This window comes from Actinoplanes sp. CA-015351 (assembly GCF_050955685.1).
Classification (GTDB): domain Bacteria; phylum Actinomycetota; class Actinomycetes; order Mycobacteriales; family Micromonosporaceae; genus Actinoplanes.
On record NZ_CP192102.1, the window covers coordinates 7,065,327 to 7,119,312 of the forward strand.

Genomic DNA, 53,986 nt, shown 5'->3' on the forward strand with positions numbered 1-53,986 from the left:
ACGGCCAGGAGTCCGGCCTGCTGGCGTTCGCCCAGCAGAAACGGCTCGCGTTCAAGGAGCAGGTGACCCTCTACACCGACGACACCAAACAGCAGCCGCTGCTCGGCTTCAAGGCGCGGCAGCGGATCGACCTGGGCGCGACCTACGACGTGACGGACGCGGCCGGGCAGCCGATCGGCCTGTTCAAGAAGAGCTTCGGCGCGTCGCTGCTGCGGTCCACCTGGGTGCTGGAGCAGCCCGGGTACGGCGAGATGACCGGCCAGGAACGCAGCATGTTCGTGGCGATCCTGCGCCGTTTCGTGGACTCGCTCTCCTGGCTGCCGTACCACTTCGACTTCACCATCGGCGGACGCCCGGCGTTCTCGGTGGTGCGCAAGTGGGGCCTGCGCGACCGCTTCCACGTGACGATCGCCGACCCGAACCTGGACCGTCGCCTGATCGCGGCGATGGCCGTCGCACTGGACGCTCTGCAGTCCCGGTAACCTGCACCGGATGGACGATCCCCGTGCTCACCGCCTCTTCGGCGACAGCCTCGTCGCCCCCGGCGACCTCGCGTCGAACCCCTTCCGGGTGGACCGGGACCGGATCGTCAGCTCGCCGTTCCTAGCCCGCCTCGCCGGCGTCACCCAGGTGATCAGTCCGGGCGGGGCGGGCCTGCTGGTGCACAACCGGCTCACCCACAGCCTCAAGGTGGCACAGGTGGGCCGGGCCATCGCCGAGCGGGTTCAGGCCGCACACCCGGACCTGACCGACAAGCTCGGCGGCTGCGACCCGGACGTGGTCGAGGCCGCCGCCCTGGCGCACGATCTCGGGCACCCGCCGTTCGGGCACCTCGGTGAGCGCGTGCTCGATCGGCTCGCCCGGCAGCGGCTGCGGCTTCAGGACGGCTTCGAGGGCAACGCTCAGTCGTACCGGATAGTGACGAGCACCGAGGTCCGGGGGCAGGCGACGATCGGGCTGAACCTGACGAACGCCGTCCGGGCCGCGATCCTGAAATATCCGTGGACCCGGCGCGAGCACCCCGATCCGCACCCGCGTTTCATGGATCCGGCGCCGCGTGGAGCCGCCGTGGTTCCGGACGATCCGGAGGGTGGGTCGCTGAAGTTCGGAGCGTATTCCACGGAAATTTCCGATATGAGGGCCGCGCGGGCGCCCTTCACCGGGCGGGTCGCCGACTGGCAGCAGACCGTCGAGGCGTCGGTGATGGACACGGCGGACGACATCGCGTACGCCATCCACGATCTTGAGGACGTGCATCGGGTCGGCGTACTCCAGCAGGGTGCCGTGGCCACCGAACTGATGGCCTGGCAGCGCTGGGGCGCCGAGACCGATCTGAACCGGGCCGGCGGCGCCATCGAGTCGCTGCGCCGCCAGCTGCACCGCAAGGACAGCTGGATCGCCGACGACGACGCCTTCGCCGGAGCCGTCGAGCTGGTCCGCGCCGAGCTGGTCGACGGGCTGCTGGCCCGCCCGTTCGACGGATCGATCGAGGCCGAGTCCCGGGTCGCCGCCTTCTCCGCGAACTGGACCCGCCGCCTCGTCGACTCCATCGAGCTGATCGGCCAGCCCGCGATCAGAAGCGGTCACGTGCAGCTGTCCCGCGCCCAGTGGCACGAGGTGCAGGTCCTCAAGTTCGTGCAGAACCGCTTCGTCCTGGAACGCCCCGACCTGGCCCTGCACCAGCGCGGCCAGGCCCGCCTGCTGGCATCGCTGGTCGAGGCGCTGCTGGCCTGGCTCACCGACCCCGAGGAGGAGCAGCGCCTCCCCCGCCGGCTCCGCGACCTCGTCGAGCTGGCCGAGGCCGAGCTACCGATCGGCACACCGGAACGCCTCAGCCGCGCCCGGGGCCGAGCCGTCATCGACTTCGTGGCCGGCCTCACCGACAGCCAGGCGGTGGGCCTCATGGAGGCGTTGTCGGGCCGCTCCCGCCAGTTGTGGACGGACGCGTTCGTGCTCTGATCTTCGTGAGCCGAGTGACCGAAAAGCGGATGGCCCGGCTTGGGTGGCGTGCGATCTCCTGAGCGCTTGATCGCGATTCTGGAGGCCGGATGGCGGGGCGGCACGTCATGACGGCCGTGCAGGTGACAGATCTGCTCGAAGCGCTCGACGCCCACCAGGTCGACGTCTGCCTCAGCGGCGGCTGGAGTGTGGACGCTCTCCTGGAGGAGCAGACCCGCGAGCACTCGAATCTCGACCTCTGGCTGCCGGCGGCGCATCTGGAGTGGGCGTTCCGGGCGTTCGCCGGGCGCGGCCTAGACCGGGTTTATCCCAGGCCCGGCGACCGGCCGTGGAACTTCGTACTCCACGACGGCGGCTCGACCCGCGTCGATCTGCATCTCTACGAGCATCTCGCCGATGGTCAGCTGCACTTCGGCTCGGCCGTGGACGGCCTGACGTTCCCGGCATCGGCGCTGGCCGGGCGTGGTGTGATCGCGGATCGGCCGGTGCGATGTGAGGATCCGGAGTGGGCGGTCCGCCGGCATACCGGTTACCCGGTGCGCGCCGCCGATCGCCATGACGTGCCGCTGCTCTGCGCGCGATTCGGAATCCCGCTCCCGGAGTCCTTCACCTGAGAGCCGCGAGCTGGAAGCCCGCGACCAGCAGACCCATCAGCGTCACGGCTATGCCGGCGGCTAATCGAACGGTGTGCGCCCACGCCTCCCGGCGATTCTGGCGAACACCGTGTTTGGCGGCGTGCACCTCGTGCCAGGCCGCGTGCACACGACCCATCCGGTACGCGACGACCAGCAACCCGCCGGCGGTCAGCGCCACGCTCACGTACGACATCAGAAACCCCCTGGATTGTGCGGTGACAGCCAGTTTGGGCTTCGCCACCGGAACAATCCAGGGGATATACCGACATGAAGGAAACGCCGGAGTACAGAAGGATACGAACCTATCTGTCGCCTATCGGTCACTTTCCGCGGCCGGAACGCAGATGGTGACCGCACCAGGCACCACCGACGCGGTGAATTTGCGGGTCTTGGCCCGGGCGCCGCCGTCGAGCTCGTATTCGAGCGGCGACTTCAGCTTCACGTCGATCCGGCGCGCCCGGGTGGTCCGCACGAACGGCGAGTTGTCCGAGCGGCCGACCGCCATCGTGCCGAGTGCCCGCGCCCACTGCAGCGCGCCCTGAGCCGTCGCGACACCGACGTCGAGCCAGCCGTCCTCCGGGGAGGCGCCGTCGAAGGCCTCGATGCCGCCGGTGATCGTGCCGACGTTGCCGATCAGCACGCAGCTGGCCTCGTCGTCGAACCAGTCGACACCGTCCACCTTGATCTTCGCCCGGGGCGCTTCGCCGTTGACGTGACGGATGCCGGTCCAGACGTACGCGAGCTTGCCGAACCGGTCCTTCAAAGCCCCGTCGGCGTCCTTGATCATCGCGCCGTCGAAGCCGACGCCGGCCATCACGGCGAAGTGTTCGCCCTCCAGCAGCCCCAGATCAAAGCGGCGCCGCTCACCGGTGAAGGCGATGTCGACAGCTTTGGAGAGGTCCGTGGGAATGCCAACATTTCCGGCGAAGAGATTTCCGGTTCCGGCCGGCATGATCGCTACCGGGATCTTGCTGCCACCCTTGGTGGCCGCAAGGGTGTCGAGCGCGCGCTGGACCATACCGTCACCGCCCCAGACGACAAGCAGGTCCACATCGGCCTTGATCGCCTTGCGAACCTGCTTGGGCGCCTTGCGGCTTTTCGGCACTTCGAACCAGAGCAGCTCGTCGACGCCCTTGCCGGTGATGCATCGGCGGAGTTCGTCGAGCCCTCCTCCGAGGGTCTTCCGCTGGTGAGCAACGACGGCGATTCTGCGGGGGGTACGCATATCGCCGCCGTTACCCAGAATCAGCGGAATCCGAAACGGCTGCGCTTCTTACGGCCGAACGTGTTCTGCAACGTGTCCGCGCCCTGGCGCAGGAGACGGGTGCCCCGGCTGGCACCACGACGCCGCTCGATGGTGTCACTGAGCTTGCGGGCGCCGGCCGCGCCGAGGGGGACGAGAATGGCGGTCAGGATAATTTTGCGGGCAAAGTTCCAGATCATGCCCACCTAGTACCCACATTTGAAGATCAGTTCACGGTGTCGCGCATCCGCTGTTCAGCGGCCGCGCTGCGGATCACCATGAGCCGCAGCTCAAGCTCGTCGGCGACGATCGAGGCCAGGTGTTCCAGAGCCTTGAGCTGACGCGTGTTGGCGTCCCGTGGCCGGCTGTCGATCACGTTGACCGTGCCGAGCCGGTAACCGTCGTGGGTGCGGATCGGCGCGGCGGCGTAGAAGCGCAGGCCCAGCTCGCCCCGGACCAGCGGGTGATCCAGCGTGCGTGGATCGACGGCCGCGTTGTTGATCACGTAGACGTCGTCCTGGGCGATCACCGAGGCGCACAGCCCGGGTTCCTTGCCGACCTCACGGACACCGGCCAGGCCCTGGCACGCGGCCAGCCAGACCCGGTCCTGCTCGACCAGGGAAACCGTCGCGATCGGCGTCTCGAAGATGGCGCCGGCCACGAAGGCGATCCGGTCGTACGCGTCCTCGACCGGCTGGTCCACCATGCGATAACGGCGCACCGCCGCGAGCCGGGCCTCCTCGTTGTGCTGGGGGCCGACGTTGTCCAGATATTCGTAGGCGTGAGACGACGCTGTCATGGACGCCAGCCTATGTCCTCAGCAGGCTGAACGTCGCACAAGAAGTCAGTCAGAATCGGGCGAACGACCGCACTGGCATCCGGGGGCCAAATTTCGGCGCACCGATCCCACCGAGGGCGAAAAGGTCGCAGACCCGGCCCCGATGGCCGCGGAACGGTTCCAGCAACTCCAGCATCCGCTCGTCGGTACCTCGCGCCTCACCGGCCAGCGCCCAGGCCACCGTGTTCGGGATGTGGAAGTCGCCGACGCTGACCGCGTCCGGGTCGCCGAACGCGTACCGCACCACCTCGGCCGCGGTCCACCGGCCGATGCCGGGCAGCGCGGTCATCCGGGTGGTCGCCTCGGCCGAGTCCACGCAGCGGTCGAGCCGGGCGGCGACCGCGGCGGCGCGCAGCAGTGCCTGGGTGCGTCGCTGCTCGACGCCGAACGGATGGAAGACCCAGTAGGCCGAGGCCGCGATCGCGGCGGGATCAGGCGGGAGCACGAGATCGACCGGGCCGGGTGCCGGCTCACCGAAATACCGGCAGATCGCCCGGTATGACCGGTGCGCCTCTTTCCCGGTGACCTTCTGCTCCAGGATCGCCCGCAGCAACCGCGGGAAGATCTGCCCGGTAGCCGGCAGCCGCACACCGGAAAAGGTCTTCGCGAGCCTGCTCACCAGCGGATTTCCGGCGGCCATCTCGTCGAATCCGGTGAGGTCGTCGCGCAGCCCCGCGATCGCGTCGGCGCGGTCGACGACCCACGTCGCTCCCGGCCCATGGCCGGTCGCGATCAAATCCCCCGCGGCGCGAGCCAGGTGCAACACCGCCGGCCCTTCCGGGGTACGCACGGACAACCAGAACTCGCCGTCCCGCAGCATCCCGCAGGGGTCATGTTTCGGCACCAGCAGCGGCCGCACCGAGGTGCCGAAGGCATAACGCTCCGGCGGCGTCATCCGGCGGCTCACGGTCACCGGGCAACTATCTCACCAGCGCCGGTAAATGGGCAGGCCGATGGCCCTGACCTTGCTCCGGGGTCAGGGCCATCGGGCGGTGAACCGGACACCCGAGAAAGGTCCGGTCACCCAATGCGGAGTGCCTCCCGGTGGTGGCCGGTCGGCCCGTCGCGTTCATCCGTCCAGCAGGGGAGAGGACGGCCGGCTGCGCCGGAGGGGGGTCCCGGACCGAAATCCGGTCCGGCGCAGCCGTGCGGCGGTGTGCTCCGCGTTCAGGTGGTCGTACGGTCAGCCGCGAACGCGGATCCGCACCGAGTCGAAGGCGGGGGTCTGGTTGGCGCGTTCCATCATCGGCGTACGGTGCGAACCGTCACCGGCCCACGAGGAGCACTGGAACGTACCCGCCTCGGGCAGACCCGGGACCTGGATGGTCACGGTGTCCGGCGTGGCGCTGCCCTGACGGTCCTCGGTCGCGACGAAGAACGCCGGGACCGGCTCCGGGGCGGGCGCCTGGTTGGTGCTCGCAAGGATCCGGCACGCGGTGTGGAAGTGGCCACGGACCAGGCCGTTCTGCAGAACGCTGCTCTCCACGTAGTACCCACCCTGGCCGGCCGCGAGGAAGCGGTCACGGATCAGGTTCCGGGTGCTGATCTGCAGCGTGAACGGGGTGTTCACGTTGACCTGGCGAGGCGCCTGGGTGATCAGCAGCGTGGGGTTGTTGGCGGCCGCGCCGACCTCACCGAACTCGGTGGAGACGCAGCGGTCACCACGCTGGAAGCCGTCGTGCGCCTCCAGGTTGGAGGTGTCGCAGCTGTTGGTGAGGATGCCGAGACCGGCGCCGGGCGGCGGGGTCGTGGCGGTGGGAGCCGGTGCGGGGGCCTCGGTCTCCTCTTCCTCCTCGGCCGGCGGCTGCTCCTCGGCCGGGGGCTGCTCCTCCTCGGCCGGCGGCGCGGAGGTCTCCTCGCCGGCGGGAGGCGCGGAGGTCTCTTCCTCAGCCGGCGCGGAGGCTTCCTCGGACGGCGCGGCGCTGGCGTTGCCGCCACCGTTGTTACCGCCGTTGTTGTTGCCACCGTTGTTGTTGCCGCCACCGTTGTTGTTGCCGTTCCCGCGGCGGCGGGCCTGGGTGGTCGCCTCCGTGGTGCCCTCCTGGTTGGCGACGTTGTTCATCACCCAGGTACGGCATCGGGCGCGGACCTCAGCCGCGGTGGCCACGTCACCGGCGCCGTCGTCGGCGTGCTGGGTGACCTTGCCGTTGTTCGTGGTGTACGTGCCCTGCCGAGTCTCGGTGGAGAGGCCGACCTTGTTGGGGGCCGCCAGGTCGTCACAGGCGGCAAGGGCCCGCTTGGTGGTCTTGTCGGTGCTGGCGTTCGAGACCTGGGTGACGGTCACGATGCCGCCGAACGCGACAAGCGTGGCGGCGACGGCGATGATGCGGCGCCGACCGCTGAACCACGTCGGGGAACTGGCGCGCCGGTACTTGGACCTTCGCATGGGTGACACCTTTCATGGTCGCCGTGGGCGAGTCGAAGACCTAGCGCGCCCGGAAGATGCGCATGGTCGTGATTACCCCGACCACCAGTGCGGCGGCGAGGACGAGCAGGATGACTGTGTTGCTGAGGCCCGGGATGCTCCCGCCCTCGGTTGCTGCGACCAGCATCTGGTTGTCGATCGGAACCGGACCCTGACCCGCGGCCGCCGGGGCCGCCGCAGTGGGCAGCGCCGAGTAATCGACGATGCCGCTGCTCTCCAGCAGGGTCATGTGCGTCATCACGAACTGGTTCGTCTGCTGTGCCAGCTTGCGGACCGTGTCGTTACGCGTGGTGGCCCGGATCGAGGCGATCGCCGGGAAGATCTTCCCGTGCGCGGCCCGGAGCCGATCGATGAAGATCTGGTCGAACTGGGCCGGGGTGGCCGCGTTCCGCATCTCGTTCAGCCAGACCTGCTGGTCACCGTTGGGCTGGCCCGGAAGGCTGATACCCAGCCTCTTCGCTGCCGCGCGGTCCAGGTTGTCGAGCGAGACGTGCTGCTCGGCGATCGCCTTGCCAATCTTGACGACCGTCGGGTTCTCGGACTTCTCCTGGGCCATGTTCCCTGCGGGAACCTCCCAGAGGCCGGCGAGCCGGACCTTGATCACGAAGTCCCGATCAGCGGCGCTGACCGTACCGGCCCCCTTGTCGGTGAGCCCGGTGTTCGGGGGGATCGGGACTGCGTCATCGGCGTGTGCGGGCCCAGCCGGCGTCAATAGGAACGCCAGGGAGAGGGCCAGGGTGCCGACCAGCCATCGGGGAATACGGCGGGTCTTCATCTCTCTCTCCTCCCAGCTTCGATCAGTAGCTGTAGTCGCTGCCGGTGTCCGACGCCTCGTCCGAGGACTCCGCGTCCTCCGCGGCGGGCGGCGCGACCGGCTTCGAGATCTTGGGAAGGCAGGTCAGGTTCTTGGTGCCTTCGGGGGTGATGACGAACCAGGTGCCGCTGACGTTCTGGCCCTTCCACTGACCCGGCTTCTTGTCGCCGATGTAGCGGTAGAGCGGCCAGCCCTTGAGGGTCAGCTGCTTGGTGCCGTCCGCCCGGGTGACCGTGCCGACCAGCGACTCGTCCACGCCGTCCAGCGAGGGCGTGCCGTCGTTGGTGAGCGCGGCCGGCCAGATCGCGGCGCAGTCGCCGTTGCAATTCGACTTGGCCGGGTCGTCCTCGTCCTTGTCGAAGCGGTACAGGACGAAGCCGTCCTGGTCCTGAACGGTCTCGCCCATCTTCGCCACCTTGGTGGCGGTGAGCTGCGTCGTCGTCAGCTCTTCGCTGATCTCCGGGGTGTTCGCCTCGTCGGCCGGTGCGGCCTCCTCGGTCGAGTCAGGGTCGGCCTCGGCAGTCGAGTCAGGGTCAGCCTCGGCCGTCGCGTCAGCCGCGCCGGGCGTGGCAGCGACCTCGTTCGACGCCGGCTCAGCGGCGTTCCCGTAGTCGGCGGCCGCGGTGTTTTCGCCGTATCCGGCCGGGGCGCAACCAGGCAACGCGACGATCGCCGCGAGTGCCGCGCCGAGAACCATCAACTTCCGCTTCTCCGGTACCACAGGTCCTCCAGCTGATTAATGGCGTTGCCATTTCCGGCCAGTAGTACGGAGACCGTGTGAAGTCGGTTGAACATTCGGGTCGATCAGTTTGGAGAAATTTCCTTTGAACCATCCACCTGCGGCATACGTAAAGACATGACCCATACGTGAAAAAGGCCCGGCCGCCGAAGCAGCCGAGCCTTTTAGTGTTCGTACGGTTACGGAACGCGAACCAGCGCGTCCCCCGGACCGTTCGCCGTGATCTCCTGCACCTGGAGGTGGGCGATGTCCTCACGGGCGGTGCCGGTGACGGCCTGAAGCAGCAGCGGTGCCGGGTTGGCAGCGGTGCCCCAGCCCTTGTCGCCGATGTCCCAGGTGGCGAGCAGCTCGGCCGTGCCGTCGGTACGCACCGCGTACAGGCCGCACTTCTTCGGGCCGGTGATGTTGGAGACGGCGAAGGAGACCTGGGTACCCCAGTCCTTCTCCTCCAGGCCGACCGCCAGCGCGACGTTGGTCCGCGCGTCCGCACCGCTGTACGTCTTACCGGGCAGCTCGGTGCCGCCGAGGCCGACGCCGTCCGAGTTCGGCAGCGGGTCGAGCTGGCTGCTGGAGCTCTGCGCCCCGGTCTCCGGCGCGGTCGCGTCGTTGCCCAGCCAGCGACCGCCGGCGAAGAGCGCGCCGATCGCCAGCATCGCGAAGACCACGACGGCGGCGGCCAGCGAGTAGAGCCTGCGGCTGTTCGCCCGGCGACGCTCGGTACGCACTTCGCGGAGCATCTTGTTGAGCACCTGGCCGTCGCGCTCGGACTGCTCGGCGGCGATCAGCGCTTCCGCGTCGACCTCCGACAGAATGTCCGCCACCTGGACGAACGACTCCAGCTCCAACGCACACTGGGGGCATTCGATCAGATGGTCCTCGAACCGCGAGGCATCGTGGTCGTCGAGCACGCCCAAGGCGTACGACGCGACGTCGTAGTGCTGTTCCTGTGTCATTCGGTCACCCCCCGCTGTTGCAGAGCCGTCCGCAGGGCCCGAAGAGCGTAGTAGACCCGCGACTTGGCCGTGCCGAGCGGGAGGTTCAGTGACTCCGCTGCCTCGGGGACGGTTCGTCCACGGAAGTACGTCTCGATCAGGATCTCCCGGTGCGAGTGGCTCAGCTGCCGGAGCGCGTCCGACACCGTCATCGATTGCAGGACCTTGTCGGTCTCGTCGGACGTGGTCGGGAAGCTCTCCAGCTCCCGATCGTACGTCTCCGCGGGGCGCGCGTTGGCGCTGCGGTGCTCGTCGATGGCGATGCGGCGGGCGACCGTGACGAGCCACGGCCGCAGTGACTGCTGGCCCTGTGCCCCGAGCCGGTGCGCGTTGCGCCAGGCTCGCAGCAGGGTTTCCTGCACGATGTCCTCCGCGCGCTGCCGGTCACCGCCGGTCAGCCGCAGCACGAACATCAGCAATGGTCCCGCATGCTCTTCGTAGAGCATCTTGACCAGCGTGTCCTCGTGGCTGGGACTGCTGCTCGGAGCGGCCTCGTGCCGCGGCGTCTGCCGCGGGATCACTGTGCCCTCGTCGCGTGAGTGGTTGCCGCCATCGAGAGCTTGCCACCTACCACCGGAGTGTTGCCGTGCCATCACACGCACCCTCTCCGGCGCGAGCCGATCCTCGGCCACCGCATGCATCGATACCTCCGCCCGGACCTTTCCCCGTCGCCTGAAGTACGGCTGGGAAGGGCTGCCGGGATCAATGCCGGCGCGAGATTTTCCGGGACACTCGGTCTCAACGGTCCTCCGCTGCGATCGTGAACGAGAGGCGCACCGGTCGGAGATCACCCTCCGTATTGATCTACGACGATTCGAGCGCCAGGTAAGGCGGAATGATACTCAGTGACAACCGACCGTAGACATGGTCCTGAGAATAATTCTCCCCTAAGCGGGAGAGCGCGATCTCACAGCGTGAACCTACGATTTCGTAGGGTTGACGAGACTGCGTAACAAGTGGTGAAAGGTGGGGTCCGAGAACCGTTCGGGTGACCCCGGAATGCCGGTCGGACCTTTTACCGCACCCGGTCGCCGGGAGCGCTCCCAATAACCGATGGCGCTGCTCGGACGCCTTAGCGCTCTTTTATCGATCACCCTGGATCAGCTCCCGGTGCCCGACTTCGCGCGTTCTGGAAAGGAAGTTCCCATCACCCTGCGGGGGATCTCACATCAGGTCTCACGGGCCGGGATGGAAGATCAACTAGTGAGACGGCTCCGCGCGGTCTCGCGCGCCAGCACCCGATGCAGCACCCGCGCGTCACCCAGCATCCCGCGCAGCCGCCGCTCCAGACCGGCGATCGGCACCAGATTCTGCGGCGCGCGCGGGTCCTTGTACGCCGACGAGGCAAGCCTCGGCAGCGTCACCCCGGACAGGTCGGCCAGCTCGATCGCCTGATCGGGGCTGAGCTCCGGCGAACACTCCACCCGCACCACGCCGGACCACGGCGCACCGGACGAGCCGGGCAGGCGCAGGTACCAGGACCAGCCGCCCCAGACCGTCTCGATCTTGAAGACCGGCGTCCGCTGGGCCGGCCGCAGCCGTGGCACGATCGCCTGCTGCGCGGCCGGGAGATATTGCTTCTGCTGAGTCTTGATGTACCCGATCGTGCGCGGCAGCTGACGCCGGCTGCGGAGCGGTCCGTCGACGATCAGCAGGTCGGCCCCGTCCGAGCCGCCGTCCCGGGCCGCCGCCGAGATCTCGATCTCCAGGGCGGTAAGCGGCGGTTGCACGGCGGCCGGCAGCTTGCTCGCCTCCCCCGTGCCGCTGACCCGGTGCACTTCGTATTTCACGGTGCCGGCCAGCAGATCGCCGACCGTCGGGCTGGCGGTGAACAGGCCTCGCGCCACTCGGGCGCCGGCCATCTCGGCGACACCGCGGGCGAGGTCACAGCGGACCACCCCAGCCGCGTACGAGGCGGCCAGGCCCGCGTACGACGTGCCGTCCTCCTCGGCCGTCCACAGGCCCGCGTCGTTGCGGCGGACCCCGTCGACCAGGAAGACGACGTCGGGCGCGCGGACCGAGGAGGAGACGTCGATCGGCGCCCACTCGGCGGCCGGCACCTCGACGTCCACGTCCACCTGCTGCGAGCTGGACGACGCCGGGCCGTCACCGCCGCCCTCGCCACCCTCGTACGAAGCGCCGTACGACGGATCCCACGCGTCCACGAACATGCTGGTCACAGGCCGACCCTCTCGACGTGCGCGGTCCGCGCGTCCTTGTGCACCTCGAACCTGACCGGGATCCGCTCGGCCAGCGACTGCACGTGGGTGACCAGACCGACCATCCGATCGCCGCGAGCGGCCAGGTTTTCCAGCGTGGCCGCCACCACGTCCAGGGTTGCCGCGTCCAGCGTGCCGAAACCCTCGTCCAGCACGATCGACTCCAGGCTGGCCGCGGTCGTGCTCATCCCGGCCAGCTGCTCGGAGAGGGCCAGCGCCAGAGCCAGCGACGCCTGGAACGTCTCACCGCCGGAGAGGGTCCGCACGCCGCGCTTGAGCCCCGCGTCGTGGTGGTCGACCACGAAGAACTCGCCCTTGTCGTGCATCAGTTCGTACTGCCCGTTGGTCAGCTCACGCAGGATCCCGGACGCGCCGTCGACAAGCAGGTCCAGCGCCTCCTCCAGCAGCCAGCGCTCGAAGTTGTTCGCCCGCAGGTGGCCGGCCAGCGATTTCGACACCCGGCTCTGCTGCTGCAGCGCGTTGCGCTGCTCCGCCGCGTCGTTTGCCTGCTGCCGGCGCTCGGCCAGCCGCTGCCAGGCCGCCTCGGCCCGCTCGGCGGCCACCGCGGCGGCCCGGATCAGCCCGGACTCCGCGTCCACCGAGGACACCGTGAGGTCCGCCTCGGTGAAGAGGTCGACGATCGCGCCGTGCGCCCGGACCGTCGTGACGTGCGCGGCGCCGACGGCGGTGTCCGCCTCGGCCCGCGCTGTCAGCCGGGCCTCGTGCTCCCCGCGTGCCCACCCGACCAGGGCCTGCCACGCGCCGGCGAGGTCGTCCCGGTCGGCCGGCGGCGGCACGAACCGGGCCAGGCCGTCTCGGACCGCGTCGAACGTGCGCCACGCCGCCCGCTGCTGCTCCTCGGCGGCACGAACCGCGGCCTGCGCCTTGCGGTGCGCCTCGCGGGCCGCGCGGACCGCCGTGGCCGCGTCCTCCAGCTTGCGCTGCAGCTCGCCGAGATCGGCCAGCCGGGCACGGACCGCGTCGATGTCGGGCAGCCCGGAGACCGCGGCGCGCACCTCGGCCAGCCGGGAGCGGTGATGCTCGTACTGGCCGCGCTTGCGCTCCAGGTCGCTCTCCACGTTGCGGGCCACCGCGTCGCGTTCCCGCCAGCGGGTCGCCGCCGACTCGGCAGCCTCACGCGCCGCGTTGCCGGCCGCCTCGGCGAGCCGGACCGCTGACTCTTTCGGCACCTCCGGGACCACGGTGACCGGCTGCTCGCAGACCGGGCAGTCGTGCCCGGCCTGCAGATGACCGCGCAGGGCGGCGGCCCGGTCGAGCTGCTGGGCGTCCCGGTAGTCCTGCCGGGCCTGCTCCAGCAGCTGCTGCGCGCCGAGGTTCTCGGCCTGGGCCAGCTCGGCGGCGGCCCGCGTGTCGCGGTACTCCACCTCGGCGACCGACACCTTGCCGGCGAACCAGTCCTCCTGCTCGACCAGCCGCTCCAGCTCGGTGTGCCGGTCCAGCATCAGCCGCAGCGTCCCGGCGTCACCGGCCGCGGCAAGCTCGCCGCGGATCTTCTCCTCGGCCTCCTCGGCCGCGTGCACCTCTTTCGCCGCCTGCTCGGCGGCGGCACGAGCAGCGGTGGTCGCCCCCGTCGCCTCGTCCAGCCCGGCCGGGGTACGCACGGACGACAGCGCCGTCAGCTCGGAGTCGATCGTGTCCCGCGTCGCGATGGCGGTCTTCTCCGCCTCACGGGCAGCGCGCAGCCCCGGAACGGCGGCCTCCACCGCGCGGGTGAGTTCCCGGATCCGTTCCAGCCGCTCGGCGGCCGCGCCGACCGCCTCGTCGGTGGCGTCGGTCAGCTGGCCGAGCTGCTGCTCCACGACGGAGAGCTTGGCCTCCGCGGCCTTGCCCCGCTCCGACGCCTTGAGCTGCACCTCCTCGTAGACGTGCAGCCCGAGCAGGTTGACCAGGATCTGCTGGCGGGTGGCCGGCTTGGCGTGCAGGAAATCGGCGAACTGACCCTGCGGCAGCACCACACAGCTGGTGAACTGCTCGTACGGCAGGCCGACCGCGTCCAGCACGGCCCGGTCCATCTCGGCCGGGGTGCCGGCCAGGGCCTCACCGAGGTCCTCCAGGTCCATGCCGGTATCCAGCTTGGTCACGTCGAAGCCGGGCGGCATCAGCTGCAGGCCGGCGCCGGCCGTCTTCACGTTGCCCCGGCCGTCGCGGCGGACCACCCGGGTCGCCACGTAACGATCACCGGCCGACTCGAAGCAGAGCCGCACCCGGGCCTCGGCCGCGGACGGCGCGAGGGCGTTGCCGATCCCCCGGGTGCCGCCCCACCGGGGGACCTGGCCGTACAGGGCGAAGCAGATCGCGTCGAGCACCGTCGACTTGCCCGAGCCGGTCGGGCCGACCAGGGCGAAGTAGTCGGCGTCGGTGAAGTCCACGGTGGTCGGGTCGCGGAAGACCGTGAAGCCGGCCATGTCGAGCCTCAGTGGCCTCATTGGTTGCTGCTCACCTCGTCGTAGAGCTCGTCGAAGAGCTCGCGGACGCCGTCCTCGGCGTTGCCGCGACTGTCCAGATAGTCACCGAAGAGCTCGCGCGGCGAACGGCCGGCGCGTTCCGCCGACCGCTTTCCTGATCTGTCCGGCAGCATGTCCGGGTCGATGCGCACCTCCAGCGCGTTCGGCAGGAGCTCCTGCACGTCCTCGCGGAGACCCGGCCGGGGCGTCTCCCGGATCAGGACACGCAGCCAGGCATCCGGAAGGTTCACCGTTTTCAGCTGCTCGAGGGTGCCGCGCACGGTACGCAAGGTCAGCGCCGAGGTCACCGGCACGTCCCGGACCCGGGCGGCCTGATCGGCGGAGACGTCCACGATCGCGACCGAGCAGACGTTCTCCTCCTCGCCGAAGTCGACGGCGAGCGGGCTGCCGCTGTACCGGGTGGGGCACGGCGAGATGATCTGCTGGGTGCGGTGCAGATGGCCGAGGGCGACGTAGTGCGCGTTCGGCGGGAAGACCGTGGCGGGCACCGCGTAACCCATGATGGTGTGCGCCTCGCGCTCGCCACCGCCGGTGCTCGCGCCGACGATCGTGAGGTGCGCGGTGAGAAGGTTCACCACGCCGGTCTCGGCGAACGGCTCGCTCAGCTTCGCGATCAGCCGGGCCACCAGATCGGCGTACGTCTGGTTGGCCTCGGCGGCGGACAACTCGTACATCTCGGCGGCACGGATCGCGTAGCGCTGGGACAGGAACGGCATCGCCACGAGCCGCCATCGCTCACCAGTCGCGGTCGTGCCTTCGATCAGAAGATCTTTAAGATCATTTTTGGGGTACGAGCCCCGCAACTCGATCCCCGCCGCGTCGGCCCACGGGCGCAGCGCGTCCAGCGCGGCGCCGTTGTCGTGGTTGCCGCCGATCGCCACCACCCGCGCGCCGGTCTTGCGCAACGCGGACAGCGCCCGGGTGACCAGGCGGGTCGCGTCGGCCGTCGGCGCCGCGGTGTCGTAGAGGTCACCCGCCACGATCACCAGGTCGGGCCGCTCCGCCTGGGCGATCTCGACCACCTGGGCCAGGACCCGGATGTGCTCGTCCTGCCGGTTTCGGCCCTTGAGGACCTTGCCGACGTGCCAATCGGAGGTGTGCAGGATGCGCATCGCAGAACCTTAGAACGGTTTAGAACGGGATGTCGTCGTCAGATCCGCCACCGCTACCGACCACGGCGAACGGGTCGGCGCCCTGGACTATCGAGCGGAGCGTCTCGGCGGGTGGCGGCCCGGACTCCGACTTGCGGGTCGCCCAGGCCGGGAACGGGAACTCGACACAGAGCGGGACCGGAATGTCCGGCTGGTTCACGAACATGGTGCCGGGGCGGGCCAGCAGCGCCCGCTGACGCATGGCCGGGGGCAGGAACCCGTATTCCGGCCGGGAGGCCTCGGCCGGGTCGAGGCGGCCGACCACCCGGATCGCCGAGTTCGTCACGATCCGGCGCTCCACCTCGCTCGCCGTCTGCTGCGCGCCGATCAGGATCACACCGAGTGAACGGCCACGCTCGGCGATGTCGAGCAGCACGTCCTTGATCGGCGAGGAGCCCTCACGCGGAGCGTATTTGTTGAGCTCGTCGAGGACGACGAAGAGCAGCGGGCGGCCGGTGCCGGATTTCTCCTTCTCCTCGAACTCGGTCTTCAGCGTCACGCCGACCACGAAACGCTGCGCCCGGTCCGGAAGGTTGTGCAGGTCGACGACGGTGACCTGGGCGCTCGCCGCGGTCTTGATCTGGTGCGGCCGGCGCGAGGCCAGGTCGCCGCGGATCAGCCGGGACAGGTCGCGCTTGCTGTTGATCAGGCGACGGGCGAACGCGTTGACGGTGCCCATGTTGATCGCGCTGCCGGCCCAGGTGGACCGGGTCTCGTCCTCGGTGAGCTGCTCGACGATGTGATCCACCAGGTCCTGGTAGGACCCGATCCGCTTGCCGTCGATGCTGATCCCGCCCTCGGCCGGGACCGCGTACCTGTTCAGGTGGGCGGTGACCGAGTGGACCACCATCGTGTACTGCTGGCGCTCGTCGTCGGCGTCGGCGAACACGTACGGCAGGAGTTTGTTCTCGCAGAACTCGGCGAGCGTCCAGTAGAACGAGTCGACGCCGGTGAGCCGGCTGCTCACATCGGGCGCGCCCGACGAGTCACCGGCGCGGGGCGGCGCGTAGACCCGGACGTCCGGGAACGGCGCGGCGGGCAGGCCGAGCAACGCGTACGCCTCGCGGGTCTTGTCGTCGAGCTTGGTGTTCGGATGGTCGAGGAAGAGGAGGTCCTCGCCCTTCACGTTGAAGATCAGCGCCCGCGCGTTGGGGCCGTCGGCGCCCAGTTGCCCGGAGCGAAACACCGAGTAGAGCAGGAACGTCGCGAAGCTGGTCTTGGTGGCGACGCCGGAGATGCCGGAGATCGACACGTGGGCGCCGCGGGTGCCGTCGAGGAAGTCGGCGTTGAGAAAGACCGGGACGCCGTCCCGGCCGGTGCCCATCGGAACCCGCCGCTCCATCCGGTCGAAGTGCAGCGCGGCGTCACGCGCCTCGCCGGTCGCCCGGTGGACCACCGCGCCCGGAGCCGGCGGGACGTAGAACTCCGGATCGACCCGCGTCGTGGTGATCTCGGCCGCTTCCTGAACCATGGCCGGCAGCGTGCCGTCGGCGATGGCGAAGACGTCCGAGTCGAACTGGGCGCCCTCGTGCCGCGCCCGGACCTGGGTCACCACCCCGGCGATCGTGACCGGTTCGCGGTCCGGCAACTCACGCTTGGTGACCACGACATCGTCGAGCTGCAGGTAACTGTCCGGGGACACGGCCGTCCAGAACTGCAACGGGGTGGCATCCGCGGTGCCAAGAACCCGTCCGACGGGGGAAATTTCGTCTGACACCCGGATCATGGTGCCTCAGGTGTACGACAAAATGCCCCTCGGATGTGTCGTCCACAACTTCTGGTGTCCATCCAAAGAGTTATGCACAAGATCTAGATCAAGAGGCGGAGGCGCGCCCCGGATCGAACCGATCGGCAGGGATCGGTCAATGAACGGGTGACGCACCCGTCCGATGCTGGAGAGGCGCCGATGCCGCGAAGCACCCCATTGATCACCGACGACGACGTGATCAGACGCTCGGCCTTCCTGGTCGCCTTCCGCTCCCGGCATCGGTACACCCCGCGGCCGCACACGTCCGCGCGCTGACCGCCGTGCTGGCGAAGCTCTCAGTGCCGGAACGCGAGGTCCTGACCCTGGTCAGCCAGGCACAGCTCAGCTACCTCGAGGTGGCCGAGGCCCTGAACATTCCGATCGGCACGGTTCGCTCCCGGTTGCACAGCGCCCGGAAACGGATCCGCACCGCGCTGAGCGACTTTCCCGGGCGTGACGGTGACCCCGGCCCGGTGGACCTGGCCGGCCGGTCCGGCATCGGGGTCGCCATCGTCGACGAGGCCGGCCGGCTGCCCTGATCAGGTTGAGGCTGGCCTGTTCGAGCCGCCGCGGGCGGCACGGGATCGAGAGATCGGTCGCGTGCGTCCACAGTCTGCCAGCATTGCCTGGTCAGTGACTGTGGCCCTGGCCGTGGTTGTGCCGGTGGATTGTGCCCTCGGTGATGACCCGGAGTTGTTCGTCGGCGTCGCGGCCGGCGAGCAAAGGTTGTCTGCGGTCCCACGTAGTGCCGTCGAGGGTGTCTTTGCGGCGGCGGGCAATGGCGGAAACGGCTTCCAGGACGACGCGGTTGGCGAGCAGGGCGGTGACGTCGGCGTGGTCGAAGGGTGGAGAGACTTCGACGATGTCGATACCGACGACCGGCAGTTCGTAGCAGATGCGCCGGACGGCGTCGAGGAGCTGGCGTGGGGAGATTCCGCCGGGTTCGGGGGTCCCGGTGCCCGGCGCCGACCCGGGGTCGACGACGTCGACGTCGACCGACAGGAAGACGCCGTCGCAGTCGTCGACGGCGATGGTGAAGGCTTCGTCGAGGCAGTCGGTGAAGCCGCGTTCGACGATCTCGGTCATCTCGAAGGAACGCAGCCGGTTGGCGGCCATCCAGTCCAGAATCGGCTCGTCGGGCCAGTAACCGCGTAGGCCGAGCTGCAGGAACCGGTCGCCGCGCAGGGCGCCGGACTCGACGAGTCGGCGCATCGGGGTGCCGTGCGCAACGAGGGAGCCGTCCAGGATGTCGCCGGTGTCGGCATGCGCATCAAAATGGATCATGGAGACTCTGCCGAAGCCGAGGTGCCGGGCGACGCCGGTGTGGTCGGGCCAGGCGATGGTGTGGTCACCGCCGAGGATGACCGGGATCGCGCCGGAAGAGGCGATCTTGTAGACGGCTTCCTCGACGCGGGCGACCGCCTCCTCGATGTGCCCGCTGAACAGCTCCACATCGCCGGCGTCGTAGACCTTGAGATCCTTGAGACCGTCGACGCGCAGGGCGAGGCTGGGCCGGGAGCCGTTCTGGCGCAGGTAGCAGGCTTGCCGGATGGCGGACGGGCCGAACCGGGTGCCCGAGCGGTAGGTCGTGCCGCCGTCGAGCGGCGCGCCGAGGATGACGATGTCGGCGTCCGTGTACGTGGACGGATCGTCGAGATCGCAGGCCTCGACGCCGAGGAACGTGATGGCGGGTCCGAACATGGCGGTCGGCTTGACCATGGAAGTGCCTTTCGTGGGGAACAGGACGGATGCGACGAGCGGTCAGGTGGTGGCGGGTTCGCCGGCGTGTGCGTCGGCGACAGCCAGAGCCTGGGTGTGTGCGTCGGCGACAGCCAGAGCCTGCGAGATCCTCCGGGTCGGCTTCGCCACGAGGAAGTACACGATTCCGGCAATCAGGATGAATGCGCAGACCAGAGGGGTGGCCCAGATCAGGTACCAGCCGGCGCCGGGCACATTGAGGATCTCGCGGGGCCAGGCGATGTTGACGGTCTGGAACGCCAGCCAGGCCACGGCGAGGGCGGTGACGGTCAGGACGGTGCGTCGCCGGGCGGGCGTGCCGTCCGGTACCCAGGTGCCGTGCAGCTGGCCGATCAGCGCGGCGACGGCGACGAGCAGGAAGGTGAGGTAGATGCCGCCGGTCCCGTAGCCGATCAGGGTGGCGATCGCGTTGGAGTTCAGTGCCAGCAGCAGGCCGGCGCAGGCGAGCACTCCGACAGAGAGGATCGCCGTGGTGGGCACGTCATTGCGACCGCCGACCTTGGCGAGGAACCGGCTACCGGGCAGCACGTCGTCGCGGGCGATGGACCACACCAGCCGTGACGCCATCGCGTTGGCTGCCAGCCCGCACGCCGCGAACGCGATCAGCACGGTCACTACGAAGGGCTTGTCCGACCAGGCCCCGAAGTTGGCCGCGACCGCCGTCGTGATCGGGTCGGTGTCGGCGCCGGCCTGTACCGCACCGAGATCCGGGTGCGACAGCGAGATGGCGGCCGCGTTGAGCAGCACGAGCGCGCCGACGCTGAGCATCGCCACCCAGATCGCCCGGGGCACGTTACGGGAGGCGTTCTTTGTCTCCTCCGCCCCGGCGATGCAGGCGTCGAAGCCGATGAACGCCCAACCGGCCACGGCCAGCACTGCGAGGAACACCTCGGGTTCGGGCAGGCCGAGTGAGGAGAAGCCACTGAAGTCCCACAGGGCCGAGACCGGCCGATTACGGAACAGCAGCACCAGCGCCCCGCCCACCAGCACCGAGGCCAGCGCCTCCGCCACGATCCCTGCGTTCAGGATCCGCCGCAGGAACGTGACACCCAGGGTGTTGCCGGCTGCGCAGGCCAGGTTGAACACCACGGCGCAGATCACCAGGTTCACCGGTGTCGCCTCGACCCCGATCAGGGACAAGATCCACGGCGCACCGAGGTAGGCGACGGTGGTCAGCGAGGCGATCAGCCCGCAGATCGAGAACCAGCCGGTGAACCACGCATATCGGGGCCCGACCAGCCTCCGGGTCCACTGGTAGGCGCCGCCCGCGATCGGATACTGCCGGGCCAGTTGGGAGTAGACGAACAACAGCAGGCAGTTACCCGCCAAGGCGATCGGCAGCACGGTCAGCCATGCCCCACCCGCGAGCGCGAGGCCGATCGCCGCCGTTGAGTACAAACCGATCACCGGGCTGATCGCGCCGAATCCGAGCGCGATGTTATGGAACAGGCCGAAGCCACGCTTGAGTTTCTGCTGGTAGGCAGCCTCGATCGACTGCACGTTCGCGGTAGTGGACATGGTGTCTCCCGCAGCGGTTGGGGCAGGGCACATGCTACTCGCTTAAGTGAATGGCATTTACTTAAGCGATGCGTGCACCGTCGCAGGCGGCCGTTACCCGTCCGTACCGGCTCGGTTTCGGAGCGATGACGGCAGCTAGGGTGACCGGATGAAGAGCGCTCCGGGTGTCCGGAAACGGCGTCGTCTGCTGGATATCGACCTGATTGTCGATTCCGCGATCGCGCTGATGGACGAGACCGGAACGATCACCATGGCCGACCTGGCGAATCGTCTGGGTTCCAGCCCAGCCGCGATCTACCGACACGTCGATGGCCGCAACGAGATCCTGATCCTGATCCGCAACCGCGTCCTCGAACCCGTCGGTGCGGCGGTCAACCCAGCGGCGCCCTGGACCGAGCAGATCGCCGCGTGGCTTCGCTCGCTGCGTGAGCATCTGGGCCGGCATCCTCGGCTCGTGCCCCTGCTGACCGCGCAGCACGTCACCTCGACCACCGAACTCGTGGGCTACGCCCGCGTCATCGACGTCCTCGGAGCAGCGGGTTTTCCCGACAGCGAACTGATCCTCTGGACCAGCGTCCTCGATGAGTTCGCCATCGGTTCCGCCCTCGACCTCTCCGCCCCCGACGAGGTCTGGCAGACCGACGACAGCACGCCGGCTCCGCTCATCGCCGCGCTGCAGGCCGCACCCAAAGGGCGCGCGCGCGTCGACGCGGCCTTCGAACTCGGTGTTCAAGCCCTCATCGCGGGCATGGAGAAGCGCCTTCAAGAGGTCACAAAGGGCCGATAGTCCCGTGCCGACGGTTGCGCTCGATCCCGTGTTCCGAGGGCACGATCAATGCACCGGGCACCCGGATTCACCGCGAGAACCTGCGGGTTCGCCGGCGATTGCGGGCCTTCGCGCGTACCGGAGGAAGAGCATGTCCTCGCGCGTGAGCACGTGGCGCAACCCCATCCGGCGGCCCGGCCCGGCAGGGCCGTGGGCGATGCGACCCGCCTGGCCGCCGGCGAGCAGCGGCGCGATGGTCAGGCACAGCTCGTCGACCAGGTCCTCGGCGATGAGCGAGCCGAGCAGCCCGGGTCCGCCCTCGCAGAGCAGCTGCGTCGCGCCGCGCTCGTGCAGCAGCTTCACCATCGCCCCGAGGTCGACGGAGTCGTCACCGAGCGCGACGATCTCGGCCACCTCCGCGAGAACGGCAGATGGTGTGGCACCCGCATGGGTGACCACGATCGGGCGACGCGGGGCATTGGAGAAGATCAGCTGTTCGGGGTTGAGATCGAGGCTTCCCGAAACGATCACCATGAGGGGGAACTCGGTCAGTCCGGCGGCCACTCGCCAGGCGCGGGCCTCCGAGGTCAGGCGTAACGCATCGTAGTTCTCGGCACGAACCGTGCCGGCCGCGACGATCAGTGCGTCGCAGGCCGTCCGGAGCGCGTCGAAGATATCTTTGTCGCCTGGCCCCTGCAGGCCGGCCGAGAGTCCATCGACCGAGACCGCACCGTCCGCACTGGCGATGAAGTTGACCCGCAGGACAGGTCCCGGATCACGCGGGTAGAGATCGGGCAACGACGCAGGCCAGGTATGCAAGGCGGTCACGCGTCCCGACAGTAGCCCGGACCGTTGTGATTTCGGGCATATCGCCAGGCTTGACGGGCGGGACACGGCCGTGCAATCGGTCCGAAACGCCAGGTGGGCAGGCTGTTACACAGGACGGCGCCACCGGCCGTTCGCAACGGGAGGAGTTTCATGTTGCTGCGGGTACGAGTCACCCTGCCGGACCGTCCCGGCGCCCTCGGACAGGTCGCGCGCACTCTCGGAGTCGCCGGCGCTGACATCGTCCAGGTCGTGGTGCTGGAACGCCTCGGCGGCCGGGCCTGTGACGACTTCACCGTCGTGTGGCCGGGCGCGTCCCGCGTCGAGCGCCTCCTCGCCGGATTGGCCGCCATCCCGGGCGTCCAGGTCGATGGCGTGTGGCAGGCGATAGGAGCTCCCGTCAACGGCGGACACGACGCCGAACTCCTCGCCCAGGTCGCCGCGAACCCGGCCGACGGCCTCGCCACCCTTGTCGACGCGGTCCCCGGGCTGCTCGCCGCCGACTGGGCCGCCGCCGCTGTGGTCCCGGCCGACTGGGCGTCGCGCAACGGCTCAGGCAACGTCGCGAGCGAGGCCCAGGTGCTGTACGCGAGCTGGCGCGCCCCGTCCCCGCTGCACCTGCCCGAGGTGACCCCGCTGCGGGCCCGCCCGTTCGCCGAGCCGGGAGGCCCGCGGTTCGCCGTGGCCCCGTTCGGCCGTGCCGGACTCGTGCTGGTCGTGGCGCGTACCGACGAGGACGACCTGCAGGCCGCCGCATTCCACGTCACCGAGGTGGATCGGGTCGCGCAGCTGGTTCGCGCCGCCGCCGTGATCCTCGGCGATCGGCTGGACACCGTCGCGCTGCCGGCGGCCATCGACGAAGTGGTGTGACCATCGTGACCCCGTGTGATCGTTCTAACGCGAAAATCGCAGGTCAGGCAATATTCGGGTAACAACGCCGGGGCACTCTTGAGTGCGGATCACGAGTGCATGAAAGGAGTGCCCCGCATGGCGTTGTGGCGAATTCGAGCCACGGTCGACGACCGTCCCGGCTACCTTTCCGTGCTGACCGCGAGCCTGGCTCTGCGGTCGGTGAACATCCTTGCCGTCCAGGTGCACACGACCGAGGAGGGTGCGGTCGACGACTTCCTCGTCGACGCGCCCGACGCGCTGACCGACGCGGACGTTCTCGCCGCCGTGGTCAAGGGTCGTGGCCGGGACGTCTTCGTGACGAGGGCCGAGGCGCAGGGTTTAGCCGATCAGCCGACCCGCGCGCTGGCTCTGGCCGGCCGTCTCGTGCACGAGCCGGACGCTCTCGGCGAGACCCTGGTGGCCCTGCTCGACGCGACCGAGGTGCGGTGGCGCCCCGGCAGCGTGACCGAGCAGCCCGGCTTCCACGGTGGACGGATGACGCTCGCCGACCCGGCCGGCGGCTCCTACGAGGTGCTCCGCGCCCTGCCCGCCTTCACCCCCGCCGAGTACGCCCGGGCGCAGGCCCTGGTCGAGCTCGCCGGCGTGGTCGTGCGGCAGCAGCGCGAACAGGTGACCCTGCTCCTTTCCGACGGCTCCGAGCTGGTCGTCCGCCCGGCGACGAAAGACGACCTGGCGGCCGTCCGCGAGCTGCACGAGAGCTGCTCTCCGGCCACGCTGCGGCGGCGGTACCTGAGCGGCTCGGTCCCCGGTGACAACCGGCTGCGCCAGCTGCTCGAACCGGCCGGCGGCGTGACGCTCGTCGCCGCGACACCGGCCGGCGCCGTGATCGCGATGGCGAACCTGATCACCGAGGGCGATCTCGGCGAGGTCGCCCTGCTGGTCGAGGACGGCTGGCAGCGGCGTGGTCTCGGCACCGCCCTGCTGCGCAGGCTCTACGGGTACGCCGAACGCTCCGGTTTCGCGGCCGTGGTGGCGCACACCGGCGCTGACAACGTGGCGATGCTGCGCACGCTGCGACGACTCGGCGCCGGATCGATCGAGCGCGACGGAACGCTGGTCAGCGTCACACTGCCGACGGCCGGAAGTCCGGTCGGCAAAGAGACTCCTGCCACCTCCGGGTGATGGGTGAGAGGGGTGGCGGCAACCTGGTTCAGGAAGCCGCCACCCAAGGGTTTTTCAACCCCTCGACAGACCGTGCTCCATGCAGGTTGCTGTCCAGCCGGTGGGTACCACCTGCACCTTCATGCGGCGGCGGCACTGCGGGCAGAACCTCGGCGGCTCCAGCTCGCGCGCTGCTGTGCATCCGGAGTGGTCACCCTCGGCAGCCGGTAGCCCGCACCTGTCGCAGAACACTGGCCCGCCCACCTCTAGAACGTGGCTGACAGCGACTTGACCGGCATCTTCAGGTCCTGGAGCAGCTCCAGGTCGGCGGTGGCGGGCCGGCCCAGCGTCGTCAGGTAATTGCCGACGATCACCGCGTTGATGCCGCCGAGGAGGCCTTCACGCGTACCCAAGTCGCCAAGGGTGATCTCGCGCCCTCCGGCGTACCGAAGAATGGTCTTGGGCATCGCGAGCCGGAAGGCGGCGATCGCGCGCAGCGCGTCCTTGCCCTCCACGACCGGGCGGTCACCGAGGGGCGTGCCCGGACGGGGGTTGAGGAAGTTCAGCGGGACCTCGTGCGGGTCGAGCTCGGCCAGTTGCGCCGCGAACTCGGCACGCTGCTCGATGGTCTCACCCAGGCCCAGGATGCCGCCGCAGCAAACCTCCATGCCGGAGTCACGCACCATCTTCAGCGTGCCCCAGCGCTCCTCCCACGAATGGGTGGTCACCACGTTGGTGAAGTAGGAGCGGCAGGTCTCCAGGTTGTGGTTGTAGCGGTGCACGCCCATCTCGACGAGGTCGTCGACCTGCTCCTGGGTGAGCATGCCGAGGCTGGCGGCGACCTGGATGTCGACCGCTTCCTTGATGGCTTTCACCCCGGCGCGCATCTGGTCCATGAGTTTCTTGTCCGGGCCGCGCACGGCGGCCACGATGCAGAACTCGGTCGCGCCGGTGGCCGCGGTCTGTTTCGCCGCCTCCACGAGAGAGGGAATGTCCAGCCAGACGGCGCGCACGGGTGATGAGAAAAGTCCCGACTGGGAGCAGAAGTGACAGTCCTCGGGGCAGCCGCCGGTCTTCAGCGAGATGATGCCCTCGACCTCGACCTCCGGGCCGCACCACTTCATCCGCACGTCATGGGCCAGCTGCAACAACGCGGGCAGGTCCTCGTCGGGCGAACGGAGAACCTCCAGGATCTCCGTCTCGGTGAGGCCGGCGCCGCCGTCGAGGACCCGGGTCCGGGCCCGGTCGAGGATGTCTGGCATGCCCGTACCCTACAGAGTTCCCGGCCCGGGCAGGACTGTCGGTGGTGGGTGGTAGTTTCCGGGTCTCGTGATCTCTGGGGGTGTCTTGACCGGCTGGTTGGAGGCGATCGAACGCCTGGCCCGCGAGCGGGCCAAGGCGGGGCTCACCCGTCAGCTGCGCCCTCGTGCGGCAGGTGACAGCGTCGTTGATCTCGCCGGGAACGACTACTTGGGACTCTCCGTTCACCCGGACGTGGTGGCCGCCGCTCGGGACGCGCTCGACGCCTACGGCCTGGGCGCCACCGGCTCCCGCCTGGTCCGCGGCACCACCGAGGCACATGCCGAGCTGGAGTCCGCGCTGGCCGGCTGGCTCGGCGCGGAAAGCGCGCTGGTCTTCTCCTCGGGCTACCTGGCGAACCTCGCGGTGGTCCGGGCCGTCGGCGCGGTCTGCGACCTGATCGTCTCCGATGCCTACAACCACGCGTCGCTGATCGACGGCTGCAAGATCTCCGGCATCCCGGTGAAAATCGCGCCGCACAACGATCCAGCAGCTGTCGCCGCCATGGTGAAAGAGCATCCGGGCCGGGCCGCGGTGGTCACCGAGTCGGTCTTCTCGGTCGACGGTGATCTCGCCCCGCTCGCGGCGCTGCACGAGGTGACCTCGGCGCACGGCGCGTTGCTGATCGTCGACGACGCCCACGCGCTCGGCCTGCTCGGCTCTGAGGGCGCCGGTGGCGTCGCCGCGGCCGGCCTGGCCGGGCAGCCCGACGTGCTCGTCACCGCCACCCTCTCCAAGGCGCTCGGCGGCGCCGGCGGCGTGGTGGCCGGTCCGGCGGTGTTCGTCCGGCACCTGGTCGACACCGGCCGCACCTTCATCTATGACACCGCGCCACCCCCGGCCGTGGTCGCCGGGGTGCTCACCGCCGTCCGGGTGGCTCGCGCCGCCGACGACAGGCGTGCTGAGCTGTCCAGGCGGGGCGCACGGATAGCCACGCGGCTGCGGGAGGCGGGCTTCGACGTCCGCGACCCGGCCGCCGGGGTTCTCTCCGTGCCCGCGCCCGGCCCGGAAGCGGCCGTCGCCTGGGCCGCCGACTGCCGCGATCGTGGTGTGGCAGTGGGCTGCTTCCGGCCGCCTTCGACGCCGGACGGCAGCTCGCGGCTCCGGCTGACCCTGAACGCGGGTGTTACCGAGGCGGATTTCGCCAACGCCCTGAAAGTGATCGTGGAGTGCGCACCATGACGGCCGACCCCCCTTCCGGCTCCTACTATTCCGGCATTTCGGTGGCGCCCCCGCCCCGATCACGAGGCGGCCACGGGCTGCCCCTCGCCATGCCACCTCGAAAGCGGACGCTCGTCGATCCGCTTCAAGCACATGGTGGCGGGCGGCAGCGGTTCTCGACCGCGCCACCCGCGTCTCCTGAAGAGATCCCGGCGGAGATCCCGTCGGAGCCGCCGCTGGTCGAGGCCGATGTCGACGGTGAGGCTCTCGCCGCCGAGATAGACACCGAGCTCGCCGCGCAGGCGCAACCCCTGCCGAGCCGCTCCGAGCAGCACGAGTGGCACGGCGTCGTGCTCGTCACCGGCACCGACACCGAGGTCGGCAAGACCATCACGACAGCCGCGATGGCCGCTGCGGCCCAGTCCGCCGGCCTGCGCGTCGCGGTGATCAAACCCGGTCAGACCGGCACCAACACCGGCGCGCCCACGGACGCCGACGTGATCAGCCGGCTGGCCGGCACGGAAACCGTGCGCACCCTCGCCGAATACCCGGAACCGCTCGCCCCGCTGGCCGCCGCGAAAGTCGCCGGGCTGCCCCCGCTCGACCTGTCCGACGTGGTCGACGCGATCCGGGCCGAGGCCGACAAGCACGACCTGGTGCTGGTCGAGGGCGCGGGCGGGCTGCTCGTGCCGATGGGCCTGCGCGCCTCCGGCGAGCCGTGGACGTTCGCCGACCTGGCGACCACCCTCGGCGCCGACGTGATCGTCGTGGCCCGCGCCGGTCTGGGCACGCTCAACCACACGTCGCTGACGCTGGAAGCGCTGCACCGGCGCGGCGTCTACGCCCGGGTGATCATCGGTGCCTGGCCGGCCGAGCCGGAGCTGGTGCACTGGGCCAACCTGGGCGATCTCGTCCCGCACATGGTCGGAGCGCTGCCGTCCGGCGCCGGTTCGATGGATCCGGGCGTGTTCCGCAGATCCGCTCCGGGGTGGCTCACACCGGCACTGCACGGCGTCCTGGACAACTGGCGCGTCTGGGCGGAGGAAGCGGGATAACGGGCGCGCCGGTCACAATTGCTGTGCCGGGAGGTGGTCGACATGCACACTGGCCGCGTGGCTTTCACCCTGACGATCGACTGTGGCGGCGGCGGCATCAAGGGCTCGGTCCTCGATGAGGCCGGCACGATGCGGGCACACCCCATCCGGGTGCCGACACCGTACCCTCTGCCGCCCGAACTCTTCGTCAAGACTCTGGTGAATCTGGGCGAACAACTGCCGAACGCAGACCGCGTCACGGTCGGCATGCCTGGGATGATCCGGCACGGCGTGGTGGTGGCGACTCCGCATTACGTGACCCGTTCCGGACCGCGCACCAGGATCGACCCGGAGCTGGTCGAGGCGTGGCGGGGGTTCGACGCGCGTACCGCCCTGGCCGACGCGTTCGGGCTGCCCACGCTGGTGCTCAACGACGCCGAGGTGCACGGCGCTGGGGTGGTCGCGGGCACCGGCTGCGAGTTGGTGCTGACCCTCGGCACCGGGCTGGGCTGCGCGCTCTTCGACGGCGGCGAGCTGGCCCCGCACCTGGAGATGTCGCAGGCGCCGGTCCGCTGGGGGATGTCCTACGACACCTACATCGGCGAGCACGAACGCCGCCGCCTCGGCGACGCCCTCTGGTCGCGCCGGGTCCGCAACGTGATCGAGGGCCTGCGGCCGGTCTTCCTCTGGGACCGGGTCTACCTGGGCGGTGGCAACAGCAGGCTGATCACCGCCACACAACTGGCCCGGATGGGCGACGATGTGGTGGTGGTTCCGAACACCGCGGGCATCGTCGGCGGCGTCCGCGCCTGGACGCTGGGACAACGATGACGGGGCAACGATGACGCCACAGGCCGTGCTTCTCGATTTCGGCGGCGTGCTCGCCGATGCCCCGCCGCAGCGGGTCGCGCCGCCGGAACTGGTGCTGCGCCTCTTCAACCTGATCAAGGGCGCGCTCCCGCCGGGCGAGATCCAGCGCTCGCTCACCGAGGGTGCCGCGGCCTACGCCGCGTGGCGTGACGAGGACTGGCCGGACGAGATGCCCCAGGCCGAGGTCTGGGAACGCTTCGTGATCGCCGATTGGCCGTCCGAGGCCCAGGCCAGGACCCGCACGGCCATTCCCCGTCTCAGTTACGACTGGGCCTGGCGGGACGGCTGGCACCTGCGCCCGGGCATTCCCGAGGCGCTCACGGCAATCACCGAACGTGACATCCCGCTGGCGGTGGTCAGCAACACGCTGTCCGGAGCCGCCCATCGCGACTTCCTCGACAAAACCGGCGTGAGCCACCTTTTCGCCACCCAGGTCTACAGCGACGAAGCAGGCGTCCGCAAACCCAACCCACAGATGATCTGGAACGCCACCGACACCCTCGGCATCCCCCCGCCGAACTGCTGGTTCATCGGCGACAGCCGCCGCCGCGACGTCCTCTGCGCCCGCCGCGCCGACATCGGCAAAGCCATCCTGATGACCTCCACCCGCACCACCACCGAGTCCCCCGACGGCTGGCCCGACCCCGACCACGAGATCCAGGACGGATTCGGCCTGCTCACCCTCTTTCATGAGTACGCCTGACCGCACACCCCCGTGACGCACCGGACGACTGACGTCCGTCCCCCCGGCGCACCCCGCCGCCGGCCCCGGCGACCCGTCACCCTCAGTACGGGTTACCCGTGCCCGGCAGTCGGCCCCGCAACAAGCCACCCATCCGCCCCGGCATGTCCGCGTCACCACGCATCGGTGGCGTCTCGGCGTGCGCACGGTCGGCGAGACCCGCCACCAACTCCCGCAAAGCGGTCACCGCGTCGACCCGAGGTCGCCACCCCAGCTCGTCAGCGGCCCGATCGCAGCTCATCAGCGGCGCCTTCAGCCCCAGGCGTACCCATCCGCGATCCACCGGCTGCAGACGCAGCCACCAGCTCAGCGCGGCGGCACCCTCAAGAGCAAAACCAGGCACAGGCACGGGTACGCCACGGAAAGCCCGCGCCGCCACCTCCGGATCCAGTACCGGTCCGGCCGCCAGATTGAACGCCCCACCGACATCGGACCGCAGGACAGACAGGTACGCCTCCGCCACGTCGTCCGCGTGAACCGCCTGCATCCGCAGTCCGGGGTGGGCGGGGATCACCGGGATCCAGCCGAAGCGGAGCAGCCGGGCCGGCAGCAGCGGACCGGCGAAGTACCGCCCGATCTCGGTTCCGGCGTCCCGCTGGAAGATCAGCCCGGGGCGTACCCGGACCACCCGCAGCATCGGATGGTCGGACTCGATCTCGTCGAGCATGCGTTCCACCAGGACCTTGTGCCTGCTGTACGACGATTCGAGCAAACCGCCCCGACGCCAGTCCTCGGTCACGTACGCGTGTTTCGGCCCCGGCGAGTACACGCCGACCGACGACGCCTGAACCACTGTGGGCACGCCGGCCCGCAGCGCCGCCTGGAAGACGGCCCGGCTGCCGAGCACGTTGGTCCGGTACAGCACCCGCTGGTCGTGGCTGGGCTGGATCTGCCAGGCCAGGTTGACCACGGCGTCGGCGCCCCGGAGAACGGGCGTGAGGAGTTCGGTGGCGCCGTCCTCGCCGATGTCCACCGAATGCCATTCCAGCGAGGAATTCTCGGGGAGACGGCGGCTCACTCCGGCCACATCGATGTCGGATTCGGTCCGGAGGCGGCGCAGCAGGGCCGTTCCGGCGTTACCGCTGGCACCCACGATCACTACACGCATGTGTCTGGCGGTACCCCGGTACGGCGCGTTGAACCGTCATGGTTAAACGTCAGTTGGCCGCCGTTTTGCCCGTCGAATTTCCTGCCGCTTTGCCAGCTGCCTTGCCTGCCGCTTTGCCTGCGTAGACGCGGTCGGTGATGAACGGGAAGGCATTCGACAGCACGATGGCCGCCCGATACTTACCCGGCACCACCACCCGGCGACGGGGGCGTTTGATGACCCGCTCCACCGCTTCGGCGACGATTTCCGGGCCAGGCAGGCCGGAACGATGTGCGGTCAGCTCGGTCGCGACGAATCCCGGCTCGACGAGACTCACGCCGATACCTGTTCCGGCCAGTTCCCGGCGTACCGAGTCGTTGATCCCCCGCAGGCCGAACTTGCTCGCCGAATACGCGCCGCCGATGCCGATCTCACCGGCCACCGAACCGATGTTCACGATGGCTCCGGAACCCTGCTCCCGCATGACCGGCACGACCACGCGCATCAGCCGGATCGGGGCGAGCAGATTTACCTCGATAATCGCGCGGACTTCTCCGTCGCCGGTCAGCACCGACGCGTCACCGCCGACACCGGCGTTGTTGACGAGGGCGTCGATCCGGCCGGTCAATTCCACAGTGCGTTTCACCAGGTTCCCGGCGGCGTCCGGCTCGGCGAGATCGGTGGGCACGACATGAGCCGCCCCCAACCCTGCGGCAGCGATCTCCGCGGCCAATGTCTCCAGTTCAGCGGCCCTGCGAGCGGCCAGCACAACCGTCCAGCCACGGCCGGCCAGGCGCAGCGCGGTGGCCCGCCCGATGCCGCTGGACGCTCCGGTCACGATGACGACCGCCATCCACGCCTCCCAGGTCAGAAACCAGGTCACAAAAAGGGCGGCGCCGCATTACCGCGACACCGCCATCTTTGTATCAGCGCTTGGCGTGGTACGCCTCGACGATGTGGCTCGGGATCCGGCCACGCTCGGACACCGGGTGCCCGTTCTTGTTGGCCCACTCGCGAATTGCCTGGTTCTGGTCACGGCTGGACCGGCTGGAACTGGCCGGCGCGATGCGACGGGCAGCCGCCGGCGCGACACCGGAACGACCGAGACGGGTCGCCGCGGAGAGGAACGGCTCGAGAGATTTCCGCAGCTTACCGGCGTTTTTCTCGGACAGGTCGATGGTGAAGTTCACGCCGTCCAGCCCGAATTCGACGGTGCGGTCGGCCTCGCCACCGTCGAGGTCGTCGGTGAGAAGCGTAATTATCTGCTTGGCCATGTGGTCGTCGCTCCTGTAGCGAAGGCATTCGGGTTGACAGCGCGAATCGTTGTCGTCGCATTCATTGTGTCGCGCACGCGGTATCCAGTGCAAATTGCCCGTTCTGGCATGTCGCAATGCCGCAACTCTTTTCGAGACCGTCAATGTGCGGTAACGTGACATCTGGGAGCGCTCCCAGGAGTTCAGCAGCGTCGATGGTGCGACGCTGACTGACCGGTGGCCGGGAGTGCCAGCCACAGACCCGAGCCGCCTCGTCGCCGATCCTCCGGTGCCGGGGCGGTTCGTCCACTCCAAAGGGCCAGACAGACCGTCAAGACCGGAAAAGGTCAGACCGCTACCGATTGCGTATTACGCATCCAAGCCAAAACCTCGGTCGGCCCCATCGGGCTGCTGAACAGGAATCCCTGCCCGAACGGACATCCCATCCGGACCAGCAGATCGCGGTGCACCGGGCTCTCGATCCCCTCGGCCACGACCACGAGTTGCTGCGACTGTGCAAGGCTGACGATTCCACTGACCAGGGCCAGCGGCTGCTGACTGGTCACCATGTCGTCGATGAACATCTTGTCGATCTTCACGACGTCGATCGGGCGCTGACGCAGATATCCGAGCGACGAGTACCCGGTGCCGAAGTCGTCGATCGCGATCCGGATCCCCATGTCGCGCAGCGCGCTCAGGTCGGTCCAGATCTGTTCGTCGTCCTTCACCAGCAGGGTCTCGGTGATCTCCAGCATCAGGCTGGAGGCGGGCACACCCGTGTTGTTGAGCGCGTTGCGTACCTGGTCGACGAAGCCGGACTCGCGGAACTGGCGTACCGAGACGTTGACGCTCATGTACGGCGCCTGTCCCGGAGACAGGATCCGGCGCCACTCGGCGACCGTACGCAGCGCCTCTTCGAGCACCCAGCGGCCCATCGGCACGATCAGGCCACTCTCCTCGGCCACCTCGATGAACTGGTCCGGCGTGATGATGCCGCGTTTCGGGTGATGCCAGCGGACCAGTGCCTCGAACCCGACCGCCGAGCCCGACGGCAGGTCGACGATCGGCTGGTAGTGCAGCAGGAAGTGCCCCTCGTTGACCGCATGGTCCAGCGCCGACCGCAGCTCCAGCCGCTCGACCATCTCGGCGTGCAGGTGGGCCTGGTACCGGCGCCACTGGTTCTTGCCGGCGCCCTTCGCGACGTACAGCGCCAGGTCGGCCTGGCGGAGCAGCTCGTCCGCGTCGTTCGCCTCGGGTGTGGTGGTGATGCCGATGCTCGCCATGGCGTACAGCGGCTTGGCGTCGGTCTCGACCGGCGCCGCGAGAGCGGCGAAGATCCGGTTCGCGGTCTCCTCCACGGCGCCCGGGTCGTTCACGTTCTCCACCAGCGCGGCGAACTCGTCACCGCCGAGCCGGGCCGCGGTGTCGTCGGCCCGCAGCGCACCGGCGATCCGGTGCGCCACCGCGATCAGCAGCTGGTCGCCGACCGCGTGACCGAGAGTGTCGTTGACGATCTTGAAGTCGTCCAGGTCGATGAAGAGCACGCCGACCACGGATCCGTCCCGGGCGCCACGGGCCAGGGCGTGCTTCAGCCGGTCGTTGAACAGGACCCGGTTCGCCAGCCCGGTCATCGCGTCGTGGAACGCCTGATGGGTGAGCTCGCGTTCGAGCTGGCGCTGCTCGGTGACGTCCCGCATCGTGACGACCAACCCGGAGACGGTCGGCTCCGCGCGCAGGTCACGGCAGTGCAATTCCAGCAACACCTCGGTACGCCGATTGCCCCGCGCCCGGAAGTCGAGCTGCTGCTGCAACTGCTCGCCACCACGCACCTCGGCCAGCACCTCGGCCAGCCGGCTGCGCTCCCCCGGGTGGATCACCTCGGGCAACAGGGCGCCGGTCGGGTCACCGCCGAAGACGCCGACCGCCGACGGGCTCGCGTACCGGATGCGGTCTTCCTCGTCGATGATCGTGATGACGTCGGCGGTGTTCTGGATCAGCGTCCGGAAGTACGTCTCACTGTTGCGCCGAGCCACCTCCTGGCTCAGCGCGATCCGTTCCAGGGCGAGGGCGACCTGCCCGGCCAGCACCTCCACCGACCGGTGCAATTCCAGCAGCGCCCAGGTCGGCGCGCCGACGTGCAGGACGCCGAGCAGCGGATCTCCGGTCGGCCGGTCCTTGAGCACCATCGGGCAGCGCAGCGTCTTGTTGAACTGGGTGAGGCGTACCGCGACGGCCCAGTCCACGTCGCGGGTGCTGACCAGGCGGGCTGCCGTACCGGTGGCCCGATCCACGGCCGCCTGCGCGGCCGCTTCCTGCGACTGCGGCTCGACCTGCACGATGGTGACCGCGAGGACCACCCCGTGCGGCACGTCGCCGGGGATGAGCTGAGCCACGGCGGTACGCACGGCCAAACCCACCGCCTCGGTGTCGGCGGCCGAGACGAGGGCCGCGGATGCCTCCCGCAGGCCACGCTCGCGGGCCATCACCTGCCCGTGGCTCGTCATGATCCCGGCCATCCGGGCCAGCACGAGCAGCAGCATCAGCATGCTCAGCCCGGCCACCACGGTCACCCCGGCGACCTGGCTGTCCCGGTACATCTTGGCCAGCAGCACGGTCGGCGCGACCAGGGCGGCCACCGCCAGCAGCGCGAGCCGCCCCCGGCTGGTCTCGGCCGGTGGTTTCTCACCGGGCCGGGTCAGCTCCGCCATCGACGGCACGAGCGCGGCCAGGCCGGCCGCCGCGTAGAACGTCACATGCCCGACGGCCGGGTGCCGGAAGACGTCGGCCACCAGCATCGCGAACACGCCGGCGCCCAGCCAGTGCCCGGGCACCACGAGCCGGCCCGGCATCGTCGCGAGCCGGATCAGCAGGCCGAGGCAGAGCAGGTCGGCGAGGGGCATCGCCAGGTCCGGCCAGGTGTCGACGGCGGCGTCCAGGCGGGGGCCGACCACGAACGTCCAGATCAGCAGCGCCACGCCGGCCGTCACGGTGAGCGCGTCGAGCAGACCGGCTCGATCCCGCACCGACTCGGTACGCCGCCGCACGAACCCGCCAAGAGCAAGAGCCAGCACTCCGTACGCGACAAGCAGCAGCACGGTGCCGGCCGATTCCAGCCAGGTCAGCCAGTTCGTGATGAACGAGGGCGCCTCAGAGGCCGCGCCACCGGCTGCCGAAAGGCCGACCGCACCGGCGAGCAACCACCACGGACGGGTGTCGTCGGGCTGGCTGCCACGCATCCCGGTGACCACGGCCGCGATGGCGGACACCCCGGCGAGCAGCCGGAGCGGAGCCTGCAGACCGGGTTCCAGCACGAGGACCACGGCGATCGTCGTCATCCAGCCGCCGAAGAGGGCGGCGGACCACCTGGTCGGCATCCTGCTCCCTCCGCACGTATATGTCGGCCTGATCGGCCCGATCGCCGCGCGACTGAGCGATAGCGGCACAATCGGGAGGTGCTATCGGAGTTCCTGCAGGCCCATACCGTGCTCGCGCCGGTCCCTTTCATCCCCGAGATCACCCTGTGGCAGGCCGAGGAGCCGATCGCGCTCTGGGAGGCCACCGAGGCGGCCGGGACCTCACAGCCACCACCGTTCTGGGCTTTCGCCTGGGCCGGCGGGCAGGCGCTGGCCCGGCACATCCTCGACGACCCGGACCTGGTGGCCGCCCGCAGCGTGCTGGACCTGGCGACCGGTTCGGGCCTGGTGGCGGTGGCCGCCGCCCGGGCCGGGGCGTCCCCGGTCACGGCCAACGACATCGACCCGCTCTCGCTGGCGGCCACCGAGGCCAACGCCAAGGCCAACAACGTACGCGTGGAAACGGTCGAGGCCGATCTCCTGGACAGCGACGAGAAGTACGGCGTGGTCCTGGCCGGCGACGTCTTCTACAGCCGCGAGATGACTGCCCGGGTCCTGCCGTTCCTGCGCCGGGCAGCAGGCCGAGGCTCGCTGGTGCTGGTGGGCGACCCCGGCCGCGCCTATCTCCCCGAGGGCCTGATCAAACGAGCCACGTACGAGGTTCCGGTCTCCGAGGCCCTCGAATCAGTCCCGGTCCGCTCCACGACGGTCTGGCAACTGGTCCCCTGAAGGATCCGCTCAGCGCGAACAAGGGTGTCACTGTGCCCCAGCAACGGTGTAAGCATGTAATCAAGTAAGTGTTCGGGTCTGCCGCAGGCCGGCCCGGCACTACCTCTGGGGAGGTTGACATGCGAATTCGAATGAGCCCACCCGGTGGACGGACCGAACCGCCCAGCGCCGACGACGCTCCCGCCTGGGTGACCGGCGCCATCCCGGACGGCTGGTTCACCGAGCCGCCCGAGATCGTCGTCGACCGCGACGAGATCATCATCTGGGGCCGGCTGGCCCCGCCCGAGCTGACGGCCGAGGCGACCGACGCCGACCAGGCCGCCGGTCAGGCCGGGCGGATCGCCCAGTTCCGGGAGGACACCCGCGACGGCCGGATCCGGGTCGCCCGCCAGGTCGAGCACCGTTACCAGCGCAAGGTCGCCTGGGGCGCACGCTGCGGCGACACGTCCGACCTGTTCACCCATCTGGCAGCGCCGGTGATGACCCGCCTGCGCCAGCCCGAGCGCCAGGTCCTCGACACCCTGGTCGACGCCGGCGTGGCCCGCTCCCGCTCCGACGCCCTCGCCTGGTGCGTCAAGCTGGTCGGCCGCCACACCGAGGACTGGCTGACCGAACTGCGCGGCGCGATGACCAAGGTCGACGAACTACGCCGCCAGGGCCCCGAGGCCTGACAGCAGCCCCGCCGGCCCGCGCCGGGCCCGAAAGGGCAGGCGCGGGCCGGCGCGCACAATGACGGCCGTAGGGTTGGCGGCGTGCTTCGTCAGGTCACGGCTATTCGATATGTCACCCCTTTACGGGAGGGCGGCTCCCTTCCCGGTGTTGTCGAGGCTGATGACCTCGGTACCTATGTGGTCAAGTTTCGTGGGGCCGGACAGGGACCCAAGGCGCTCGTCGCCGAAGTGATCTCCGGTGAGCTGGCCCGGCGGCTGGGGCTGCCGATGCCGGAGCTGGCCCGGGTGGAGCTCGACCCGGTGGTGGCCCGCGCCGAGCCGGACGAAGAGGTGCAGGAGCTCATCAAGGCGAGCGCCGGCAGCAACCTTGGCATGGATTTCCTGCCCGGCGCGCTGGGTTACGACCCGAATGCCCACCCGATCGAACCGGGCCTCGCCAGCCGCGTTCTGGCCTTCGACGCTTTCGTGGAGAACGTCGACCGCAGCTGGCGCAACCCGAACCTGCTCATGTGGCACGGCGGTCTCTGGCTCATCGACCACGGCGCCACCCTCTATTTCCACCACAACTGGGCCCGCGCCGCCGCCGTCGTGCACCGGCCGTACCGCTGGGACGACCACGTGCTCAAGCAGTACGCCACCGAGCTGGCGACCGAGGGCCCCCGGCTGGCCGAGCGGATCACCCCGGAACTGCTGACCGAGGTGCTGGCGCTGGTGCCCGACGAGTGGATGGAGGATCAGGACGGCGGCCGGGACGCGTACCTCGATCACCTCGCGCAGCGGGCCGCACAGCCGGAGGCGTGGCTGCCGTGAAGATTCCTTACGAGTACGCCGTCATCCAGGCCGTCCCGCGGATCGAACGCGGCGAGCTGATCAACGTCGGCGTGGTGCTGTACTGCCAGCGCCAGGACTTCCTGGACGCCCGCACCCACCTGGACGAGGATCGGCTCCGGGCAATCCACCCGGCCGCCGACGTCCCGGCGATCAGTGCCGCCCTCGACGCCTGGGGCAAGACCTGCGCCGGCGGCGGCCCGTCCGCTGACATGCGCCTCGGCGAGCGGTTCCGCTGGCTCGTCGCCCCCCGCAGCACGATCCTGCGAGCCGGCCCGGTCCACATGGGCCTCGCCACCGACGCCGCCGCCGAACTGGAAAGACTCGTCGACCTCCTGGTCCGTTAAAAAGAATCCGATGGGCGCGGCCCAGACCGGCGCGGCCTCAGACCGAACGAGCGCGCGGGCTCACGGCGTCGTCGGCAAGCGCTGCCGCAGGTCGACCTCGTAGACCACCTCTCGCGGTGAGTGGCAGCTGATCACGTCGCCCGGGTGCAGACGTGGGTCGGTCGCATAGCGCTCGGCCAGCCTGCGCTCGGCGGCCTGGTCGCCGGCGTCGGCGGCCAGCAACACATCCACAGGGAAGCCGGCCGACGGATCGAGCTGGGTGTCCGTGGCGACCCAGCGAGAGCCGTCAAACCACTCCACGATCACGTGGTCGCCATGAGAGCCCTCGTCGAAGTAATCAGCGAACCCGATCCGGCTGCGCGCCGGCACACCGTGCGCCCGCAGCGCCGCCACCGAGACCCAGCGTGTAGTCACGGCAGCAGCCCACCACCCGGTCCTGCTCCGGGCAGGGCGTGGCCAGCGGTCCGTCGAACGGGAAGCTGTCGAGAATGCGGGAGACCCAGCGGTTGTCGATCTCGGCGAGCCGGTCCGGTGGGAAGTCGAGGCCGGAGGCACGGTAGTGCACCAGCACGTTGCGGACGACTGCGCCGATGCCGGCGACATCGCCGGGCAGCGCGGTGAGCCGGTCCCGGTGCCGGCCCGGGTCGGAGAACGCGGTCTGTCGCGTGTAGTCCATCTCTCTCTCACCCCTCGTAAGGCTGGGCGACGTGCACGAACGGGTCAGCGCCGCCGAGCTGGTCCCAGCTGTCCAGATAGATCTCTCGCGGTGGCGTGGTGAGGATCACGCCCGCGGCGGTGACGTGCTGGTGGACCGCTTCGTAGGCCTGGGTGATGCGTGGAAGCAGTCATCCCGGGTGACCTCGGCGAAGGCGATAAGCCGCTCGGGCTCCAGGCGGATGGTGATGTGGCCGGCCGGCTCGACCGAGCCGCTGAACGGCCTCGGCGTCGGGCAGGTTGAGCACCTCGCCGATCACGGCGATCGGCATGCCGAGGCGGCGCAGCAGGCTGATCCGGGCGGCCCGGTCGAGCTGGCCGGCGGAGTAGAGCCGGTAGCTGCTGGCGGTGTCCACGTCAGCGGGTGGAAGCAGGCCAGAGGCCTCGTAGAGCCGCAGCGCCTTGACCGAAAGACCCGCTCGCCTGCTGAACTCCCCGATGGTCATCATGCGATCGATGGTGAACCCTGCCCCAGGGGACGAGTAAAGGGACTTCCGCAGGAAAGATTTGCGGGCACACTGAGCGGATGCAGCTGCCGCTCAGCCCTCCGGTCAAGCCGATGCTCGCCAAGCCCGTCGCCGACATCCCGCCGGGACAGATCTACGAGCCCAAGTGGGACGGATTCCGGTCGATCATCTTCCGGCACGGCGACGAGGTGGAGATCGGCAGCCGTAACGAGAAGCCGATGACCCGCTATTTCCCTGAGATAAAAGAAGCCGTCCTGGCGAACTTCCCGGAGAAAGCGGTGATCGACGGCGAGGTGATCGTCGCCGACACCGAGCGGAACACGCTCGACTTCGAGGCTCTCCAGCAGCGCATCCACCCCGCGGCCAGCCGGGTCAAGCTGCTCTCCGAGCAGACTCCGGCCAGTTTTGTGGCGTTCGACCTGCTGGCGCTCGGCGACGAGGACCTCACCGAGCTGCCGTTCGAGACCAGGCGGCAACGGCTGATCGAAGCGCTCAAGGACGCCAAGCCGCCGGTGTACGTCACCCCGGCCACCGACGACACCACCGAAGCCCAGCGGTGGTTCGAGCAGTTCGAGGGGGCCGGCCTGGACGGTCTCATCGCCAAACCGCGCGACATCGTCTATCAGCCCGACAAGCGGGTCATGTTCAAGATCAAGCACAAGCGTACGGCGGACTGCGTGGTCGCCGGGTACCGCGTACACAAGTCTGGTCCTGACCGGATCGGATCACTGTTGCTGGGCCTGCACGACGAGCGCGGCGTGCTCGCCTCGGTCGGCGTGATCGGCTCGTTCCCGATGAAGGTCCGCGAGGAGCTGTTCGCCGAACTCCAGCCGCTGGTCACGACGTTCGAGGGTCACCCGTGGAACTGGGCGGCGCAGGAGCAGGGCGAGCGCACCCCGCGCAAGAACGAGGGCAGCCGGTGGAACAACGGCAAGGACCTCTCCTTCACGCCACTGCGCCCGGAGCGGGTGGTCGAGGTCCGCTACGACTACATGGAGGGCGTGCGCTTCCGGCACACCGCCCAGTTCGAACGGTGGCGGCCCGACCGGGAACCCGCGACCTGCACGTACGAGCAGCTGGAACGCCCGGTTCGATTCGATCTCGCGGACGTCCTCAACGGCCGCTGACCGCAGCGCTCGAATTCACCGGATAGGGTCGCTCTGTGTCTCGCCGTTTCGTCGCACTCCTCGCCGTGATGATCATGTCGTTGTCGGGGTGCACCCTGCCTGCTTTCGCGCCGAACGGCGCCGACGAACCGGCCACACCGGGCGGGACGGATCCCAGCCCCGCGGTGGCCGGCGGCACGCTCGACTGGCAGCCCTGCTCCAGCGTGCCTCGCGAGTTGGTCGGGCGCGCCGCGAGCGGGATGTCGTACGACTGCGCCTCGCTGGCCGTGCCCCGTGACTGGGCGTCGCCGAACAGCGGCGAGACCTACGAGGTGGCGATGATCCGCATCCGGTCGGACAGCCAGCGCGACCGAATCGGATCACTCCTGCTGAACCCGGGCGGCCCCGGCGGCTCCGGCATCGATCTCGCGGTCTACCTCTCCTTCGGCCCGAATCTCGGCGGCCTGCCGACCGAGATCACCGACCAGTTCGACATCATCGGCTTCGATCCGCGCGGCGTCGGCCGCTCCAACCCGGTGAAATGCATCAGCACCGCCGACCAGGACGCCAGCTTCGGCGCCGACCAGGACCCGGTGAGCCAGGCCGCCTTCGACGAGCTGGCCGCGCTGAACAAGAAGATCGCCGATGGCTGCGCGCAGAAATACGGCGACCAGCTACCGTACTTCTCCACCGAGCAGGCCGCTCACGACGTGGACGCGCTGCGTGCGGCGGTCGGCGACGAGAAGCTCACCTACCTGGGCTTTTCCTACGGCACCCTGCTCGGCGCCACCTATGCCCAGCTCTTCCCGGACAAGATCCGCGCGCTCGTGCTCGACGGCGCGGTCGACCCGACCGAGACCTACGTGCAGGGTTCCGAGGCGCAGGCCAAAGGCTTCGAGCGGGCGTTCACGAATTTCACTGCCTGGTGCACGAAGACGCCGGCCAAGTGCCCCATCGCGCCCGACGCGCGAGGCGCGGTCACCGACGCGCTCGCCAAATCAAGGACCTCCCCGGTACGCGCGACCGACGGCCGTGAGGCGACGGCGGGATGGGTTTTCATCGGCATCATCTCGTCGCTGTACACCGAGTCCGGCTGGACCAGTCTGGCCGAGGCGATCGACGGCCTTCAGCAGGGTGACGCCGATGGCATCTTCAAGCTCGCCGATCAGTACACCGAGCGCAAGCAGGACGGCAGCTACTCCAACCTGTTCGACGCCAACATCGCGGTGAACTGCGCGGACACCGACGACGCGCCGACCGCGGCCGAGGTACGCGCGCTGCAGACGCAGTGGCGCGCCAAGTACCCGATGTTCGGCGCGGCCCTCGCCGTCGGCATGCTGCCGTGCACGTACTGGACGGGCAAGCGGGACCCGTACCCGGCGGAGGCGGCCAAGGGCGCGCCGCCGATCGTGGTGGTCGGCACCACCGGCGACCCGGCCACGCCGTACGAGAACACCGCCGACCTGGCGACCATGCTCGGCGTCGGCCACGTCCTGACGTGGGAGGGCGAGGGCCACACGGCGTACCCGTCGACCGACTGCATCGTCGAGGCGGTCGACGATTACCTCATCGATCTGAAGATGTTCCCGGACGGGCTGCGCTGTCCGGCACGCTGACGCTCTGCCGGGCCGTCAGCTCCTCCAGCAACCGCCGGCACTCGCGCAGGTTCGCCTTCAGCTCCTCCTGTTCCTCGTGCCGGAACGCGTCGGTGTCGACGATCAGCTTGCTGGCGAAGTGCGCCGTGATCAGCGGGATCACCAGCAGCACCATGGTCGAGATGAGCAGCGCGGCCATCAGCCGGGCCGGAAGTGTCGCCGGCGAGATGTCGCCGTACCCGACGGTGGACGCGGTGACCACGGCCCACCAGATCGAGTCGCCGAACGACGTGTCCGGTTCGAAGACGTTGTAGAGGGACCCGCAGATCGCGATCAGGATCGTGTACGCGAGCAAGAGCTTCTTCGGCGAGTTGGCCAGCCAGACCACACCGCGATGAGCCCATCGCGGCAGCGTGAGCAGCACATGCATGAGGTCATCGTGCCCGAGGTGAGCACCGCGCGACAGCCCGTGACAGGGTAGGGATCATGGATTTCCGGATCGCCTCCCGCGCTGACGTGCCCGCTGTTCTCGACCTGCTGGCCGATGACGAGATCACCCGGCTACGGGGTTTCGGCACGGTACCGGAGCAGGTGGACGCGGCGGTCTGGGCAGCGTTCGAGGCGATCGACGCCGACGACCGCAACGAGCTGATCGTGGCGGTGCACGACCAGGAGATCGTCGGGACCTGCCAGCTCACCTTCATTCCGGGGCTGAGCCGCGGCGGTGGCGAGCGTCTGCTGATCGAGGCGGTCCGGATCCGCGCCGACCAGCGCGGCCGTGGTCTCGGCGGCGAACTGATCCGTTGGACGGTCGAGCGTGCCCGCGAGCGCGGCTGCCGGATCGTGCAGCTGACCACCGACAAGCGCCGCATTGACGCTCACCGCTTTTACGCGAAGCTCGGCTTCACCGCCTCGCACGAGGGCTTCAAGCTAGCCCTCTGACGACGAGGACGAGGACTCCCAGTTCGCGTGGTTCATCTTGCTGGGCTGCACCCGGGGCGGCTCGCCCGGCATCTTCGGGTGGTCAGGCGGATAGTTCAGGTCACCCAGCCCGGCCTTCTCGTCGCGCTCGACCCACTCCAGCAGCGGCGTGATGTCGTGCTCGACGTCGTCGATCGCGGCGTGCGGGTCACCCACCGCCGCGATCCGGGCCGGAACGGTACGCAGATCGAAGTCGTCCGGCTCGACCTGACCCAGTTCCGCCCAGGTGACCGGCGTGGAGACGGTGGCCCGGGCGTTGGCCCGCAGCGAGTACGCACACGCGATGGTCCGATCCCGAGCCATCTGGTTGTAGTCCAGGAACACCCGGTCGCCGCGCTCCTCCTTCCACCAGGAGGTGGTGATGCCGGCCGGGTTGCGGCGCTCGATCTCCCGGGCCAGGGCGATCACCGCCCGCCGCACCTCGACGAAGGACCAGCGCGGGGCGATCCGGACGTAGACGTGCACCCCACGGCCACCTGACGTCTTCGGGAACCCGATCCAGCCCAGCTCGCTCAGCACCTCATGGACCACCTCGGCGGTCGCCACCACGTCGGAGAAGCCGAGGCCGGGCTGCGGATCGAGGTCGAGGCGCAGCTCGTCGGGGTTGTCCGGAGCGGCGCCGCGGACCGGCCACGGGTGGAAGACCACGGTGCCCATCTGGGCGGCCCAGGCCACGTGGGCGAGGTCGGCGGGGCAGAGCTCGTCCGCCGTACGCATGCTCGGGAATTTGATCCTGGCAGTTTGGATCCAGTCGGGCACCCCTCGTGTGGAGATCCGCTTCTGGAAGAACGTCTCGCCGGACAGCCCGTCGGGGAAACGTTGCAGGGTGGTCGGCCGATTCCGCAGCGCACGCAGGATGCCGTCGCCGGCCGCCAGGTAGTACTCGAAGACGTCTCGCTTCGTGAATCCCCTGTCCGGGAACATGACCTTGTCAGGGCTGGAGAGACGCACGGTGTGGCCGGCGACTTCGATCTCTTCCGCGGCGGCTTTCGGCATACTCCGACCCTATGCCCGAAAGCGCCCTCGAACAGCCCGCAAATGCCGCGAAGGCCACCCGGAACGACAGCCGGGCGGCCTTCAGCGATCTTCAGGGTCAGGCGGTGCGGCGGCGCCGGGTGTACCAGACCGCCGAGCTGCCGGCGGCGACCAGCAGGCCACCGAGCGCGATCGTCCCGGCGAGTGGAGCGCCGGTGACCGGCAGGGTGCTGCCGGAGCTGACGCCCGCGCCCGCGGTGGAGACGCTCGGCGCCGGAGTGACGGTCTCGGCGAGCGTGCCGCCGGGAACCTCTTCGCTTGCCGACGGCGCCGGGCTGCTCGCGGCCGGGCTCTCGCCGCCGTAACCCGGGTTGCCGCGGGTCCCGGTGGTGGTGTCAGGCGCCTCGGTGGCCGCGGTGGTGGTGGCCGGCACGGTGGTCGGAGTAGTGGTGGCGGGGACCTCGTTCGCGGTGCCGCCGTAACCGTCGGCGCCCCGGACGGGCTCCGAGCTGGTCTTGACTGACGGGTAGCCACCCTGGCTGACTTCGGTCGCAGCGCTTGCCGGCGACCCGCTGAGGGCCAGAGCGGCGAGGACGGTGACGCCGACCGCAGGAAGTCCGGCGGTCAGCCGACGCGAGAAGCTCATGAGAGGAAGTCCGTTCTGTCGCTTGAGGTACGTTCCATGTTCGCACGGGAGCTTAGCGGGGATTGCCCGTTTTACCCGGAAACATCCCTCGGCGGGTCTTCAACTCGGAAGACCACCAAAACGGTGACTTCGCCACAAATGAGACAGAGCGAACACCTTGAGCTCGAACTGGGGATCCGCGGCGAAGAAGCCCCCGTTGTACGGTGCGTGCAGCTGAACGCTGTCGCCCGACTCCAGGTAGACCGAGACGACGGTGCGCCGGCCACGACGCTCGGCACGCAGGTCGACGACCTGGTTCCAGAGCGCCTCGTCCTCGCCCAGCAACGACGACGAACGGATGCCGAGCCCACCCACCTCGACTCCGGTACGCCGGCCGGCCGCCAGGCCGAGAACGGCTCCGAGCAGCAGCGGAACGACCAGGATCGCCGCCCATACCCACCCGGGCGACCCTGCGACGCCGGGCCAGGCGAGAGCCGCTATCACCCCCGTCGTGACACCCGCCACAGCGCAGAGCGCGCCGAGGTAGAGACCGTGGCCGAGTGCCTGCTGCCAGGTCGGCCGGAACGTCGACGGGGAGGCTGCTTCCATAGAAGGTTCAACGGGCTCCCGGACACTGCGGGCGCACGCCGGGTGCGACGTACCGTTGAGGCATGGCAACCGATGAGACCACGCTGCCGGCCACCGAGGACGAGTGGCGGATCCGCCTTTCCCCGGCCGAGTTCCGGGTGCTCCGCGAGGCGGGCACCGAGGCGCCGTGGACCGGCGAGTACGTGGACACCAAGACCGAAGGCATCTACGACTGCCGCGCCTGCGGCGCACAGCTCTACCCGAGCGACACCAAGTTCGACAGCCACTGCGGCTGGCCGTCGTTCGACGACGCCATACCGGGTGCGGTCAAGGAGATCGAGGACCGCAGTGCCGGGATGCTCCGCGTCGAGATCAGGTGCGCGCGCTGCGACTCACACCTGGGCCACGTGTTCCGGGGTGAGGGCTTCACCTCGAAGAACACGCGGCACTGTGTGAACAGCCTGTCCATCCGGCTGGAGCCGAAAAAGGGCTAACGCACCTCGTACACGGTGACATCCCCGGCCTTGTACCGCTCGGTCGCGAACTGGGCCAGCTCCGGGCTGGCCCAGATCTCGCCCTTGGCGTCCGGGTCGGGGATCTGAGTGGTGCCGACCGCGACCAGCCACCGCACACCGTGGTCGCGGGTGAACGAGCTGACCCGCTCCGCTGTCGGGTCCACGAAGATCTCGTCGTTGCGGTTCAGCAGAGCCGGGTCCCAGAAATGGCTGCGGTACAGCGTCCGGTCCCAGATGGTGCCGGTGGAGAACGCCGGCTCGGTGTAACTCCAGCCCTCCAGCACGACCTGCCGCTCGGAGAACGCGGCCAGCCAGAAGTCCCGGCTGTCGCACGGGCTGATCTGGGCGCGGCAGTGGCTGTTCGTCGCCACGATGTCGCGCGGCCGCGAGTTGTTCCGCAGCCACCGGCCCGCGTCGATCGCGCCGGGCGGCATCGCGAAGAAGTTGCCCGGCGCCACGATGTCCCGCTGCGGCTGGCCGGAGAAGAGCGAGTCCACGATCCCCTGGTTGATCAGCACGCCGCTGGTGACCGCCACCGACGTCACCGCGAGCGTCGCGACCGCCAGCACGTGCGAGCGGCGCAGCCGGACGATCACCCCGATCACCGCGGTCAGCACGGCGACCACGGCGACCGCCTGGAGCAGCATCACGTACGGCAGGGTCGCCTGCTCGACGGTCCAACTCGCCAGCGGGGAGAGCGGACCCTGCTTGCCGACGCCGTTACGGATCAGCTGAAGCGCGGTCACCCCGCCGGCCACACCGAGCACCGCGACGGCGAAGAACCGGATCGGCACCCGCTTGCCCTTGGGCAGCAGCGCGGCAAGACCGAGGGCGGCCAGAATGCCCAGGTACGGAGTAGCCGACCGGCCGAAGTACGTCTGGCTCAGCCCCGGGTGCGCCAGGATGTAGAGCGCGCCGAGCCCGGAGACCGCGAACCCGGCCATCACGTGCACGATCGGATCGGTACGCCATCCCCGCCGCAACAACCCGGCCATGCAAACCCAGCCGAACAGGCAGGCGCCCAGCGAGATCCCGCTCATCGCCCAGAGGATTCCCCAGTCGTTGATGGCGTTCTGGGTGCCCATCACCGCACGGCCGAGCGTCGAGTACTTGACCGTCTGCAGTGGGTTGACCTCGGTGCCCTGCGAGCCGGAGCCGTAGAGGATCAGCTGCGCGAACGCCATCCAGGCGCCGGCGATCAGCAGCACCGGCAGCTCCGGCCCGGGCAGCTTGAGCCGGATCACCCGAAGCCCGAGCGCGAGCAGAAGACCGCAGATCAGCATCGGTACGAACGTGGCCTTCGCCCCAGCCATCGCGCCGATGAGCAGGGTCAGCACGATCCACGGCACCGGCCGGCGCCGCTGCTTGCCCTCGTCGGCCTGGAAGATGCCGCACAGCACGTAGATCGCCACGATGCAGAAGAGCGCCGCGAACGTCTGTGTCGGACTGACCCAAAGATTGTCGATGAACACGATCGAGTCCATCGGCCGGCTGGTCCAGGCCCACGGGACAGTCACCGGCGCCATCAGCATCAGGCCGATCGCGAGGTTGCCCGGCCACCAGCGGCCGGTGATCCGGTGCGCCAGCGCGATGACGACAAGCAGGAACGCGGCGATCATCGGGATCGGCAGCAGCCGCATGATGAGGACCTGCGGCTCGACGCCGCTGATCCAGCTCGCCGCCGCGCCGTGCGCGTAGACGTACCAGTGGTAGACCAGGTCCACACCTGTCACCCAGGGCGTGTTCAGCGGCACGTCGTGCTTGAACTCGCCGACGAGCGCGAACTGGAACGGGAAGTCCACGTGCATGACGGCCGAGTACGGCTCGTTCAGCGAGTTGTACCGAAACGACGAGAACGCCGTGCTGACCAGGGTGAACGACGTGCCGAGCGCGGCCGACCAGGCGGCACCGGCGGACATCCGCTCCCGGTTGCCCCGCCAGAACTTGCGCAGTTGGGGCACCGCGATGAAGGCGACGATCGTGATGATCGGCCAGGCCAGCACGGCGAACGGCTGGTCGGCCTGCCGGGCCAGCATGTACACCGGCAGCTCGACCGCGAAGCCCGCGGTGGTGCCGAAGGCGGCGTCCAGCGGAAGGAACCCGGAGCGGCCCTGCACCGCCCGCCAGATCAGCGTGCCGGGCAGCGTCACGCAGAAAAGCGAGTACGCCGCGAAGGTGATCAGGTCTCGCTCGGCGACGCCGTAGTAGGTCAATGTCACCACCGAGACGGCCAGCGCGAAGATCAGCGCCAGCCATCCGGGCGAGGGGTACCAACGCCGACGACCGGCCACCCCCGCGGTGGCCGGTCCGGTTTGTTCAGTTAGGGGGTGTTCAGTGACTTCTTGCGTCATCACCGATGCGCGGCCAATTGGTTAGGCACAGCCGTCGCCTCCAGCGAGACGATCTCCGGCTTCGTGGTCATGGGCTCCTGCTCATCCGTGTCGAAGGCGACCAGGAACCGTGGGCGGTTCTGGGTCGCGGCGTAGATTCGCCCCACGTACTCGCCGAGCAGGCCCAGGCAGATGAGCTGAACCGCGCCGAGCAGGAGCACGGCGATGTAGAGGGACGTCCAGCCCGGCACGGTAACACCGAAGCCCCAGGCCGCCACGCCACTGACGATCAGTCCGAGACAGACCATGAAGGCGACGACACCGAGCCAGGTGGCGACACGCAGCGGCGCGGCGGAGAAGTTCGTGACACTGTCGACACTCAGCTTGATCATCTTCGTGAGCGGGTATTTCGTCTCACCGGCGACACGCTCGGCGCGCACGTAGGTGACCTCGCCGCTCGCGAAACCCAGCGACGGCACGATCAGGCGGTACACCGGCTGCTGCTCGGGCAGGTCGTTGAGGGTGTCCACCACCACGCGGCTCATCAGGCGGAAGTCGCCGGCCTGGTCGCTCAGGTGCGGGCCGACGAGGCGGCGCATCAGCCAGTAGTAGACGCCGGCGGTGTTGCGCTTGAAGACCGTGTCGGTGCTCCGGTCGCTGCGGACGCCGTAGACCACGTCCAGGTCCTCGGTGCGGGCCTTCTCCAGCATCTCGCCGATGGCCTCCGGCGGGTCCTGGAGGTCGGCGTCGATGCTCACGATGTAGTCGCCCTTGGCGGACCGCAGGCCGGCGGCGAGGGCGGACTGGTGGCCGACGTTGCGCCGCAGCTTGACCACGCGCAGGGCCGGCCAGTCCTGGCGCAGCTCCAGCAGGCGGGCCACTGTCGCGTCCCGGCTGCCGTCGTCCACCGCGACCACCTCGTAGGTGACTCCCAGACCGTCCAGCACCGGACGCAGGCGTGCCACGAAGTGATCCACTGCCTCGCGCTCGTTGTACATCGGCGTCACGACCGACAGGGTCGGTGAGTCGAGCACGAAGTCAGGTCGCATATTTCCGGTCCCCCAGGAGGAATGGCTCAGTACGAAATGGCTTACGTGCGCCCGCGCAACGCGAACGATCTTCGCCAGCCAACGGTCGAGGACAATACCCAAGCCGCGCTAATGGGAGATGTCACCTCCGTCGCAACAAGTCGTCTATCCGGTAACGCTGCCCCGTCGCGGCCGTTAACCAACCGGTCGTCGACGAGGTTTCCCAGTCCGAACCGATCTCCGGAGCGAAGGCGTCGCCCTCCGCATCGAAGTCTATTGTCGTTCGTACCAGGTGTGCCGCCCGAGGTAGGAAGGCGGCGTAGATTTCGCCCCCTCCCATCACCCAGAAGTCGTCCTCGACGACCTCGTCCGGGGAGTGGGCGACAACCGCGCCGGTGGCCGACCATCCGGGCGATCGGGTCAGCACCACGTTGCGGCGGCCCGGCAGCGGCCGGACCCGCTCGGGCAGCGAGTCCCACGTGGCCCGGCCCATCACCACGGTGGCGCCCATGGTGCGTTCCTTGAAGAGGCGCTGCTCCCCCGGGATCCGCCACGGGATCTCCCCGGCGGCGCCGATCACGCCGTTCCGGGCCTGAGCCCAGATCATGTGGATCACCATCAGACCGCCACAGCTGCTCTGATCGCCGGGTGGTGGCGGTAGTCGACAACGGTGAAGTCCTCGTACGCGTACTCGAAGAGGCTCGGCCGTTCGGCGATCTCCAGCGACGGGAAGGCGTACGCCTCCCGGCTGAGCTGCTCGGTGACCTGCTCGACGTGGTTGTCGTAGATGTGGCAGTCGCCGCCCACCCAGATGAAGTCGCCGGGGATCAGGCCGGCCTGGTCCGCGACCATCCGGGTGAGCAGCGCATAGCTCGCGATGTTGAACGGCACGCCGAGGAAGAGGTCGGCGCTGCGCTGGTAGAGCTGGCAGGAGAGTTTGCCGTCGGCCACGTAGAACTGGAACAGCGCGTGACAGGGCGCCAGGGCCATCTCCGGCAGATCACCCACGTTCCACGCGGAGACGATCATGCGCCGCGAGTCCGGATTTTTCCGTAGAGTCTCTAAAATTTCCGACATCTGGTCGATCTCGCCGCCGTGTTTGCCCGGCCACGACCGCCACTGATGCCCGTAGACCGGCCCCAGCTCACCCGACGAATCCGCCCACTCGTCCCAGATGCTCACACCGTGCTCGTGCAGGAAAGACACGTTCGTGTCGCCACGCAGGAACCACAACAGCTCCACCGCGATCGACTTGAAGTGCACCCGCTTCGTGGTGATCAGCGGGAACCCCTGGGAGAGGTCGTACCTCAGGCGCTCGCCGAAGAGACTGCGGGTGCCGGTCCCGGTGCGGTCGCTCTTGGGCGTACCGGTTTTCAGCACCCGCAGCAGCAGGTCTTCGTACTGGGTGTCGACGGACATGCCGAGAACGGTAGCGCCGCACCTAGGCGGCCGATTTCCCGCCCTTCACAGGCGGATTTCACTGCCGTTCGGACCGACGCCGTCGGCCTGCTCGTCGTCCAGCCACACGCCGTCGCTCGCCAGGTAACGGAACTGGTAATGGCCGGGGTCGAGCGGCACGCTCACGGTCCGCGTACCGTTGCGCCGCGTCTGCAGCTCATGACGGCCCGGCTCCCAGTTGTTGAAATCACCGACGACACTGACCCGTCCGACCGGCTCATCCGCCGGCAGGCTGAACGTCACACGGGTCTTGTTGCCGAACAGCTTGCTGCGCTTGATCATGACGTCCTCCACAAAGCCGAGCCTTATCCGTATAACGGCAGGAACAGGCCGAAGGTGAGGACACGCCGCGTATCTTGTGCCGATGCATCCGGAACCGCACGACGAGCTCCGCGTGGCCTCGTTCCGCGACCTCGACACCACAACTCTTTACGCCATCCTGCGGTTGCGCGCCGACGTATTCGTGGTGGAACAGAATTGTGCCTACGCCGACCTGGACGGACGGGACGACGAGCCCGGAACCCGGCACCTCTGGTTCACCCGCGACGGCGAGATCCGCGCTTACCTGCGGATCCTGTCCGACAACGACGCCGAACGGATCGGCCGGGTGGTCACCGCCCCGGACGCCCGCGGCCACGGTCTGGCCGGCCGCCTGCTCACCGAAGCGCTCACCGTCATCGGCAACCGGCCGAGCGTCCTCCACGCGCAAGCCCACCTGGCCGATTTCTACACCAGGTTCGGCTTCGCCCAGACCGGCCCTGAATACCTCGAAGACGGCATCCCCCACATCCCCATGTCAAAACCCTCTTAAATACGCGTTTACCAGCAAGCCCGTGACGCACCGCCCCTGACGCCCGCCCCGCCGGCGCACCCCGCCGCCAGCCCCGGCGGCCCGCCGCGCCCCCGAATCCGCCCAGCCCGGAAGGTCGCCCAGCCCGGCGGGGTTGCCCAGCCCGGAAGGTCGCCCAGCCCGGAAGGTCGCCCAGCCCGGCGGGGGTGCTTAGCCCGGCGGGGGTGCCGGCCCTAGCGGCCCGTCGCGCTCGACGGGGCCGCCCGGCCTGGTGGCCCGCCGCGCTCGCGGAGGTCGCCCGGGTTCGCCCCGCCAGCCAGGACCCCCGGCCTGGCGGCCCCCCGCGCTCGTCGGGGACATCCAGGTTGCCGGAGCGTCCAGGTCACGCGGTCGTCCAGGTCGCGGGGCGCCGGGGCGTCGGGGGGGCGCTGGGGTCGTCCGGGCGCCGAGGGCATCCGGACGCTGAGGAGTTCACGGCTGCGCTTACGGCAGGTTCGCCACCAGCTCGGTGATCGAACGGCGGCGGCCTGTGAAGAACGGGACCTCTTCGCGCACGTGCCGACGTGCGCCCGACGCCCGCAGGTCACGCATCAGGTCGACGATGCGGTGCAGCTCGTCGGCCTCGAACGCCAGCATCCACTCGTAGTCACCGAGCGCGAACGAGGCGACCGTGTTGGCACGCACGTCCGGGTAGGGCCGGGCCATCTTGCCGTGCTCGGCCAGCAGCTGGCGGCGCTCCTCGTCGGGCAGCAGGTACCACTCGTAGGACCGGACGAACGGGTAGACGCAGATGTACGGCCGCGCCTCCTCACCGGCCAGGAACGCCGGCAGATGGCTGCGGTTGAACTCGGCCGGCCGGTGCAGCGCCATCTGCGACCAGACCGGCTCCAGGTGCTTGCCGAACGCCGTACGCCGGAACAACCCGTACGCGTCCTGGAGCGCGTCCGGCGAGCTGGAGTGCCACCAGACCATCACGTCGGCGTCGGCGCGCAGGCCGGAGACGTCGTAGGTGCCGCGGATCGTCACGTCCTTGTCGGCGAGCTGCTCGAAGAGCGTGTCGACCTCGCCGGCCAGGTTGTCACGCAGCGCCGGCAGCGGCGACGAAGCCCGGAACACCGACCACATGGTGTAACGGATCGTCGCGTTCAGCTCCTTGATCCGCGCCGCGTTCGTCTGCTCGCCCTGCTCGCTCATGATTCCTCCAGGAACTTGCTGATCTCGTCTGCTGCTTGTGAGCCACTCGCCACGCACACCGGGATGCCGACGCCGTCGAAGGCCGCGCCGGCCAGCGCCAGGCCCGGCGGCAGCGCGGACCGGGCCAGCACGACCCGGTCGGCGTGGCCAGGTGCGTACTGCGGCAGGGCGCCACCCCACCGCTGGATCCACGACGCGGCAGGCGCCGGCAGCTCCACGCCGGCCAGCGCGCCCAGCTCCCGGTGTGCCCGGGCCAGCAGCGCCGCGTCGTCGAGCTGGAGCCGATCCTCCTCGCCGGCCCGTCCCAGCGAGGCGCGCACGATCACCGGACCGGCCGGTGAGTCCAGGTGCGGCCATTTGCGGGTGAAGAACGTGGCCGCCTTGACCAGAGTGCCCTCGCCGGGCGGCACCAGGAAGCCGGAGAGCTCCGGCAGCGGTGTGCCCGGGGGCAGGGCCAGGCCGGCCAGCGCCACGCTCGCGTAGGCGAGCCCACCAACCGCCTGCACCACCTCGGGCGACACCTCCGGCGCGAGGCCGGCGAGCAGCCGGGCGGCCGGTGCGGCCGGGATCGCGAGCACCACGGCATCCACGTCCTCGACCTGCGGGGCCGGCACCGGGCCGAGCACCAGACGCCAGCCGGCACCGTGCCGGCTCAGCTCGCGCACCGGCAGCCCGAGGCTGATCCGGGCCCGGCTCGCCGTCGCGGCGGCCGACACGAGACGGCTCATCCCGCCGTTGACGGCCGCGAAGACCGGGCTGCCCGGAACTCGCCGGGAACTGCTCTGTGCGGACCGGACCGCGTCGCGCAGGGTGTGCTCGGTCTCGGCTGCCTGTGCCAGCTGCGGCATCGTGACCCGCAGGGACAGCTGGTCGGCGCGGCCCGCGTAGACCCCGCCGAGCATCGGGTCGACGAGCCTGTCGACCACCTCGTCGCCGTACCGGGAACGGACCAGGGCGCCGACCGCGACGTCCTCGCCGGGCGCCAGCAGGGGTTTGCCGGTGTCCCGGTCGGACCCGGCGTCGGGCAGGGCCACCCCGTCCAGCGTGGACAGGTCACCGGGGACGCCGACGAGGGTGCCCGCCGGGATCGGGGTGAGCCGGCCGCCGATGGCCAGCGCGGCGGGTTGTTTCGCCGGGTGGACCAGGGCGTCGCCGAGGCCGAGCCGCCGGGCCAGGGCCACCGCGGCCGACTCGGTGCCGCCGGGGCCGCTGTTCAGGAACGACTCGGCGCCGCGCTCGACCGCCAGACCGCCCAGGTCACCGGTCCGCAGTTTGCCGCCGAGAGACCCGGCCTGCTCGTAGACCGTGATGTCGGCGCCCGCATCGAAGCGGTCGCGCAGCCGCACAGCGGCCGCCAGGCCGGCGATGCCACCACCGATGACCGCGATCCGCTTCCGCACGCTCTTCACACTCCCAGGTCCGCCCGGCCGCCGGTGGCCGGGGTCGTTCGCTGTGATCCGAGCCTGCCAGCCTTGCGTCCGGGCCGGCCAGGGACCCAGGTCCTATCTTTTCGCGGGCGGTCAGCCCGAGGTCTCAGCGCGACGAGATCTCATGAACCAGCGCCACCAGGCGGGTCAGGATCTCCGGATCGGTTTCCGGCATCACGCCGTGGCCCAGGTTGAAGATGTGCCCGGGTGCGGACGCGCCCTGCGCCAGCACCCGGCGGGTCTCCCGCTCCACTGTCTCCCAGCCGGCGAAGAGGATCGCCGGGTCCAGGTTGCCCTGCACCGACCGATCCGGGCCGATCCGCTTGGTCGCCACGTCGAGCGGGGTACGCCAGTCCACGCCCACCACGTCGGCACCGGCCTCACCCATCGCCTCGAGCAGCACCGCGGTACCCACACCGAAGTGGATCCGGGGCACACCCGCGTCGAGCAGACCGCGCAGGACGGCCGCGGAGTGCGGCATCACGTGCTGCCGGTAGTCGGCCTCGGAGAGCGCACCGGCCCACGAGTCGAACAGCTGGACCGCGCTCACCCCGGCGTCAACCTGGGTACGCAGGAACGTCAGCGTGATCTCGGAAAGCCGGGTGAGCAACGCGTTCCACAGCTCGGGCTGGCCGTACATCATGGCCTTGGTTTTCAGGTACGTCCGCGACGGACCGCCCTCGATCAGGTA

Annotated in this window: 58 protein-coding genes (2 of these 58 only partly in view); 20 read left to right on the plus strand and 38 right to left on the minus strand. The window is 69.4% G+C overall.

What is annotated here, in order from left to right:
- The 3 genes from ACQP2E_RS31970 to ACQP2E_RS31980 form a co-directional block, all read left to right on the plus strand.
- On the plus strand, nucleotides 1–482 hold the 3' portion of the coding sequence (locus ACQP2E_RS31970) for a hypothetical protein (protein ID WP_433834111.1). It extends 37 nt beyond the left edge of the window; 482 of the gene's 519 nt are visible here — the last part of the coding sequence; its start codon lies off the left edge, out of view; it ends in the stop codon at nucleotides 480–482.
- A 10-nt stretch (nucleotides 483–492) separates the two neighbouring features.
- Nucleotides 493–1,959 carry a deoxyguanosinetriphosphate triphosphohydrolase family protein gene (locus ACQP2E_RS31975; RefSeq protein ID WP_433826695.1) on the plus strand — a complete coding sequence of 489 codons (1,467 nt, stop codon included), beginning with the start codon at nucleotides 493–495 and terminating at the stop codon, nucleotides 1,957–1,959.
- Nucleotides 1,960–2,066: 107 nt separating this feature from the next.
- Nucleotides 2,067–2,573 carry a nucleotidyltransferase domain-containing protein gene (locus ACQP2E_RS31980; RefSeq protein WP_433826696.1) on the plus strand — a complete coding sequence of 169 codons (507 nt, stop codon included), beginning with the start codon at nucleotides 2,067–2,069 and terminating at the stop codon, nucleotides 2,571–2,573.
- Here the strand turns inward: ACQP2E_RS31980 and ACQP2E_RS31985 are convergent.
- The 14 genes from ACQP2E_RS31985 to ACQP2E_RS32050 all read right to left on the minus strand — a co-directional run bounded on the left by ACQP2E_RS31985 (nucleotide 2,566) and on the right by ACQP2E_RS32050 (nucleotide 17,227).
- Nucleotides 2,566–2,787 carry a hypothetical protein gene (locus ACQP2E_RS31985; protein WP_433826697.1) on the minus strand — a complete coding sequence of 74 codons (222 nt, stop codon included), beginning with the start codon at nucleotides 2,785–2,787 and terminating at the stop codon, nucleotides 2,566–2,568. The genes ACQP2E_RS31980 and ACQP2E_RS31985 overlap by 8 nt on opposite strands.
- Nucleotides 2,788–2,907: 120 nt before the next feature.
- Nucleotides 2,908–3,819, minus strand: a complete 912-nt coding sequence (locus tag ACQP2E_RS31990) for a diacylglycerol/lipid kinase family protein (RefSeq protein ID WP_433826698.1) — start codon at nucleotides 3,817–3,819, stop codon at nucleotides 2,908–2,910.
- Nucleotides 3,820–3,839: 20 nt separating this feature from the next.
- Nucleotides 3,840–4,037: a hypothetical protein gene (locus tag ACQP2E_RS31995; RefSeq protein WP_433826699.1), complete on the minus strand. Its 198-nt coding sequence runs from the start codon at nucleotides 4,035–4,037 to the stop codon at nucleotides 3,840–3,842.
- 26 nt (nucleotides 4,038–4,063) lie between these two features.
- Complete coding sequence (locus tag ACQP2E_RS32000; protein ID WP_433826700.1) at nucleotides 4,064–4,636, minus strand: GAF domain-containing protein; 573 nt, start codon at nucleotides 4,634–4,636, stop codon at nucleotides 4,064–4,066.
- Between the two features lie 49 nt (nucleotides 4,637–4,685).
- Nucleotides 4,686–5,570 (minus strand): DNA-3-methyladenine glycosylase family protein, encoded by an 885-nt coding sequence (locus tag ACQP2E_RS32005; RefSeq protein ID WP_433834112.1) that lies wholly within the window; start codon nucleotides 5,568–5,570, stop codon nucleotides 4,686–4,688.
- Nucleotides 5,571–5,858: 288 nt separating this feature from the next.
- Nucleotides 5,859–7,061, minus strand: coding sequence for a Pecanex-like protein 1 (locus ACQP2E_RS32010; protein ID WP_433826701.1), 1,203 nt, complete (start codon nucleotides 7,059–7,061; stop codon nucleotides 5,859–5,861).
- Nucleotides 7,062–7,101: 40 nt separating this feature from the next.
- The gene (locus ACQP2E_RS32015) at nucleotides 7,102–7,875 is read right to left on the minus strand and encodes a DUF4142 domain-containing protein (RefSeq protein WP_433826702.1); all 774 of its coding nucleotides are present in this window, start codon (nucleotides 7,873–7,875) and stop codon (nucleotides 7,102–7,104) included.
- Nucleotides 7,876–7,897: 22 nt separating this feature from the next.
- Entirely contained in the window at nucleotides 7,898–8,611 is a 714-nt protein-coding gene (locus tag ACQP2E_RS32020) for a hypothetical protein (protein WP_433826703.1), read from the minus strand.
- Nucleotides 8,612–8,832: 221 nt separating this feature from the next.
- Nucleotides 8,833–9,606: a hypothetical protein gene (locus ACQP2E_RS32025; RefSeq protein ID WP_433826704.1), complete on the minus strand. Its 774-nt coding sequence runs from the start codon at nucleotides 9,604–9,606 to the stop codon at nucleotides 8,833–8,835.
- Entirely contained in the window at nucleotides 9,603–10,286 is a 684-nt protein-coding gene (locus tag ACQP2E_RS32030; protein ID WP_111651549.1) for a sigma-70 family RNA polymerase sigma factor, read from the minus strand. The genes ACQP2E_RS32025 and ACQP2E_RS32030 overlap by 4 nt, the downstream gene beginning before the upstream one ends.
- 555 nt (nucleotides 10,287–10,841) lie before the next feature.
- On the minus strand, nucleotides 10,842–11,825 hold the full coding sequence (locus ACQP2E_RS32035; RefSeq protein WP_433826705.1) for a hypothetical protein: 984 nt from the start codon (nucleotides 11,823–11,825) through the stop codon (nucleotides 10,842–10,844).
- On the minus strand, nucleotides 11,822–14,311 hold the full coding sequence (locus tag ACQP2E_RS32040; RefSeq protein ID WP_433826706.1) for an AAA family ATPase: 2,490 nt from the start codon (nucleotides 14,309–14,311) through the stop codon (nucleotides 11,822–11,824). The genes ACQP2E_RS32035 and ACQP2E_RS32040 overlap by 4 nt, the downstream gene beginning before the upstream one ends.
- The gene (locus ACQP2E_RS32045) at nucleotides 14,308–15,462 is read right to left on the minus strand and encodes an exonuclease SbcCD subunit D (protein WP_433826707.1); all 1,155 of its coding nucleotides are present in this window, start codon (nucleotides 15,460–15,462) and stop codon (nucleotides 14,308–14,310) included. Before ACQP2E_RS32045 ends, ACQP2E_RS32040 begins: the two co-directional genes overlap by 4 nt.
- A gap of 19 nt (nucleotides 15,463–15,481) precedes the next feature.
- Nucleotides 15,482–17,227, minus strand: coding sequence for an ATP-binding protein (locus ACQP2E_RS32050; protein ID WP_433826708.1), 1,746 nt, complete (start codon nucleotides 17,225–17,227; stop codon nucleotides 15,482–15,484).
- Between the two features lie 302 nt (nucleotides 17,228–17,529).
- Here ACQP2E_RS32050 and ACQP2E_RS32055 point away from each other — a divergent pair, with 302 nt between their 5' ends.
- On the plus strand, nucleotides 17,530–17,787 hold the full coding sequence (locus tag ACQP2E_RS32055) for an RNA polymerase sigma factor (protein ID WP_433826709.1): 258 nt from the start codon (nucleotides 17,530–17,532) through the stop codon (nucleotides 17,785–17,787).
- A gap of 91 nt (nucleotides 17,788–17,878) precedes the next feature.
- Here the strand turns inward: ACQP2E_RS32055 and speB are convergent, their stop codons facing one another.
- Complete coding sequence (gene speB / locus ACQP2E_RS32060) at nucleotides 17,879–18,967, minus strand: agmatinase (protein ID WP_433826710.1); 1,089 nt, start codon at nucleotides 18,965–18,967, stop codon at nucleotides 17,879–17,881.
- Nucleotides 18,968–19,009: 42 nt separating this feature from the next.
- Nucleotides 19,010–20,524 (minus strand): APC family permease, encoded by a 1,515-nt coding sequence (locus tag ACQP2E_RS32065; RefSeq protein WP_433826711.1) that lies wholly within the window; start codon nucleotides 20,522–20,524, stop codon nucleotides 19,010–19,012.
- Nucleotides 20,525–20,672: 148 nt separating this feature from the next.
- Between ACQP2E_RS32065 and ACQP2E_RS32070 the strand changes: the two genes are divergently transcribed.
- Nucleotides 20,673–21,311: a TetR/AcrR family transcriptional regulator gene (locus ACQP2E_RS32070; protein WP_433826712.1), complete on the plus strand. Its 639-nt coding sequence runs from the start codon at nucleotides 20,673–20,675 to the stop codon at nucleotides 21,309–21,311.
- Between the two features lie 45 nt (nucleotides 21,312–21,356).
- Here the strand turns inward: ACQP2E_RS32070 and ACQP2E_RS32075 are convergent, their stop codons facing one another.
- Complete coding sequence (locus ACQP2E_RS32075) at nucleotides 21,357–22,118, minus strand: pyrimidine reductase family protein (RefSeq protein ID WP_433826713.1); 762 nt, start codon at nucleotides 22,116–22,118, stop codon at nucleotides 21,357–21,359.
- Nucleotides 22,119–22,268: 150 nt separating this feature from the next.
- Between ACQP2E_RS32075 and ACQP2E_RS32080 the strand changes: the two genes are divergently transcribed.
- Together ACQP2E_RS32080 and ACQP2E_RS32085 are read left to right on the plus strand one after the other, a co-directional pair.
- Nucleotides 22,269–22,985 carry an amino acid-binding protein gene (locus tag ACQP2E_RS32080; protein WP_433826714.1) on the plus strand — a complete coding sequence of 239 codons (717 nt, stop codon included), beginning with the start codon at nucleotides 22,269–22,271 and terminating at the stop codon, nucleotides 22,983–22,985.
- 117 nt (nucleotides 22,986–23,102) lie between these two features.
- The gene (locus ACQP2E_RS32085) at nucleotides 23,103–24,149 is read left to right on the plus strand and encodes a GNAT family N-acetyltransferase (RefSeq protein ID WP_433826715.1); all 1,047 of its coding nucleotides are present in this window, start codon (nucleotides 23,103–23,105) and stop codon (nucleotides 24,147–24,149) included.
- Nucleotides 24,150–24,203: 54 nt separating this feature from the next.
- On the opposite strand, the gene ACQP2E_RS32090 is transcribed toward ACQP2E_RS32085, so the two are convergent.
- Nucleotides 24,204–24,392: a hypothetical protein gene (locus ACQP2E_RS32090; protein ID WP_433826717.1), complete on the minus strand. Its 189-nt coding sequence runs from the start codon at nucleotides 24,390–24,392 to the stop codon at nucleotides 24,204–24,206.
- 2 nt (nucleotides 24,393–24,394) lie between these two features.
- Entirely contained in the window at nucleotides 24,395–25,390 is a 996-nt protein-coding gene (gene bioB, locus ACQP2E_RS32095; protein ID WP_433826718.1) for a biotin synthase BioB, read from the minus strand.
- Nucleotides 25,391–25,475: 85 nt separating this feature from the next.
- On the opposite strand from bioB, the gene ACQP2E_RS32100 reads away from it, so the two are divergent.
- The 4 genes from ACQP2E_RS32100 (at nucleotide 25,476) to ACQP2E_RS32115 (ending at nucleotide 29,195) form a co-directional block, all read left to right on the plus strand.
- Nucleotides 25,476–26,609 carry an 8-amino-7-oxononanoate synthase gene (locus tag ACQP2E_RS32100; RefSeq protein WP_433826719.1) on the plus strand — a complete coding sequence of 378 codons (1,134 nt, stop codon included), beginning with the start codon at nucleotides 25,476–25,478 and terminating at the stop codon, nucleotides 26,607–26,609.
- A 290-nt stretch (nucleotides 26,610–26,899) separates the two neighbouring features.
- Nucleotides 26,900–27,643: a dethiobiotin synthase gene (gene bioD / locus ACQP2E_RS32105; RefSeq protein ID WP_433834114.1), complete on the plus strand. Its 744-nt coding sequence runs from the start codon at nucleotides 26,900–26,902 to the stop codon at nucleotides 27,641–27,643.
- Nucleotides 27,644–27,700: 57 nt separating this feature from the next.
- Nucleotides 27,701–28,453, plus strand: a complete 753-nt coding sequence (locus tag ACQP2E_RS32110; RefSeq protein WP_111651619.1) for an ROK family protein — start codon at nucleotides 27,701–27,703, stop codon at nucleotides 28,451–28,453.
- Nucleotides 28,454–28,463: 10 nt separating this feature from the next.
- Nucleotides 28,464–29,195 (plus strand): HAD family hydrolase, encoded by a 732-nt coding sequence (locus tag ACQP2E_RS32115; protein WP_433826720.1) that lies wholly within the window; start codon nucleotides 28,464–28,466, stop codon nucleotides 29,193–29,195.
- 82 nt (nucleotides 29,196–29,277) lie between these two features.
- On the opposite strand, the gene ACQP2E_RS32120 is transcribed toward ACQP2E_RS32115, so the two are convergent.
- The 4 genes from ACQP2E_RS32120 to ACQP2E_RS32135 form a co-directional block, all read right to left on the minus strand.
- On the minus strand, nucleotides 29,278–30,342 hold the full coding sequence (locus tag ACQP2E_RS32120; protein ID WP_433826722.1) for an NAD-dependent epimerase/dehydratase family protein: 1,065 nt from the start codon (nucleotides 30,340–30,342) through the stop codon (nucleotides 29,278–29,280).
- A gap of 49 nt (nucleotides 30,343–30,391) precedes the next feature.
- Entirely contained in the window at nucleotides 30,392–31,174 is a 783-nt protein-coding gene (locus ACQP2E_RS32125) for an SDR family NAD(P)-dependent oxidoreductase (protein ID WP_433826724.1), read from the minus strand.
- A 73-nt stretch (nucleotides 31,175–31,247) separates the two neighbouring features.
- Nucleotides 31,248–31,595, minus strand: a complete 348-nt coding sequence (locus ACQP2E_RS32130; RefSeq protein ID WP_433826725.1) for a histone-like nucleoid-structuring protein Lsr2 — start codon at nucleotides 31,593–31,595, stop codon at nucleotides 31,248–31,250.
- A gap of 326 nt (nucleotides 31,596–31,921) precedes the next feature.
- Complete coding sequence (locus ACQP2E_RS32135; protein WP_433826726.1) at nucleotides 31,922–34,948, minus strand: putative bifunctional diguanylate cyclase/phosphodiesterase; 3,027 nt, start codon at nucleotides 34,946–34,948, stop codon at nucleotides 31,922–31,924.
- Nucleotides 34,949–35,026: 78 nt separating this feature from the next.
- Here ACQP2E_RS32135 and ACQP2E_RS32140 point away from each other — a divergent pair, with 78 nt between their 5' ends.
- From ACQP2E_RS32140 to ACQP2E_RS32155, 4 genes are all read left to right on the plus strand, one after another.
- Nucleotides 35,027–35,656 carry a class I SAM-dependent methyltransferase gene (locus tag ACQP2E_RS32140; RefSeq protein ID WP_433826727.1) on the plus strand — a complete coding sequence of 210 codons (630 nt, stop codon included), beginning with the start codon at nucleotides 35,027–35,029 and terminating at the stop codon, nucleotides 35,654–35,656.
- Nucleotides 35,657–35,775: 119 nt separating this feature from the next.
- Nucleotides 35,776–36,327 (plus strand): hypothetical protein, encoded by a 552-nt coding sequence (locus ACQP2E_RS32145; protein WP_433826728.1) that lies wholly within the window; start codon nucleotides 35,776–35,778, stop codon nucleotides 36,325–36,327.
- 81 nt (nucleotides 36,328–36,408) lie between these two features.
- A complete protein-coding gene (locus tag ACQP2E_RS32150) occupies nucleotides 36,409–37,137 on the plus strand; it encodes a HipA family kinase (protein ID WP_433826730.1) in 729 nt (242 codons plus the stop codon).
- On the plus strand, nucleotides 37,134–37,502 hold the full coding sequence (locus ACQP2E_RS32155; RefSeq protein WP_433826731.1) for a DUF3037 domain-containing protein: 369 nt from the start codon (nucleotides 37,134–37,136) through the stop codon (nucleotides 37,500–37,502). Before ACQP2E_RS32150 ends, ACQP2E_RS32155 begins: the two co-directional genes overlap by 4 nt.
- 60 nt (nucleotides 37,503–37,562) lie before the next feature.
- Here the strand turns inward: ACQP2E_RS32155 and ACQP2E_RS32160 are convergent, their stop codons facing one another.
- The 3 genes from ACQP2E_RS32160 to ACQP2E_RS32170 form a co-directional block, all read right to left on the minus strand.
- A complete protein-coding gene (locus ACQP2E_RS32160) occupies nucleotides 37,563–37,916 on the minus strand; it encodes a hypothetical protein (protein ID WP_433826732.1) in 354 nt (117 codons plus the stop codon).
- Nucleotides 37,840–38,178: a hypothetical protein gene (locus tag ACQP2E_RS32165; RefSeq protein ID WP_433826733.1), complete on the minus strand. Its 339-nt coding sequence runs from the start codon at nucleotides 38,176–38,178 to the stop codon at nucleotides 37,840–37,842. The genes ACQP2E_RS32160 and ACQP2E_RS32165 overlap by 77 nt, the downstream gene beginning before the upstream one ends.
- A 169-nt stretch (nucleotides 38,179–38,347) precedes the next feature.
- A complete protein-coding gene (locus ACQP2E_RS32170) occupies nucleotides 38,348–38,665 on the minus strand; it encodes a MerR family transcriptional regulator (RefSeq protein WP_433826734.1) in 318 nt (105 codons plus the stop codon).
- A gap of 77 nt (nucleotides 38,666–38,742) precedes the next feature.
- On the opposite strand from ACQP2E_RS32170, the gene ACQP2E_RS32175 reads away from it, so the two are divergent.
- Together ACQP2E_RS32175 and ACQP2E_RS32180 are read left to right on the plus strand one after the other, a co-directional pair.
- A complete protein-coding gene (locus ACQP2E_RS32175; protein ID WP_433826735.1) occupies nucleotides 38,743–39,810 on the plus strand; it encodes an ATP-dependent DNA ligase in 1,068 nt (355 codons plus the stop codon).
- A 68-nt stretch (nucleotides 39,811–39,878) separates the two neighbouring features.
- Nucleotides 39,879–41,405 (plus strand): alpha/beta hydrolase, encoded by a 1,527-nt coding sequence (locus ACQP2E_RS32180; RefSeq protein WP_433834116.1) that lies wholly within the window; start codon nucleotides 39,879–39,881, stop codon nucleotides 41,403–41,405.
- On the opposite strand, the gene ACQP2E_RS32185 is transcribed toward ACQP2E_RS32180, so the two are convergent.
- Nucleotides 41,356–41,814 (minus strand): potassium channel family protein, encoded by a 459-nt coding sequence (locus ACQP2E_RS32185; RefSeq protein WP_433826736.1) that lies wholly within the window; start codon nucleotides 41,812–41,814, stop codon nucleotides 41,356–41,358. The two genes, ACQP2E_RS32180 and ACQP2E_RS32185, sit on opposite strands and share 50 nt — an antisense overlap.
- Before the next feature lie 56 nt (nucleotides 41,815–41,870).
- Here ACQP2E_RS32185 and ACQP2E_RS32190 point away from each other — a divergent pair, with 56 nt between their 5' ends.
- The gene (locus ACQP2E_RS32190; RefSeq protein WP_433826737.1) at nucleotides 41,871–42,326 is read left to right on the plus strand and encodes an N-acetyltransferase family protein; all 456 of its coding nucleotides are present in this window, start codon (nucleotides 41,871–41,873) and stop codon (nucleotides 42,324–42,326) included.
- On the opposite strand, the gene ligD is transcribed toward ACQP2E_RS32190, so the two are convergent.
- The 3 genes from ligD to ACQP2E_RS32205 form a co-directional block, all read right to left on the minus strand.
- Nucleotides 42,315–43,361 carry a non-homologous end-joining DNA ligase gene (gene ligD / locus ACQP2E_RS32195; RefSeq protein WP_433826738.1) on the minus strand — a complete coding sequence of 349 codons (1,047 nt, stop codon included), beginning with the start codon at nucleotides 43,359–43,361 and terminating at the stop codon, nucleotides 42,315–42,317. The genes ACQP2E_RS32190 and ligD overlap by 12 nt on opposite strands.
- 97 nt (nucleotides 43,362–43,458) lie before the next feature.
- Nucleotides 43,459–43,986 carry a hypothetical protein gene (locus ACQP2E_RS32200; RefSeq protein ID WP_433826739.1) on the minus strand — a complete coding sequence of 176 codons (528 nt, stop codon included), beginning with the start codon at nucleotides 43,984–43,986 and terminating at the stop codon, nucleotides 43,459–43,461.
- 99 nt (nucleotides 43,987–44,085) lie between these two features.
- Nucleotides 44,086–44,574: a hypothetical protein gene (locus ACQP2E_RS32205; protein ID WP_433826740.1), complete on the minus strand. Its 489-nt coding sequence runs from the start codon at nucleotides 44,572–44,574 to the stop codon at nucleotides 44,086–44,088.
- 62 nt (nucleotides 44,575–44,636) lie between these two features.
- Here ACQP2E_RS32205 and msrB point away from each other — a divergent pair, with 62 nt between their 5' ends.
- Nucleotides 44,637–45,047: a peptide-methionine (R)-S-oxide reductase MsrB gene (msrB, locus tag ACQP2E_RS32210; RefSeq protein WP_433826741.1), complete on the plus strand. Its 411-nt coding sequence runs from the start codon at nucleotides 44,637–44,639 to the stop codon at nucleotides 45,045–45,047.
- Here msrB and ACQP2E_RS32215 read toward each other — a convergent pair.
- From ACQP2E_RS32215 to ACQP2E_RS32235, 5 genes are all read right to left on the minus strand, one after another.
- On the minus strand, nucleotides 45,044–47,419 hold the full coding sequence (locus tag ACQP2E_RS32215; RefSeq protein ID WP_433826742.1) for a hypothetical protein: 2,376 nt from the start codon (nucleotides 47,417–47,419) through the stop codon (nucleotides 45,044–45,046). The genes msrB and ACQP2E_RS32215 overlap by 4 nt on opposite strands.
- Nucleotides 47,419–48,447: a glycosyltransferase family 2 protein gene (locus ACQP2E_RS32220; protein ID WP_433826743.1), complete on the minus strand. Its 1,029-nt coding sequence runs from the start codon at nucleotides 48,445–48,447 to the stop codon at nucleotides 47,419–47,421. Before ACQP2E_RS32220 ends, ACQP2E_RS32215 begins: the two co-directional genes overlap by 1 nt.
- A gap of 121 nt (nucleotides 48,448–48,568) precedes the next feature.
- Nucleotides 48,569–49,033, minus strand: coding sequence for a dihydrofolate reductase (locus ACQP2E_RS32225; protein WP_433826744.1), 465 nt, complete (start codon nucleotides 49,031–49,033; stop codon nucleotides 48,569–48,571).
- 11 nt (nucleotides 49,034–49,044) lie between these two features.
- A complete protein-coding gene (locus tag ACQP2E_RS32230) occupies nucleotides 49,045–49,845 on the minus strand; it encodes a thymidylate synthase (RefSeq protein ID WP_433826745.1) in 801 nt (266 codons plus the stop codon).
- Between the two features lie 45 nt (nucleotides 49,846–49,890).
- Nucleotides 49,891–50,166 (minus strand): isoamylase early set domain-containing protein, encoded by a 276-nt coding sequence (locus tag ACQP2E_RS32235; RefSeq protein WP_433826746.1) that lies wholly within the window; start codon nucleotides 50,164–50,166, stop codon nucleotides 49,891–49,893.
- Nucleotides 50,167–50,248: 82 nt separating this feature from the next.
- On the opposite strand from ACQP2E_RS32235, the gene ACQP2E_RS32240 reads away from it, so the two are divergent.
- A complete protein-coding gene (locus ACQP2E_RS32240) occupies nucleotides 50,249–50,695 on the plus strand; it encodes a GNAT family N-acetyltransferase (RefSeq protein WP_433826747.1) in 447 nt (148 codons plus the stop codon).
- Nucleotides 50,696–51,157: 462 nt separating this feature from the next.
- Here the strand turns inward: ACQP2E_RS32240 and hemQ are convergent, their stop codons facing one another.
- The 3 genes from hemQ to hemE all read right to left on the minus strand — a co-directional run.
- Nucleotides 51,158–51,868, minus strand: a complete 711-nt coding sequence (hemQ, locus tag ACQP2E_RS32245) for a hydrogen peroxide-dependent heme synthase (RefSeq protein WP_433826748.1) — start codon at nucleotides 51,866–51,868, stop codon at nucleotides 51,158–51,160.
- Entirely contained in the window at nucleotides 51,865–53,277 is a 1,413-nt protein-coding gene (gene hemG / locus ACQP2E_RS32250) for a protoporphyrinogen oxidase (RefSeq protein WP_433826750.1), read from the minus strand. The genes hemQ and hemG overlap by 4 nt, the downstream gene beginning before the upstream one ends.
- Before the next feature lie 124 nt (nucleotides 53,278–53,401).
- On the minus strand, nucleotides 53,402–53,986 hold the 3' portion of the coding sequence (gene hemE, locus ACQP2E_RS32255) for a uroporphyrinogen decarboxylase (RefSeq protein WP_433826751.1). The gene runs 450 nt beyond the window's last position; only the last 585 of its 1,035 coding nucleotides appear in the window; its start codon lies beyond the right edge, outside the window; its stop codon occupies nucleotides 53,402–53,404.

What these genes read in the sequence shown, in the direction of transcription:
- ACQP2E_RS32235 (WP_433826746.1), bottom strand. Translation starts at nt 50,166, where the DNA reads ATGATCAAGCGCAGCAAGCTGTTCGGCAACAAGACCCGTGTGACGTTC.
- ACQP2E_RS31985 (WP_433826697.1), bottom strand. Translation starts at nt 2,787, where the DNA reads ATGTCGTACGTGAGCGTGGCGCTGACCGCCGGCGGGTTGCTGGTCGTC.
- ACQP2E_RS32215 (WP_433826742.1), bottom strand. Translation starts at nt 47,419, where the DNA reads ATGACGCAAGAAGTCACTGAACACCCCCTAACTGAACAAACCGGACCG.
- ACQP2E_RS32190 (WP_433826737.1), top strand. Translation starts at nt 41,871, where the DNA reads ATGGATTTCCGGATCGCCTCCCGCGCTGACGTGCCCGCTGTTCTCGAC.
- ACQP2E_RS32180 (WP_433834116.1), top strand. Translation starts at nt 39,879, where the DNA reads ATGATCATGTCGTTGTCGGGGTGCACCCTGCCTGCTTTCGCGCCGAAC.
- ACQP2E_RS32070 (WP_433826712.1), top strand. Translation starts at nt 20,673, where the DNA reads ATGAAGAGCGCTCCGGGTGTCCGGAAACGGCGTCGTCTGCTGGATATC.
- ACQP2E_RS32005 (WP_433834112.1), bottom strand. Translation starts at nt 5,570, where the DNA reads ATGACGCCGCCGGAGCGTTATGCCTTCGGCACCTCGGTGCGGCCGCTG.
- ACQP2E_RS32135 (WP_433826726.1), bottom strand. Translation starts at nt 34,948, where the DNA reads ATGCCGACCAGGTGGTCCGCCGCCCTCTTCGGCGGCTGGATGACGACG.
- ACQP2E_RS31980 (WP_433826696.1), top strand. Translation starts at nt 2,067, where the DNA reads ATGACGGCCGTGCAGGTGACAGATCTGCTCGAAGCGCTCGACGCCCAC.
- bioB (WP_433826718.1), bottom strand. Translation starts at nt 25,390, where the DNA reads ATGCCAGACATCCTCGACCGGGCCCGGACCCGGGTCCTCGACGGCGGC.
- ACQP2E_RS32165 (WP_433826733.1), bottom strand. Translation starts at nt 38,178, where the DNA reads ATGGACTACACGCGACAGACCGCGTTCTCCGACCCGGGCCGGCACCGG.
- ACQP2E_RS32030 (WP_111651549.1), bottom strand. Translation starts at nt 10,286, where the DNA reads ATGCATGCGGTGGCCGAGGATCGGCTCGCGCCGGAGAGGGTGCGTGTG.
- ACQP2E_RS32240 (WP_433826747.1), top strand. Translation starts at nt 50,249, where the DNA reads ATGCATCCGGAACCGCACGACGAGCTCCGCGTGGCCTCGTTCCGCGAC.
- ACQP2E_RS32125 (WP_433826724.1), bottom strand. Translation starts at nt 31,174, where the DNA reads ATGGCGGTCGTCATCGTGACCGGAGCGTCCAGCGGCATCGGGCGGGCC.
- hemQ (WP_433826748.1), bottom strand. Translation starts at nt 51,868, where the DNA reads ATGAGCGAGCAGGGCGAGCAGACGAACGCGGCGCGGATCAAGGAGCTG.
- ACQP2E_RS31990 (WP_433826698.1), bottom strand. Translation starts at nt 3,819, where the DNA reads ATGCGTACCCCCCGCAGAATCGCCGTCGTTGCTCACCAGCGGAAGACC.
- ACQP2E_RS32145 (WP_433826728.1), top strand. Translation starts at nt 35,776, where the DNA reads ATGCGAATTCGAATGAGCCCACCCGGTGGACGGACCGAACCGCCCAGC.
- speB (WP_433826710.1), bottom strand. Translation starts at nt 18,967, where the DNA reads ATGGTCAAGCCGACCGCCATGTTCGGACCCGCCATCACGTTCCTCGGC.
- ACQP2E_RS32230 (WP_433826745.1), bottom strand. Translation starts at nt 49,845, where the DNA reads ATGTCCGTCGACACCCAGTACGAAGACCTGCTGCTGCGGGTGCTGAAA.
- ligD (WP_433826738.1), bottom strand. Translation starts at nt 43,361, where the DNA reads ATGCCGAAAGCCGCCGCGGAAGAGATCGAAGTCGCCGGCCACACCGTG.
- ACQP2E_RS32120 (WP_433826722.1), bottom strand. Translation starts at nt 30,342, where the DNA reads ATGCGTGTAGTGATCGTGGGTGCCAGCGGTAACGCCGGAACGGCCCTG.
- ACQP2E_RS32085 (WP_433826715.1), top strand. Translation starts at nt 23,103, where the DNA reads ATGGCGTTGTGGCGAATTCGAGCCACGGTCGACGACCGTCCCGGCTAC.
- ACQP2E_RS32175 (WP_433826735.1), top strand. Translation starts at nt 38,743, where the DNA reads ATGCAGCTGCCGCTCAGCCCTCCGGTCAAGCCGATGCTCGCCAAGCCC.
- ACQP2E_RS32020 (WP_433826703.1), bottom strand. Translation starts at nt 8,611, where the DNA reads ATGGTTCTCGGCGCGGCACTCGCGGCGATCGTCGCGTTGCCTGGTTGC.
- ACQP2E_RS32065 (WP_433826711.1), bottom strand. Translation starts at nt 20,524, where the DNA reads ATGTCCACTACCGCGAACGTGCAGTCGATCGAGGCTGCCTACCAGCAG.
- ACQP2E_RS32080 (WP_433826714.1), top strand. Translation starts at nt 22,269, where the DNA reads ATGTTGCTGCGGGTACGAGTCACCCTGCCGGACCGTCCCGGCGCCCTC.
- ACQP2E_RS32045 (WP_433826707.1), bottom strand. Translation starts at nt 15,462, where the DNA reads ATGCGCATCCTGCACACCTCCGATTGGCACGTCGGCAAGGTCCTCAAG.
- ACQP2E_RS32000 (WP_433826700.1), bottom strand. Translation starts at nt 4,636, where the DNA reads ATGACAGCGTCGTCTCACGCCTACGAATATCTGGACAACGTCGGCCCC.
- ACQP2E_RS32200 (WP_433826739.1), bottom strand. Translation starts at nt 43,986, where the DNA reads ATGAGCTTCTCGCGTCGGCTGACCGCCGGACTTCCTGCGGTCGGCGTC.
- ACQP2E_RS32225 (WP_433826744.1), bottom strand. Translation starts at nt 49,033, where the DNA reads ATGATCTGGGCTCAGGCCCGGAACGGCGTGATCGGCGCCGCCGGGGAG.
- ACQP2E_RS32025 (WP_433826704.1), bottom strand. Translation starts at nt 9,606, where the DNA reads ATGACACAGGAACAGCACTACGACGTCGCGTCGTACGCCTTGGGCGTG.
- ACQP2E_RS32205 (WP_433826740.1), bottom strand. Translation starts at nt 44,574, where the DNA reads ATGGAAGCAGCCTCCCCGTCGACGTTCCGGCCGACCTGGCAGCAGGCA.
- ACQP2E_RS32185 (WP_433826736.1), bottom strand. Translation starts at nt 41,814, where the DNA reads ATGCATGTGCTGCTCACGCTGCCGCGATGGGCTCATCGCGGTGTGGTC.
- msrB (WP_433826741.1), top strand. Translation starts at nt 44,637, where the DNA reads ATGGCAACCGATGAGACCACGCTGCCGGCCACCGAGGACGAGTGGCGG.
- ACQP2E_RS32115 (WP_433826720.1), top strand. Translation starts at nt 28,464, where the DNA reads ATGACGCCACAGGCCGTGCTTCTCGATTTCGGCGGCGTGCTCGCCGAT.
- ACQP2E_RS32040 (WP_433826706.1), bottom strand. Translation starts at nt 14,311, where the DNA reads ATGAGGCCACTGAGGCTCGACATGGCCGGCTTCACGGTCTTCCGCGAC.
- ACQP2E_RS32050 (WP_433826708.1), bottom strand. Translation starts at nt 17,227, where the DNA reads ATGATCCGGGTGTCAGACGAAATTTCCCCCGTCGGACGGGTTCTTGGC.
- ACQP2E_RS32010 (WP_433826701.1), bottom strand. Translation starts at nt 7,061, where the DNA reads ATGCGAAGGTCCAAGTACCGGCGCGCCAGTTCCCCGACGTGGTTCAGC.
- ACQP2E_RS32170 (WP_433826734.1), bottom strand. Translation starts at nt 38,665, where the DNA reads ATGATGACCATCGGGGAGTTCAGCAGGCGAGCGGGTCTTTCGGTCAAG.
- ACQP2E_RS31995 (WP_433826699.1), bottom strand. Translation starts at nt 4,037, where the DNA reads ATGATCTGGAACTTTGCCCGCAAAATTATCCTGACCGCCATTCTCGTC.
- ACQP2E_RS32015 (WP_433826702.1), bottom strand. Translation starts at nt 7,875, where the DNA reads ATGAAGACCCGCCGTATTCCCCGATGGCTGGTCGGCACCCTGGCCCTC.
- ACQP2E_RS32130 (WP_433826725.1), bottom strand. Translation starts at nt 31,595, where the DNA reads ATGGCCAAGCAGATAATTACGCTTCTCACCGACGACCTCGACGGTGGC.
- ACQP2E_RS32220 (WP_433826743.1), bottom strand. Translation starts at nt 48,447, where the DNA reads ATGCGACCTGACTTCGTGCTCGACTCACCGACCCTGTCGGTCGTGACG.
- ACQP2E_RS31975 (WP_433826695.1), top strand. Translation starts at nt 493, where the DNA reads ATGGACGATCCCCGTGCTCACCGCCTCTTCGGCGACAGCCTCGTCGCC.